The following is a 42744-nucleotide window of genomic DNA, read 5'->3' on the forward strand; positions in this document are numbered from 1 at the left end:
TTCGAAGCCGAGGTCGCGGAAGGTGTCGTCCAGCGGGACCTCGCGGCCACGCGGGTATTTCAGCACCGCGGCGACGTGGCCGCGGACCAGCCGGACCAGACGGCGGCGCCGTTCGTCCGGCGGCAGCGCGGCCAGTCCGGCGTCCGGTTCGGTGCCGGCTTCCGCCACCGCTGTGCCGTCCCCGAACTCGGGCATGACCGGTTCGAGCCAGTACCGGTCACGGTGGAACCGGTAGGGCGGAAGATCCACCCGTCGCGCCCCGCTGCCTTCGAAAACGACCTGCCAGTCGACGTCGACCCCGGCGACATGGGCTTCGGCGAGCGCGCGCAGGAAGCGATCGAGGCCGCCTTCGCCGCGGTGCAGTGTCCCGAGCACGGAGCCCGTCTCGGCGCCCGCGTCGAGGGTCTCGCGCAAGGCGCCGCCGAGCACCGGATGCGGGCTCACTTCGAGCAGCACCCGGTGACCGTCGCGCAGCAGGGTGCCGGTCACCTCGTCGAACCGGACCGTTTCCCGCAGGCTGCGGTACCAGTAGGCGGCGTCCAGCGGTTCGTCTTCGACCCACCGGCCGGTCCGGCCGGATACGAACGGCAGCACCGGACCGGTCGGCGTCAGCGGTGCCAGCTCGTGCAGGATCCTGTCCCTGATCTGTTCGACGTGGGCCGAATGCGACGCGTAGTCGACCGGGACGCGACGCGCCCGCAAGTCCCGCTCCTCGCACTCGGCGAGCAGTCCCGTCAACGCGGCGGGGGTACCGGAGACCACTGTGGACAGTGCCCCGTTGACCGCGGCGACGGTGAGCTCGCCTGGCTTGCCGTCGATGAGTTCCGCCGTCGCCTCGGCGCCGAGGGCGATCGAGACCATCCCGCCGGTGCCCGACAACGCCGTCAGCGCGCGACTGCGCAGCGCGGCCACCCGCATGGCGTCGGAAAGGCTCAAGGCACCGGCGATCCACGCCGCCGGGATCTCGCCCTGCGAATGCCCGGCGACGGCGGTCGGTTCGACGCCGTGGTGCCGCCACAGCCGGGCGAGGGAGATCATCACGGCCGCCAGCACCGGCTGGACGACGTCGACGCGCTCGATCGAAGGCGCTCCTTCGGCCTGTCGCAGCACATCGACGAGAGACCAGTCGACGAACGGGGTCAGTGCCTTCTCGCACTCGACGACCTGTTCGGCGAACACCGGCGAAGCGGCCAGCAACTCCACCGCCATTCCCTGCCACTGCGCGCCCTGCCCTGGGCAGACGAACGCCACCCCGGTGTCCGGGATCGCGGTGCCTTCGACCACGAAGGGCGACGGTTCACCGGTGGCGAGCGCGGAAAGGCCGTCGACGAGTTCCTCGCGAGTCGCACCGAGTACCACGGCACGGTGCCGGTGATGGGTCCGCGTGGTGGCGAGCGAATACGCGACGTCGGCCGGGTCGGCGTCGCCGAGTTCGTCGAGCAGTTTCTGCGCCTGCGCCGACACCCCGGCGGCCGTGGCGGCGGAAACCGCCCACAGCAGCAGCGGCGGCGGAGTGCCGTCTTCGGCGGCGGCGGGGGTCTCGCCCTGTTCGAGAATGAGATGCGCGTTCGTGCCGCTCATCCCGAACGACGAGATCGCGGCCCGGCGGGGGCGGCCGGTTTCCGGCCAGGGCACGGTTTCGGTCGTCAGCGCGATCCCGCCGCCGTCCCAGTCGACGTGCGGGGTCGGCCGATCTAGATGAGGCAGCGGTGGCACGAGACCGTGGCGCATGGCCATCAGCATCTTGAGTACCCCGGCGATCCCGGCGGCGGCCTGGGTGTGCCCGAGGTTCGCCTTGGCCGCGCCGACGAGCACCGGTTCGGCGCGGTCCCGTCCGTAGGTGGCTTGCAGCGCCTGCGCCTCGATCGGGTCGCCCAGTTTCGTGCCGGTGCCGTGCGCTTCGACCACGTCGATGTCCTGTGTGGACAGTTCGGCGTCGGCGAGCGCGTCGGTGATGACCCGCTGCTGGGCCCGCCCGCTCGGCGCGGTGAGCCCGTTGGACGCCCCGTCCTGGTTGATCGCGGACCCCTTGAGCACGGCGAGCACCCGGTGCCCGAGTCGCCGGGCGTCGGAAAGCCTTTCCAGGACGACGATCCCCGCGCCCTCGGCCCAGGCGGTGCCGTCCGCCGCGGCGGCGAAGGGTTTGCACCGGCCGTCCGGCGCGAGACCACGCTGCTGCGAGAACTCGATGAACCGGATCGGGCTCGGGATGAGGGTAGCGCCACCGGCCAGCGCGAGGTCGCATTCACCGTTCCGCAGCGACTGGGCGGCCAGATGCATCGCGACGAGTGAGGACGAGCAGGCGGTGTCGAGGGTGATCGCCGGTCCCTCGAAGCCGAAGAGGTACGACACCCGTCCGGAGGCGACGCTGGCCGCGTTGGCGATCGACACCTGCCCGACCAGCTCGACCGGTACTTCCTCCACCCGGGAGGCGTAGTCTCCGCCGACCAGCCCGGTGAACACGCCGGTCCGGCTGCCGCGGAGCCGGGCCGGATCGACCCCGGCGGACTCGAGCGCGTGCCAGGAGACCTCCAGCAGCAACCGGTGCTGCGGGTCCATCACCAGGGCTTCGCGCGGTGAGACGCCGAAGAATCCCGCGTCGAACTCGGTCGCCGATTCGATGAACCCGCCGTGGCGGACATAGGACTTCCCCGGCGCTTCGGGGTCGGGATCGTAGATCTCGGCCAGGTTCCACCCGCGATCGGCGGGGAACTCCGAGATCACGTCGCGTCCTTGGGCCAAGACCTCCCACAGCTGTTCGACCGACTCGACACCGCCGGGGAACCGGCAGCCCGCGCCCACGATCACCACCGGATCGGCGGTCTCGTTTTCGAGGCGGTTCAACCGTTTCCTGGTTTCGTACAGTTCGGCCGTCACCCGCTTGAAGTACTCGACGAGCTTCGGGTCATCGGACATGGCTTGCCCCCAACGGATTCGTCGTCGTCACTGGCACGGCTGGTTCACGCACGGCCGAACTCCCGGTCGACGAAGTCGTACAGCTCGTCGACGGAGGCGGACCGCAGGGTGTCTTCCGTGTCGCCGTGGTGCTCGTCGTCCAGCACGGTCAGCAGGGCACGCACCCTGGCGCCCAGCGTCGCGCGCAGTTCGGTGTCCTCGTCCAGCCCGGAAACCGTGCGTTCGAGCGCGGCCAGCTGAGCCAGCGCCGGCGAAGGCGCCGGAGCGGCGGGAGCACCGGAATCGGTGATCTCCGTGCCGAGGTACCCGGCCAGCGCGTTCGCCGTCGGATGGTCGAAGACCAGCGTCGGCGGCAGTCTGAGGCCCGTGGCGGCGGTGAGGCGGTTGCGGAGTTCGACCGAGGTCAGCGAGTCGAAACCCAGTTCGCGGAAGGGGGTTTCGGTGGGCACTTCATCGCCTGACGCGTAACCGAGGACGGCCGCCAGATGCCCACGCACGAGGGACAGCAACTGCCGTTCCCGCTGGGCCTCCGGCAGGGAGCCCAGCCTCCGCATGAGCGCCTCGGGTGCCTCGGCGGGGGTCTCCTGCTGACGACCGGCCGCCACCCGCCGGGTGGCGCCGCGGACGACGTCACGCAGCAACGGCGGGATACCGTCGCCCAATCCGGCGATGGTGGCGAGGTCAAGACCGAGCGGCGCGACCAGCGCCCGGTCGGAGCCTCGCGCCGCGTCCCAGAGGGCGAGCCCCTGCGCCACGGACAGCCCGCGGACACCCGTCCGCCCCATCCGCGCCCAGTCCGCCGCGCTGAGCCCGCCCGCCATCCCGCCGCCGTCGGCGTGGTCGTCCCCCGGTGCCCAGAGTCCCCAGGCGAGCGAGGTGCCGGGCAGCCCGGCGTCCCGCCGCCACCGCATCAAGGCGTCGGCGAACGAGTTCGCGGCGGCGTACGCGCCCTGCCCCGCGGCCCCGAAGATGCCCGCCGCGGAGGAGAAACAGACGAACGCGGCGAGGTCACTGTCCTTGGTGAGTTCGTGCAGGTGCCAGGTTCCGTCGAGTTTCGGCCGCAGGGTGGCGTCGAGCTGCTCTTCGGTCAGCGCGGCGACGACGCCGTCCGCGAGCGTCCCCGCCGCGTGCACGATCGCGGTGAGCGGATGTTCCGGTGGCACGGAGGCCAGCGCGGCTTCGACATCGGCGCGGTCGGCGACGTCACCCTTGACGACGGTGACCTCCGCGCCGAAACCGGACAGCTTCGCGACCAGGTCGTCGACACCGGGGGTGTCGTTCCCCCGGCGGCTGAGCAACATCAGGTGCCGTGCGCCCTGGCGCGCGAGGTGCCCGGCGATCAAGCCGCCGAGCCAGCCGGTGCCGCCGGTGACCAGGATCGTGCCGTCGGGGTCGGGTTCGCGCGGCACGGTGAGGACGACCTTGCCGATGTGCTTCGCCTGACTGACGTGCCGGAGGGCCTGTCCCGCCCGCCTGAGGTCGTAGGCGCGGCGCGGTGGCGTGGTGAGCGCGCCGCGGCCGAACAGTTCCGAAACCTCGGTCAGCATCTCCCGGACCCGGTCTTCGCCCGCGGAGGCGACCAGGTCGTACGCGTGATAGTCGACGCCGGGGTGGGCCGCGGCCACCGCTTCCGGGTCGCGGACGTCGGCCTTGCCGATCTCCAGGAACCGTCCACCCGGGCCCAGCAGGCGCAGCGAAGCTTCCAGGAACTCACCGGTCAGCGAATTCAGCACCACGTCGACCCCTCGGCCGCCGGTCGTCTCCTGGAACCGGGTTTCGAACTCGACCGTGCGCGAGGAGGCGATGTGCGCGTCGTCCAGCCCGAGCCCCCGCAACGTGTCCCACTTGCCCTCACTGGCGGTGGCGAACACCTCGGCGCCCAGGTGCTTCGCGAGCTGGATCGCGGCGATGCCGACACCGCCCGCGCCCGAATGGATCAGCACGGACTCCCCCTGCCGGAGGCGGGCGAGATCGGTGAGGCCGTAGTACGCGGTGAGAAACGTGATCGGCACGGAAGCCGCGACCTCGTACGACCAGTCCGTGGGGATCGGCGCGAGCAGCCGATGGTCGGTGACCGCCACCGGGCCCATGGCGCCGGTGAACACGCCGAACACGGGGTCGCCGACGCGGAGATCGGTCACGTCGTCGCCCGTTTCCAGGGCCACCCCGGCGGCTTCCGCGCCCGGCACGGCCTTCCCCGGGTACATGCCGAGTGCGACCAGGACGTCGCGGAAGTTGACCCCCGCGGCCCGGATCCCGACCCGGACGTCGCGCGGCGCCAACGGTCCGAGTACCTCGGGGCAGGGCACGAGCGCGAGATTGTCGAGCGTGCCGGGCCCGGTGCTGTCGAGGCGCCAAGCCGGTTCCGCCGGGACCGGGAGCAACCCGTCCGCGGCGACCGGGTGCAGCCGCGGGATCAGTGCCGTCCCGGCCCGTACGGCGATCTGCGGTTCACCGGTCGCCAGCGCGGCGGGGATCGCCTCGGCCACCGGTCCGTCGGTGTCGAGCAGCACGATCCGGCCCGGGTTCTCCGCTTGGGCCGACCGCGCCACGCCCCAGATCCCGGCGACCGTCAGGTCGATCCGGTCCTCGGCGACCGCGGCGACGGCTCCCCGGGTCGAAAGCACCAGTTTCACCGAGGCGAACCGCTCCGCCGCCAACCAGACGCGCAGCAGTCCGGCGACCTCCGTCAACGCTTCCCGCGCCGACGAGATGATCGTGCCGTCCTTTGTGGACAGAGGGACGACGACGGCTTCCGGGACCGGCTCACCGTCGTCGGCCGCGGCGATCAGCGCGGCGAGCCCGGCCGGACCGGAATCGAGCAGCACGTACCCGCTCCCGCCGGTCGCGGCCGGGACTCGGGCGGGGACCCAGTCGAGTCCGTACAAGGAATCGTCCACGTCCGGGGCACCGAGTGCCGACCGTTCGGCGACCGGCCGCCACGCGAGGTTGTCCACCGACGCCACCAACGCGCCGGTGGCGTCGGCGAGGGTCAGTGCCACATGCCCGTCGGCGCCGGTGACCCGGACCCGGAGCGCCGACGCGCCCGCGGCGTGCAGGGTCAGCCCCGACCAGGCGAAGGGCATGCTGCCGGAGCCCTGGTTGATCGAATCGAGGAACGGGCCGAGCCCGACGGCCTGGAGCGCCGCGTCCAGCAGGGCCGGATGCAGGCCGTAGCCGTCGGTCAGCGCCGGGTCCCCTGGCAGTTCGATCTCGGCGAACAGTTCGGCGCCACCGTCGGTGCCGGTGCGCAGCCACACCTTGCGAAGACCGCGGAACACCCCTTCGTAACCGAACGCCAGCACGACTTCCGGGTCGTCGTAGTAGCCGCCGTCGAACGGGAGCTGTTCCGCACCCGGTGGCGGCCATTCGGTCAGCTCGTCCCCCGGTGGCGTGGTCCGGCCACCCAGCAGCCCGGCGGCGTGGGAACGCCAGCCGCCGACGTCGGCACCGTCCGGCCGGGAGAACACCCGGACCGGACGGCTACCCGAGTCCAGCGGCGCGCCGACCAGCACCTGGATCCGCACCCCGCCTTCGTCCGGCAGGGTCAGCGGGGTCTCCATCGTGAGTTCCTCGATCACGTCGCAGCCGACCTGTTCGCCGGCGGACAGCGCGAGCTCGACGAAGGCGGTGCCCGGCAGGATCACCGTGTCGTGGGCGCGATGGCCCGCCAGCCAGGCCTGCTCCCGCAGCGAGATCCGGCCGGTGAGGGCGACGCCGCCGCCGTCGGCGAGGGTGAGGGTGGCGCCCAGCAGCGGATGCCCCGACGGGAGCAGTCCCGCCGCCCGGACGTCGGCGGTGTCCGGGTCGGGAGCGATCCAATAGCGCTCCCGCTGGAAGGCGTAGGTGGGCAGTTCGGCCGGCGAAGGCGCGAGTGGCGCGAGCACCGCCGTCCAGTCCACTGACACCCCGCGGACGTGCAGCCCGCCCAGCGCGCGCAGGACGCTTTCGGCCTCGTCCCGGTCGGTGCGCACCGCGGGGATCGCCGCCATCGTGGGTTCGCCGTCGGCGGGTGGCGGCACCATCGCGGAAAGGACGGCGGCCGGGCCGAGTTCGAGCAGGGTGGTGATCTTCGCTTCCCGCAGCGTGGCGAGGCCGTCGTGGAACCGGACGGCCGCTCTGGCGTGCTCGGTCCAGTAGCGCGGCGAGCACAGTCGTTCGGAGGTCGCCGGTTCCCCGGTCACGTCGGAAACGATCGGGATCGACGGCGGGTGGTACTCGAGTTCGCCGAGCAGGGCCTCGAACTCGGCGAGCATCGGTTCCATGAGCGGCGAATGGAAGGCGTGGCCGACGCGGAGCCGCTTGGTCCGGCGGCCGCGTTCGGCCCAAAGCCGTTCGAGGTCGGCCAGCGCGTCCTCGTCGCCGGACAGCACAACGGATTCCGCGGTGTTGATCGCGGCGATCGAAACCCGGTGTCCGAGCCCCGCCAGGTCCGCCGACACCTCGGTTTCGGTGGCCTCCACCGAGACCATCGCCCCGCCTTCGGGCAGCGCCTGCATCAGGCGCCCCCTGGCGGCGATCATCCGGCACGCGTCGGGCAGGGACCAGACACCGGCGACGTACGCGGCGGTGATCTCCCCGACCGAATGCCCAAGCAGCTGGTCCGGGCGCACTCCCCACGACTCGACGAGCCGGAACAACGCGACTTCGTAGGCGAACAACGCCGGCTGGGTGAATTCGGTGCGGTACAACAACTCGGCCTCCGCCGAGCCGGGTTCCGCGAACATGACCTCGCGCAGTGGCCGGGACAGGTGCGGATCGAGTTCGTCGCAGACGGCGTCGAGCGCGGCGGCGAACGCGGGGTACTCGGCGGCGAGACGGCGCCCCATCCCCGGTCGCTGCGCGCCCTGGCCGGTGAACAGGACGGCGAGTGAACCGTTGCCTGCCACGTCCTCGACGACGGCGCCGTTCGCGGCACCGTCCGCGTAGGTGTTCAGCGTGGCGACGAAGTCCTCGGCGGTCCTGCCGAACGCGACCGCGCGGTGCCGGAAACCGACCCGCGTGCCGGTGAGCGCGCCCGCGATGCCGTCGGGATCGGCCTGCCCGCCTTCGGCGAAGGTCGCCAGTCGCGCGGCCTGACCGCGCAGCGCCGCCGCGGTCTTGGCGGAGATCACCCACGGCAGGATCGGAAGCGACCCCGACGGTGCCGCACCGAGGTCTTCCTCCGCCGCCGGTTCCTCGATGACCAGGTGGGCGTTGGTACCGCTGATGCCGAACGACGACACGCCGCCTCGTCGCGGTTTCTCCGTGGCCTGCCATGGAACAGCTTCGGTGAGGAGTTCGACGGCGCCCGCCGACCAGTCCACTTTGGACGAGGGAGCGTCGACGTGCAGGGTCTTGGGCAGGACACCGTGCCGCATGGCCATGATCAGTTTGATCGCGCCGGCGACGCCCGCCGCCCCCTGCGTGTGCCCGATGTTCGACTTCAGCGAACCGAGCCGCAGCGGGCGGTCCGACGGCCGGTCCTTGCCGTAGGCCGCGATCAGCGCGTTGGCTTCGATCGGGTCGCCCAAGGTGGTTCCGGTGCCGTGCGCGTCCACCACGTCGACGTCGTGCGCGGACAGCCCGGCGTCGGCGAGCGCGGCCCGGATCACCCGCTGCTGCGCGGGCCCGCTCGGGGCGGAGAGGCCGTTGCTCGTCCCATCCTGGTTCACCGCGGAACCCCGCAGCAGCGCCAGCACCGGACGTCCGGCGCGGCGGGCGTCGGACAGCCGTTCGAGCAGGAGCAGCCCGGCGCCCTCCGCCCAGATCGCGCCGTCGGCCCCGTCGGCGAACGATTTGCACCGGGCGCTCATCGAGGTCACGCCCTGGCCACAGAATTCGGTGAACGTGTCCGGCGTGGCCATCACGGTGATCCCACCGGCCAGCGCCATGCCGCACTCACCCTCACGCAGCGCGCGAATGGCTTCGTGGATCGCGACCAGCGAAGAAGAACAGGCGGTGTCGACGGTCACCGCGGGCCCCTCGAAGCCGAAGCAGTACGAGAGCCGCCCCGAGATCACACTGGAACTGTTGCCGGTGATGCCGTGCGGGGAGTACTCTTTCGAACCTTTCCACACCAGTTCGTAGTCGTTCCCGGTGGAACCGACATAGACACCGGTCCGGCTCCCGCGCAGTTCGTCGGGGTCGATCCCGGCGGATTCCAGCGTCGCCCAAGCGACCTCCAGCAGCACTCGCTGCTGAGGATCCATCACGAGCGCTTCCCTCGGGGATATACCGAAGAATCCAGCGTCGAAGAGCGGCGCGTCGTGCAGGAAGCCACCCTCACGGACGTAAGAGCGGCCGGGTTTCCCCGCGTCCGGATCGTAGAGCTCGTCGAGATCCCAGTAGCGGTCGTCGGGGAACGGCGTGATCGCGTCACCGCCGTCCCGGACGAGATCCCAAAGCCCCGACGGCGAATCGATGCCACCGGGGAGACGGCAGCCCATCCCGACCACGGCGATCGGCTCGCGCCCACGGCCTTCCACCTCGCGAAGCCTGTCCTGGGTACGCCGCAGTTCGGCCGTGACCTTCTTCAGGTACTGACGGGTCTTGTCCTCTGTAGACATCGAAGCTCCAGATTCGGGGTGTTGTCGCCGAAAGCGCTCAGTGCGAGACTTGGACGGTCATCTTCCGCAGACCGCGGACCACCACGTGGCGGCGGTATTCCAGCGAATCCTCGTCGACCCGGAAATCGGTGACGCGTTCGGCGATCGCACGGAAGGCGAGTTCGGCTTCGAGCTTGGTGAGACTGGAGCCGATGCAGAAATGCGGGCCCGCACCGAAGGCCAGTTGCATGCGCTTGGTGGTGCGGGAGATCAGGAACCGGTCCGCCTCCGGGAACTCGGCCTCGTCCCGGTTGGCGGCGGCGAGCAGAAGGATCACCACGGTCCCGGCGTCGACGTCGAGGCCCGCGACCGTGGTGGGGCTCAACGCGACCCTGGCGGTCAACTGGACGGGGGCGTCGTAGCGCAGCACCTCGTCGGCCATCGGCGCGGCCAGTGCCGGGTTCGCCCGCAGCAGCGCCAGCTGATCGCGGTTGCGGTGCAGGGCGAGGATCCCGTTCGAGATGAGGTTCGTGACCGATTCGTGCGCGGCGGCGAACAACGTGACGAGTACGTTCGTCACCTCGTGCCTCGCCAAGGTCTGCCCGCGGTCTTCGGTCTGGATGAGACTGGACACGAGGTCGTCGCCGGGAGCGCGGCGGCGCTTGAAGATCAGGTCGGCGAAGTAGGCGTGCATCGACGCGCACGTGCGGTCGACCACGGCCAGCTCCTCCGGGGAAAGCAGGCCCAGCCGCCGGAACCCGGCGACCAGTGTCGGGAGTTCGGTCGCGAGCGCGAGGTCGTCCGACCACTCCTTGAGCACGTCCACATCGGACATCGGAACGTCGAGCAGTTCGCAGATGATCCGGATGGACAGCAGATTGGCGAACTCGCCGACCGCGTCGAATTCCGCCGCGTCGGCGATTTCCGAAAACAGCTCGTCGACGATGTTCTCGATCCACGGGCGGTAACGTGCGGTGATCCTCGGCGTGAAAGCCTTGGAAATCAGCCGTCGCTGCCTGCCGTGGTCACTCCCGTCCATGAAGAAAATGGAGTCGAGGACCTGTTTCGCGCCACTGTTCGGCACCAAACCGCGCAATCCGGGTGAATCAAGGGTGTCGTTTCCCATCACCGGATTCCGCATCACGTCGAGGCAGCCCGCGTAGTCACCGACGACCACCGTGCCGTCCGGCGTCACGAGCGGGCTCGCCGCCCGCAGCCTGGCCAGGGTCGGATGCGGATCGATCCGCATCGCCGGGTCGAGCAGAACGTGGAGCGGATTCTCCCGCGCCACCCCCGTTCCGCGTTCGTCGAGCGAAGTCGTTCCGACGTCGGTCATCTCAAAGCCCCCGTGGTCGAGTCGATGAACGCCACTCTGCCCGTGATCGCGCCGGGGACGCACCTCCGTCTTTGCTGCGCCGCAATGTGGTCGTGAGAAGAACGACAAGCGTGTCGTGGTTGTGGGCTGGCCTGTTCGTCGGGGTGAGGGGCAGGCCGAAGGCGTAACACGCGTGCTCAGAGACGGAACTCGCGTGCCTGAACCCCGCACTCGGGTGTTACGCCTCCAAGCACGCGAGATACGCCTCCAGGCACGCGAGATTTGGCTCTAAGCACGCGAGTACGGCGCCACGGCACCCAAGCCACCCTCAAGATCGACTTACGCTACCTGGCGCTGGATTCTATTGAGAGGCAAGTAAACGTGGCGTGCTTGAGGGTTCCGGTGAGGGGTGGGTCCAGTTGGTCGTGAGTGGCGATTCGGGTTCTCACCCGAACCGCCACTCCCGACCAGCCGGACCGACGGTTTCCCGCCGCCCTCCCGCCCCCGCAGGGGAACGCGTGGTGCCGTCTCGATATGACCAGGTAATAGCGCTGTTCTTCCGTTGTGCCCGATGCGGCCGGAGCACTGGCTCGCGATTCGGCGACCGACGTAGCTTCGAAACCATGTCCGCATATTCTGGTGGGGAAGTTTTCACGCGGTCCGGATCGGTCGCGATCATCGGCATGTCCTGCCGGGTCGCGGGAGCGGCGGACGTTCCTGGATTTTGGGGGCTCCTGCGCGCGGCGAAGGACATGGTCACCGAAGTCCCGGAAGATCGCCGGGGTGCCGGCGGTGACGCCGGTTCACGGTGGGGATCGTTCCTGCACGACGTGGAAGGCTTCGACGCGGGCTTCTTCGGTGTGTCGCCGCGCGAGGCCGCGGTGCTCGACCCGCAACAGCGGCTCGCGCTCGAACTGGCGTGGGAGGCCATGGAAGACGCCCGCGTCGTCCCGGCGACGCTGCGCGGCCAGGACTGCGGCATGTTCCTCGGCGCGATGCGGGATGACTACGCCCGGCTCGCCCAGGAGCACGACGTCACCACCCAGCACAGTTTCACCGGGCTCCACCGCGGGCTCATCGCGAACCGGGTCTCTTACTTCTGCGGCCTGCGCGGGCCGAGTTTCACTGTCGACTGTGGACAGTCGTCGTCGTTGGTCGCCGTGCACCTCGCCGCGCGGAGCCTGCTCTCCGGAGAATCGGCGATCGCGCTGGCCGGCGGGGTGAACCTGAACCTCGCCCGGTCGACCGCGCGTGAGGTGGAGGAGTTCGGCGGACTGTCCGCGAGCGGCCGTTGCCGCACCTTCGACGCGGAGGCTGACGGATTCGTCCGCGGCGAGGGCGGCGGCATCGTCGTGCTCAAACCACTGGACGCCGCGATCGCCGACGGCGACCGGGTCTACGCGGTGATCGCCGGCAGCGCCGTCAACAACGACGGCGGCGGGGCGGGCCTCACCGTGCCGGATCGCGCGGCGCAGGAACAGGTGCTGACCCAGGCCCTCGAAGACACCGGGCTCACCCCGGACGACGTCGGCTACGTCGAACTGCACGGGACCGGAACGAAGGTCGGCGACCCGATCGAGGCCGCCGCGCTGGGCGCCGTCTTCGGGCGTCGTCCGGCACCGTTGCCGGTCGGCTCGGTGAAGACGAACCTCGGGCATCTCGAAGCCGCGGCGGGTGTGCTCGGCCTGATCAAGGCGGCCCTCGCCGTCCATCACGGGGAGATCCCGGCCAGTCTGCACTTCCGCGAGCCGAATCCGAAGATTCCGCTGGACGACTTGAAGTTGCGCTTCTGCACCGAGAGAACCGCCTGGGCGGACGCGGAACGGGTCGCCGGCGTCACCTCGCTCGGCATGGGCGGCACGAACTGCCACGTCGTACTCGCCGCCGCGCCTTCCCCGGCCCCGCGCGAAGCCGTTCCGGGCCCGCCGTCCGTGGCCTGCGTGCTCTCCGGCCGGACCCCGGCCGCGCTGCACGCTCAGGTTTCCCGGCTGCGAGCACATCTTCTCGAACATCCGGAGCAGGACGTCGCGGAGGTCGCCTGGTCCCTCGCCACGACGCGCACCGCGTTCGAGTACCGGGCCGCCTTCGTCGCTCGTGACCGGGCAGAGCTGCTGTCTACTTTGGACGGTGGCAGTGTCGACGTACGCGAGGCCATCCCTAATTGGTCCGCGGAACTGCGGTTCGGGTCCGCGCTGTCGGACTCCGATGGCCTCGAACTGTTCCCCCCGTTCGCCACGGCCTTCGGCGCAGCACTCGCCCTCTTCGGCGAACGTGGCGATGCCCCCGCCGCCAGGACGTTCGCCACCCAGATCGCGACCTACCGGCTGCTCAGCGCTTCGGGAATCGAGTGGGAAACGGTGTCCGGCGAAGGGATCGGAGAGTTCACGGCGGCGTACGTGAACAGGACGATCTCACCGGCGGAATTGATCGACGCGGTTCTCGCCACCACGACGGAGCAGGCGGGCGAGCCCACCGTCCTCCTTTCCGCCGGCGGACGGGAAATCTCGCTCGCGCCGGGTGTTCGCGCCTTCCTCACCGCGGTGGCCACGGCGTACACCGAAGGTGCCGCCGTGCAGTGGACGGCTCTGTTCCCCGACGGGCCACCGGAGCCGGTGGACCTTCCCCCGTACGCCTTCCAGCGCGAACGCCACTGGCTCGACACCCTCCCCGCCGCCGACCCCGTGTCCACATCGGACACCGAGACCATCGCCGGGATCGTGCTCGGCCACGCGGCCGCGGTCCTCGGGCACGACGACGCCGACGGCACGCCGTCCGGTCGTCTGTTCACGGAGCTGGGCTTCGATTCGATCATGGGCGCGGAACTGGCCAACCGGCTGACGTCGGCGCTGGGCGTGACCGTGCCGGAGACGGTGATCTTCGACCACCCCACCCCGGCGGAACTGGCCGCGCACCTGGGTTCCCTGCTGTCCGGCGCGGAACCGGAACGCCGTGCCCCCGCCACCGTTTCCGAACCCGCCGAAGCACACGAACCGATCGCCATCATCGGCATGGCCTGCGCCTACCCCGGCGGGGTACGCGATCCGGAAGACCTCTGGCGGCTAGCGGCCGACGGCGTCGACGCGATCGGGGACCTCCCTCGCGACCGCGGCTGGGACACCGACTCGCTCTACGACCCGGATCCCGCCCGGCAGGGACATTCCGTCACCCGCAGCGGCGGATTCCTCTATGACGCGGCCGAATTCGACGCGGGGTTCTTCGGCATCTCGCCACGGGAGGCACTGACCACCGACCCGCAGCAGCGGCTGCTGCTGGCGAGCGCGTGGGAGGCGTTCGAGGACGCGGGCATCGTCCCGGCGAGCCTGCGCGGCAGCCGGACCGCGGTGTTCGCCGGGGTCATGCACCACGACTACGCGCCGAGGGTGCACACGGTGCCGGACGGGCTGGAAGGCCACCTGATCACCGGCAACACCTCCAGTGTCGTCTCCGGGCGACTGTCCTATGTGTTCGGTCTGCACGGCCCTTCGGTGACGGTGGACACCGCCTGTTCCTCCTCGCTCACCGCCCTGCATCTCGCGGCGCGGTCACTGCGTGCGGGTGACAGCGACCTGGCGCTCGCGGGTGGTGTCACCGTGATGGCGACGCCGGAGATGCTCGTCGAGTTCTCCCGGCTGCGGGGGCTCGCCCCGGACGGCCGCTGCAAATCCTTCGCCGCGTCGGCGGACGGCACCGCGTGGGCGGAGGGCGTCGGCGTGCTCGTGGTCGAGCGGCTTTCGGACGCACGGCGGAACGGCCACCGGGTGCTCGCCCTGCTGCGGGGTTCGGCGGTCAACTCCGACGGCGCTTCGAACGGCCTGTCCGCCCCGAGCGGCCCGGCGCAGGAGCGGGTGATCCTGGACGCGCTCGCCGACGCGGGCCTTCGCGCCTCGGACGTGGACGCCGTCGAGGCGCACGGCACGGGCACCACCCTCGGCGACCCGATCGAGGCGCAGGCGCTGCTCGCCACCTACGGCCAGGCACGGCAGCCGGACCGTCCGCTGCTGCTCGGTTCACTCAAGTCGAACCTCGGCCACGCACAGGCCGCGGCCGGGGTCGGCGGGGTGATCAAGATGGTGCAGGCGATGCGGTACGGCCTGCTGCCGAAGCTGCTGCACCTGGACGAGCCGTCCCGGCACGTGGACTGGTCGTCCGGCCGGGTCGAGTTGCTCGCGGAGCACACCCCGTGGCCGGAAACCGGCCGCAAGCGGCGCGCGGCGGTGTCGTCGTTCGGGATCAGCGGGACCAACGCCCACGTCGTGCTCGAAGAGGCACCGGACGAGGCCGAACCGGCTCCGGTGAAGGCTCCGGTCGTACCGCTGATGCTTTCGGCGACCGGCGAACAGGCACTGAGAGATCAGGCAGGGCGGCTTCGTGCCCGCCTCGAGTCCGATCCTGACCTCGACGTCCACGACACCTGCTTCACCCTGGCGAGCGCGCGGACCCGGTTCGCCCACCGCGCGGCCGTGCTGGGGCGTGACCGCGATGAGCTCGTCAGCGGCCTCACCGCGCTCGCCGCCGGGGAGTCCGCGGCGGAAGTGGTCACCGGCAAGGACAAAGCGGATCCACGGCCGGTGTTCGTCTTCCCGGGGCAAGGCAGCCAGTGGGTCGCGATGGCCAAGGAACTGCTGGACACCAGCCCGGTGTTCGCCGCCAGGATGGCGGACTGCGGACGGGCGCTCGAACCGCACGTGGACTGGCTCCTGCCGGAGGCACTGGCCCACAAGGACGCGCTGGAGCGGGTCGACGTCGTCCAGCCGGTGCTGTGGGCGGTGATGGTTTCGATCGCCGCGCTGTGGGAGTCGCACGGCGTGCGCCCGGCCGCGGTGGTCGGCCACTCGCAAGGGGAGATCGCGGCGGCGACCGCGGCGGGCGCGTTGTCCCTCGAAGACGGTGCGCGAGTGGTCGCCTTACGCAGCAAGGCGATCCGGGCGCTCTCCGGCCGGGGCGGCATGCTGTCGGTGGCGCTGCCGAGGGCGGAGGCGGGGCGCCGGATCGAACGCTGGAACGGCAGGCTGTCCATCGCCGCGGCGAACGGTCCGTCGGCGACGGTGCTTTCGGGTGATCCGGCGGCCTTGGACGAACTGACCGCGGAACTCGGCGAAGCGGGCATCCGGGCCAGGCGGCTTCCGGTCGACTACGCGTCCCATTCCGCCCACGTCGAGGAATTGCACGACACCCTGCTCGAACTGCTGGCGGGGCTGGCCCCGCGGACGAGCGAGGTGCCGTTCCATTCGACCCTCACCGGCGACCTGATCGACACCGCCAAACTGGACGGCGAGTACTGGTACCGGAACCTCCGCAACCCGGTCGAGTTCGACCGCGTGATCCGGCGGCTGGCAGGCGATGGCCACTCGCTCTTCGTCGAATGCAGCCCTCATCCCGTTCTCACCGTCGGATTGCAGGAGATCCTGGACGAAGCCGCGCGCGATGGCGTCGCGCTGGGGACGTTGAGGCGGGGCGAAGGGGGTCTCCCCCGGTTCTTGCGCTCACTGGCCGAAGCGGCGGTACACGGGGCCGAAGTCGAGTGGGACACGGTCTTCCCCGGAGGCAGGCTCGTCTCCCTGCCCGCCTACCCCTTCCAGACGGAGCGGTTCTGGCTCACCCCGACCACGCAGGCGGCCGGTTCGGCGTCGCTGGGCCTGCGCGCCGCGGGACACCCCTTGCTCGGCGCGATGGTCACCCTCGCGGACGGCGACGGGTCGCTGTGGACCGGCAGGCTTTCCCTCTCGACCCATCCCTGGCTGGCCGACCACGCCGTCGACGGCACGGTCCTCCTGCCGGGAGCGGCTTTCGCGGAGCTGGCCCTGCACGCCGGTGACCAGGCGGGCTGCCGCCGGGTGGACGAGCTGACGTTGGAAAGCCCGCTGGTCATCCCGGCCGACGGCGCGGTCGAACTGCAACTCACGGTCACCGCGGGAGAACCGGGACGGCGGGGTTTCACCGTCCACTCCCGGCCCGCGGATTCCGGTGACGGGACCGGCTGGACCCGGCACGCGACCGGTTCGCTCGCCACGCCGTCCTCGTCCGGCCCTGGCCTGCGGGAATGGCCGCCGCCGGGAGCCGAGCCCGTCGACCTCGACGGCGCCTATCCCCGTCTCGCCGACATCGGTTACGAGTACGGCCCCGCTTTCCAGGGACTTCGCGCGTTGTGGCGGCTCGGTGAGGAGCGGTTCGCGGAGGTTGCCCTGCCGTCCGAAGGCGGCGAACCGACGTCGGGGTTCGGCATCCATCCCGCGTTGCTCGACGCCGCACTGCACGCGATCCTCGTCGCGGGGGAAGGCGGCGACGTCGTCCGGCTCCCGTTCGCCTGGACGTCGATCGATCTCCACGCGACCGGCGCGAAATTCGTTCGCGTGCGGATCACCCCGGCCGGTGACGACGCGGTCGCGCTGACGCTGGCCGACGGAGCGGGCGATCCCGTCGCGACGGTCGGATCCCTCACCCTCCGGCAAGTCGATCTCGGCAAGCTCGCCGGGCCACGGCCGAACCGCGACTTGCTGCGCGTGGACTGGATCCCGGTCACGGAACCGAACGCGGAGCCGCCTTCCTTCGCCGTCTTCGAAGATCTGGCCGCGCTGCGCGCGTCGCTCGGCGAGGGCGGTGCCCTGCCCGAGTTCGTCGCTGTCCCTTGTGGACCGAGAGACGACCGGGACGATCCGCGTGCCGCGACGGTCGAGGCGCTGGAATTGATCCAGGACTGGATCACCGACGAGACCTTCGGTGCCGCGAAAATCGTCCTGCTCACCCGGCGGGCGGTCGCCACCACGGCGGACGGCGATCCGCCGGAAACCGCCGGTTCCCCGGTCTGGGGGCTGGTGCGGGCCGCGCAGTCGGAAGCGCCGGACCGCGTAGTGGTGGTCGACCTCGATCGCGAAGGCACCCCGGAGCAGGCGCTGGCGGCGCTCGCCGCCGGCGAACCGCAGTCGGCGGTCCGTGGCGGCGAGGTGCTCGTGCCCCGCCTCGTCCGGCTGACCGAACCCGGGGAGCGGCGGGAAAGGGCGCTCGATCCGGATGGGACGGTGCTCGTCACCGGCGGCGTCGGAAGCCTCGGTGGGCTGATCGCCCGGCATCTCGTCGCCGAGCACGGCATCCGGCATCTGCTGCTCACCGGCCGCCGCGGGCCGGGCACTGAAGGCGCCGCGGAACTGGTCGACGAGCTGACCCGCTCGGGCGCGCGGGTGACGGTGGCCGCCTGCGACGTCGCCGACCGGGAGCGGCTGGCGGAGGTGCTCGGGGCCATCCCCGCCGAGCATCCGCTGACCGCGGTCGTCCACGCCGCGGGCGTACTCGACGACGGCACGGTCGAATCGCTCACCGCGTCCACAGTGGACACCGTCTTCCGGCCGAAGGTCGACGGCGCCCGGAATCTGCACGAGCTCACCGAGGGCGCGGATCTTTCGGCGTTCGTGCTGTTCTCTTCCATCGCGGGCATCATCGGCAACGCCGGCCAGGCGAACTACGCGGCGGCGAACAGCTACCTCGACGCGCTCGCTCACCGTCGTCGTGCGCTCGGCCTGCCCGCGACCTCACTCGCGTGGGGGCTGTGGGCCCTCGACACGGGCATGACCGGGCATCTGTCCGAGACCGATGTCGCGAGGATGGCCCGCCGCGGTCTGCTGCCCCTGCCCACCGAACAGGGGCTCGCCGCGTTCGACACCGCGCTCACCGGCGGTCCCGCCCTGCTGGTACCGGCACGCCTCGACGTCACCGCGTTGCGCGACCAGCGGTCACCGCTGTTCTCCGTGCTGGCCGCGCCGTCGCGGCGCGTCGCGACGGCCGCGAGGGAAGCCGGTGCGGCCGTGACCTCGTTGCCCCCGGACCGGGACGAGCAGGCGATGACGGAACTCGTCCGGCGGACCGTCGCGGCGGTTCTCGGCCATGCCACGAAGGACTCCGTGGCGGGGGACAGGGCGTTCCACGAGATCGGTTTCGACTCCCTCACCGGCCTGGAGCTGCGCAACCGGCTCGGCGAGGCGGTCGGCCTGCGCCTGCCCGCGACCCTGGTGTTCGACCACCCGACCCCCGACGCGCTGGCCGAGTACCTCTCGGAGAGGTTCTGGGGCGATCAGGCACCGCGAGCCGTCGAAGCCGTCCCCGCACCGGTCCGTGCCACCGACGACGATCCCGTCGTGATCGTCGGCGTGGGCTGCCGCTACCCCGGTGGCGTGGAATCCGCGAAAGACCTGTGGGAGGTGTTCGCCCGCGGCCGCGACGTGATCTCGGAGTTCCCCACCGACCGGGGCTGGGATTTGGGCGGCCTCTACGACCCCGATCCCGAGACACCCGGCAAGTCCTACGTCCGCCACGGTGGCTTCCTCGACACGGCGACGGAATTCGACGCGGAGTTCTTCGGGTTGTCACCACGCGAAGCGCTCGTGATGGATCCCCAGCAGCGGCTGCTGCTGGAGGTCTCCTGGCACGCGCTGGAATCGGCGGGGATCGACCCCGCGGTGCTACGGGGCAGCCGGACCGGTGTGTTCGCCGGTGTCATGGGCGGGGATTACGCGCTTCCGCTCGCCGAACTGCCGGAGGACCTCGTCGGTCAGGTATCGGTGGCCAACGCGGGCAGTGTCGCCTCCGGCCGGGTGTCGTACGTGTTCGGCTTCGAAGGGCCGTCGATCACCCTGGACACGGCGTGTTCCTCTTCGCTGGTGGCGATGCACCTCGCCGCCCAGTCGCTGCGCACCGGCGAGAGCGAACTCGCCCTCGCCGGTGGCGTCACGGTGATGGCCACCCCCAAGCTGTTCGTGGAGTTCTCCGAGCAGCGAGGACTCGCCCCGGACGGCCGGTGCAAACCCTTTTCCGCCGACGCCGACGGCACCGCCTGGGCCGAGGGCGCCGGGATCGTCGTCCTGGAGAAGCTGTCCGACGCGCGGCGCAACGGTCATCCCGTCCTGGCGATCCTCAAGGGTTCCGCGATCAACTCCGACGGCGCGTCGAACGGGCTGACCGCGCCTAACGGACGGGCGCAGCAGCGCGTCATCACCAACGCGCTCGGCGACGCCGGACTGTCCACAGAGGACATCGACGTGGTCGAAGCGCACGGCACCGGGACCACCCTCGGCGACCCCATCGAGGCGGGCGCGCTGCAAGCGACCTACGGGCAGCGCCGCAGCCGCCCGCTGCTGGTCGGTTCCGCCAAGGCCAATCTGGGACACGCTCAGGCCGCGGCGGGGGTCGCGGGCGTGCTCAAGATGATCGAGGCGATGCGTCACGGCACCTTGCCGGGCCTGCTCCACGACCGGCCAAGCACCCACCTCGACTGGAACGACGGCGGCATCGCACTGATCACCGAACCGACGCCCTGGCCGGAGACCGACCGGCCGCGCCGCGCCGCCGTCTCCGCTTTCGGCATCAGCGGCACCAACGCGCACGTCATCCTGGAACAACCCGGCGCGGCACCCGCCGAACCGGCTCCCACCCGGCCGGGGCCGCTGGTTCCGTGGACTTTCTCGGCGGCCGCGCCCGGCGCGCTGACCGAGCAGGCGCGACGCCTCGCGAGGCACATCACCCCCGAAACCGGCGCACTCGATCTGGCCCGTTCACTGGCCACGACGCGTACCCGCCACCGCTACCGCGCGGTGGTTCTCGGCCGGGAGACCGGCGACCTGATCACGGCGCTGACCGGCGCCACACCGGCGACCGCCCTCCACACCGGCGAGGCCGTCGACGGACCGGTCGCGATGGTCTTCCCCGGCCAGGGCAGCCAGTACCCGGGGATGGCGAGCCGGCTGTACGAGGACCTGCCGGGTTTCGCGGAGGCCTTCGACGAGGTTTGCGCGGAACTGGACCCGCATCTGGACCGGCCACTGGCGGACATCGTGTTCGCCGCGGCAGGCACGCCGGAGGCCGCGCTGCTGGACCGCACCGACTTCACCCAGCCCGCGGTCTTCGCGGTCGAGGTGGCCGTCTTCCGGGCGCTGACCGGGTTCGGGGTACGGCCGCACTTGCTCGCCGGTCATTCGGTCGGCGAGATCGCCGCCGCGTACGCCGCGGGAGTGCTCTCGCTGCCGGACGCCGCCGCCCTGGTGGCCGCACGGGGACGGCTGATGCAGGCCCTGCCCGGCGGCGCGATGGTCGCTTTGCGCCTGAGCGAACCCGAGGTGGAAGCCCTGACGGCGGAGTACCGGGGCGAGGTCGGGATCGCCGCCGTGAACGGCCCCGGCTCCGTGGTGATCTCCGGCGACGAGGAAGCCGTCATGGCGGTGGCCGCCACGGTCACCGCGGCGGGCGGCCGGGCGACGCGCCTCGCGGTGAGTCACGCGTTCCACTCACCGCGGATGGATCCGATGCTGGACCGGTTCCGGCAGGTTCTGGACTCCCTGGAATTCCGGCGGGCGACGGTTCCGATCGTCTCGTGCGTGACCGGGGAACGCCTGGAGCCGGAGGAAGCCGGCTCCCCGGAGTACTGGGTACGGCACGCCAGGGACACCGTCCGGTTCGGCGACGCACTGCAGACGATGGCCGCCGAAGGTGTCGGAACGATCGTCGAAACCGGCCCCGGAAACGCCCTCACCACGCTGGGGCAACAAGCCCTTCCCGAGCACGCGGCCGGACTCGTGTCCTGCCTCCGGCGTGGCCGCGACGAGACCGAGACGCTGGGAGCCGCGCTGGCGACGCTGTACACGCGCGGGGCCGAGGTGGACTTCTCGCCGTGGTACGCGGGCGGTCGCCGGGTGGACCTGCCGGGCTACGCCTTCCAGCGCAGGCGCTACTGGCTGCACCGGCGCCGGTCCACAATGGACTCGCTGGCGAGCGAACCGGGCTGGCGGCTCCGGAACGCCGGCGTGCATTCGCTGCCGACCGGATCCTGGCTGGTGATCGCCCCACCGGGGGACGACCTCGACGAACGGGTCACCAAGGCGGAGCGGGCGCTGGCCGAACGCGGCTGCTCGGTGCGCCTCGTCCGGCACACCGGCTCCGACGGATGGGCGGCCCGGCTCGCGGAGCACGCGGAAGCCGCCCCCGACGGCATCCTCTGGCTGGCAGGCGGGCAGGACAAGGCGGGTGTCACGGCGACGGCGGACGTGCTCGCGCTCGTCCAGGCCTTGGAACGGACCTCGATCGAGGCGCCGGTCTGGGCACTGACCACCGGCGCGGTCGCGACCGCCCCCGCCGATCCGCCGCCGGATCCCTGGCAGGCGGGCGTGTGGGGGCTCGGCCGGGTCGTCGCGCTCGAAGCCCCGCACCGCTGGGGCGGACTCATCGATCTGCCGCCGGAACCGGACGACACCGGCTGGGCCCACGTCTGCGAGGCATTGACCTGCGGCGACGGTGAAGACCACTTCGCGGTGCGCGCCGACGGGCTCCACGTACGGCGGCTGACCGCGCTCGAATTCCCGGAGACCGACGCGGGCTGGCGGCCGTCGGGCACGGTACTGGTCACCGGCGGGCTCGGCGCGCTGGGCAAGCAGGTCGCCCGATGGCTGGCAGGCCGCGGCGCGCCGCGTCTGGTCCTCGTCGGCAGGCGCGGCGCGGAGACCCCGGGAGCAGAGGAGTTGCGTGCCGAACTGACGGCGCTCGGTACCGCCGTGACCATCTCGGCCTGCGATGTCACCGATCCGGAAGCACTGCGCGCGTTGCTCGCCGAACATCCGGTGACCGGTGTGGTGCACGCGGCCGGTGTCCTCGACGACGGCGTCCTGGACGCCCAGTCCGCGCGACGGCTGGAAACGGTTTTCGCGGTGAAGGCCGGAGCGGCGTGGCTGCTGCACGAACTGACCGCGGACCTTCCGCTGGAACAGTTCGTCCTGTTCTCCTCGATGGCGGGCACGTTCGGCGCTCCCGGCCAGGCCAACTACGCCGCGGCGAACGCCGCCGTCGACGCGATCGCCCAGCACCGGGCGGCTCTCGGCCTGCCGTCGACGGCGGTGGCATGGGGGCCGTGGGCGGAGGAGGGCATGGGGACCGGGGTCCCTGGCCAGGGCCACCACGACGGCGTGTCGGGGATGAGCGCGGAGACCGCGCTGGCGGCACTGGACCGCGCGCTCGCCCGCCCGGCGGCCGCGCAGGCGATCGGAGCGGTCGACTGGGCGAGGTTCGTCCCCGCTCACACCGCGACCAGGGCCAGCCGGGTGTTCGACGACCTCGTCGGCGGACGACCGTCGACCACGACGGCCGAGACGTCCCCGCGGGACCGGCTGGCCGCGCTCTCCGGCGAAGAACGCAAAGCCGCCTTGCTCGCCGCGGTGGTGCGCGCGGTCGCCGCGGTCTCCGGTCACGACGACGACGTCATCGGGGTGCACCGGCCGTTCCGCGACCTCGGCATGGACTCGCTCGCCGCGATCCAGCTCCGGAACCGGCTCAACGCGGAAACCGGACTCCGGCTCGCCACCACCGTCGTCTACGAACAGCCCACCCCCGCCGGCCTCGCCGCGTACCTCGACGAGTGCCTCGGAGACGACCGGGCGGACGCGACACGGGCCGTCCTGGCGAAGCTCGGTGAACTCGAAGCCACATTGTCCACTGTAGACATCGACGCCGAGATCGCCGAGCGGCTCGAAGCGATGGCGCTCAAGGCCCGTCCGGCCGTCCCCGGCTACGACGACCTCGAATCGGCTTCGGAAGACGAACTGTTCGACCTCATCGACGACGTCCTCGCCCACGACGACGACGCGTCAGCCGCCTGAGAGAAGGAAGCAGGAAACATGAGCACTGGTACGCGAGAACCGCTGAAGGCAGGCCGTCCGCACATGCCCGGCTACGGCACCGAACGGTGTGAAGCCGGATTGCTGCCCTGGTCATGGGCCGACGACAAACTGCGGACCACGATGAACTACTGGGTCGCGACCGTCCGGCCGGACGGCAGGCCGCACGTGATGCCGGTGTGGGCGACCTGGGACGGCGAAGCGCTGTGGTTCGGCAGCACTCACACCTCACGCAAGATGCGCAACCTGCGCGCCGACCCCCGCTGCACCGTCACCATCGACGACGCGCTCGACCCGGTCGTCCTCGACGGTGTCGCGGAGTTCGTCACGGATCCGGAAGCCGTCGCCACCTACGTCGAAACCGCCAACGCGAAGTACGCGTCGGCCTACAGCTACGACCCGGACGTCAACGCCATCGTGGCGATCCGGCCGGCCTGGGCCTTCGGGATGCGGGCAGAGGACTTCACCGGGACACCCACCCGGTGGCAGTGGTAAGTCCGAGGCGGCGCAGTACAGACGGGGTCGTGAGTGGCGATTCGGGTTAGAACCCGAATCGCCGCTCACGACCAACCCAGCCCACCCCTCACCGGAAGCCTCAAGTCACGAAAGTCCGTGAAGGCCTCCTTCCCTACCTTGAGCGTAGGGAAGGAGGCCTTCATGGCACTTCAAGCCGGTGTCAGCCCAAATTCACCAGCAGCCTGGCCGGACGCTTGAAAGCGCTGTCGGTCCATTCCACCTCGTCCGGGTCCTCGGCCAGCGAGAGCCCGGGATGCCGGTCGACGAAGGCGGCGAGCAGTTCCTGCATCTCCATCCGCGCCAGGTTCGCCCCGAGGCAGAAGTGCACGCCCCTGCCGAAGGTCAGATGCGCCTTCTCGTCCCGGTCGAGGCGCAGCTCCCGTGGGGCGTCGTAGATCGTGGGGTCGTAGTTCGGCCCGACGAAGGACGCGACGACCGCCTCGCCCTTCCGGATCGTGCCGGACGGCAGTTCGACGTCCTCCAACGCGACCCGGAGCGGAGCGCCGTCTCCCGGGACCTCGACGCGCAGCAGTTCTTCGACGGCGCTGGGCACCAGGCCGGGATCGGCGACCAGTCGCTCGTAGTGCTCGCGAGGGGCCAAGAGCCGCAGGAACGCGCGGGAGAGTACCGATCCGGTCGTCTCGTGCCCGGCGAGGAACATCCCGATGGTGTTGCGTACCAGTTCGTCGTCGCTGAGCCGGTCGCCTTCGTACCGCGCTTGGATCATCGTCTGGAGCACGCCGTCACCCGGCAGGTCCCGCACCTGTTCGATCAGTTCGACGCAGTACGCCGCGAACTCCATCAGCGCCGCGGTCTGCTCTTCGATACCGAGACCACCGGAGGGGAGCAGGAGATCCGACCAGTGCCGGATCCGTTCGGCGTCGATCCCCGGTACGCCCATCACCTCGCTGATCACCTCGACGGCGAAGGGGAACGCGACCGTGCTCACCACGTCGACGGCCGGTCCTTCGAGTCCGTCGATCATCTTGTTGGCCATGGTGCGCACCCTGGGCCGCCACTCCTCGATCTTGCGTTTGGTGAGGGTGCCTGCCAGCAGGCTGCGGAGCCTGGTGTGCCGGGGCGGGTCCATGTTCATGATGATGTCGGGGTCGACGGTGAAGTCGAGGCCGTCGGCCTGCCTCGGTGCTCCCTCGTAGGTGAGGTTGCGGCTGAATCGCTGATCGCTCAGCACTTTCACGACGTCGTCGTAGCGGACCGCCAGCCTGGCCACGTCGCCGCTCTGCAGCCGGACCTCACCGAGCGGGCATTCCCGCAGGCGGCGTTCGTAGTCTTCGACGGGACGACCTCGCGGGCCGGGAGGGAACGGGAAACTCTCGAGTTCTTCAGCCATGGTCTTCCATCCTCACCGTGGGTGCCGGTGCCGCGGCCTTCGCGGGCGCCGATTCTTGCCGATATACAACGAGTTCCGGTCTGCGCCGGGTGGAGAACCGCCGCATGACGGGTCGTTCCACGCCCGCGTAAAGCAGCCACGACAAGAGGAGCGTCACCCCGAACAGCAGGGCCGCCACCCCCAGCGCCACCGGTGTGCCCCACTGGTCCCCGATCCACTTCACCCCGAAGGTCAGCACGAGCCAATGCACCATGTAGAAGGCGAAGGAGACTTCACCGAGCCACACCATCCGGCGACCGGCCAAGAAGGTCTGTTCCCCATCCCGGTCGGCCACCGCGCCCGCCGCGATGAGCAGGCCGAGTGGCACCACCGTGACCGCCGTCAGCTTGTAGGTCATCGGGAAGAACGGCGCCGCCGCGTAGGCGACCAGGGAAAGCGCCGCGGCCCAGCCGAATCGGAGCGGCAGACGGCGTCCTTCCAGCACGATACGGGCCAGCAGGATGCCGAACACGAAGTCGAGCAGGCGGACCGGCGCGAACGCGTAGACGAACCAGAACCGCGGCACCGAGGTCTCGGCGTACCAGAGGTAAGGCTCGTTCGGCAGCGAGGTCGCGGCGAGTGGGATCAGCAGGATCACCGCGATGACCGCACCGGCCCAGAACCACAGCCGGTCGGGCCGGATCCGGCGGAGGTACCGGAACAGCAAGGGGAACGACAGGTAGAACAACACCTCGCAGGAAAGCGACCACGAGACGATGTTGAAGCCGCCGTTGACCGGCGCCCAAGCCTGCAGCAGCGACAGGTTCAGTGCCGCCGTCTCGAAATCGAAGGTCTCGTTCGCGACGAAGCCCAGCAGCAACGCCGCCGCGAGGAAGGTGACGACGTGGTTCGGATAGATCTTGAAGAACCGGCGGCGCCAGAACGTCCGCGCCGTGTCCTTCTCGCGTGCGGACCAGGCCAGCACGAAACCGCTGAGGACGAAGAAGAACCCGACACCGGTGAAGCCACCCTGGATGAACATCGCCGTCATCGACTTCTGGACACCGGGATCGGCGAACAGGTTCTCCAGGGTGAGGTGGGAGAGGAAGACCGCGAGCGCGGCGATGAAGCGCATCCCGGTCAGCGACGGCAGGCGCGTGGCCCGCGCGTCGCGGGCCACGCGGCGGCCGGAGCCGGCCGCCGGCGAGAGGGAAATGTCCATGTCCCCATCGTCAGCGACCGCTCTTCAGCAGGGCATCTCCGCCGGTGCGGACCTGATCGAGGATCTTGCCCGCCGTCCGCCGGGCCAGTGGGTCAAACGCGCTGCTGGATACGGATCAGGTTCCCGGCGGGGTCACGGACGGCGCCGTCCCGCAAGCCGTACGGCTGGTCGGTCGGCTCCTGGATGATCTCGGCGCCCGCCTCCGCGAGCTGCTTGAAGAGGCCGTCGAGGTCGTCCGAGGAGAACAGGATGCTCGCGTACGTCCCCTTGGCCATCATCTCGGTGATGACGCGGCGTTCGTCTTCGGTGATCCCCGGGTCGACGGCGGGCGGGTGCAGCACGATCGACACGGGCTGCCCGGGCGGACCGACGGTGATCCAGCGCATGCCGTCGTAGCCCACGTCGTTGCGCACCTCGAAGCCCAGGATGTCGCGATAGAACGCCAGAGCGGCCTCGGGGTCGTTCTGCGGGAGGAAGCTCCCGTGAATGCTGATGTCCATGGTGGTCACGCTAGGTGAGACCGGTGTCCGGCGCTTCTCGATTCCTGATCGGCCGGGTCACTCGATCGAGGTCATGATCGTCATGGTCAGGGACTCCAGCGTGCCCTGGACACCGTCGGACGACGTCCGCACGGCCTCCAGGAACCGTTCGAGTTGTTCGGGGCTGAACCCGGCCAGCGGGGCGAGCGACGGGTCGACCGGTCCCTCGGGAAGCGGTCGCGGAACGGGAATGCTCACAGTGCACCTCGGGATTCGACGGATTTGATCCGCGGTTTCCCGGCCGGATCGAGGAAGTCACGCATCGCCGCGAGAAGCAGCAGTGCGTCCTCGCGTTTCGTGTCGGGGGCGCCGCCGTCGAAGAAGGCGGCGATCCTGGCGTGCTCGTCCGCCGGGATTTCCCGGCGCAGCAACATGAGCACGGTCCGGGTGACGCGCTGCGGGAAGTAGAGTTCCTTGGCGATTTCGAGGAACCGCTCCCCCGTTTCCGAGGCGAACGCGCCTTCCTCGACACCGGCGGCGATGGCGAACCGCAGGTTGACCATCGGTTCGGACAGCGCCGAAAGGTTTTCTTCGTCGTAGGTGACGGCGACCTCGTCGTCGGCGTCGATCCGCCCGGAGAAGTATTCCTCGTAGATCTTGCCGACGCCGACCATGCCGAACGGCGAGCATTCCGCCGCCCGCAAGGCACCCATACTCGACGAGCCGAACATCGTCACCCCGCGGTCCATCGCCTCGAGCACCTCCTTCGGCGAGACGCACAGGCTCTGCAGGAACCGGCCGTCCACGATGCCGATGGCCTCCGGCGGCTCCGGCCGGGCCAGCAGTTCGGCGAGGTCCCCTCGTTTGACCGGGGGCAGGAACTCGACGTCGAGTTCGGCCGCCGCCGCTTCCCGGTCGATGCTCGGGCCGATGAAAACCACTGCGCGCATGGCGGATCTCCTAGGCGGGCTTGGAAAGTTCGGCGGCGCGCTTGCGTGCCGACAGTTCGAGCAGGGCGTTGTTCCAGACCGTCGCCCCGCGCGGCCCGATCTTGCAGTGGTCGACGGCCCACGATTCGAGCCGCGGCACGATCACCCGCACGACGCTGACCGGGATCCCCGGCGGTGAGAGGTCGACGGCGAGCGCGCGTTCGAGGCCGGCGGCGCGGAGCCGGTCCAGGATCAGCTCGATGTCGGTCATCACGTCGTCGGTGGTCCACGACGGGATGTCGTCGAACGCGACCTGTTTGCGCATCGGCTGCCATGCCCACGCGCCCTTGTCGATGGTCGCCGACCGCTGGACGTGGTTCTGGTACTTGGACACGTTCTCGGTCGGGAGCCGGATGTCCTCGCGCATCGCCTGGATGTCGACCGCGCGGCCCTGCGCGCATTCGGTGATGGCGCGGATCAGCGCGACGTTCGCGTCGGGATGCGTGCCGAACCCGCCGTGCCCCTGTGACGTCGTCGGGCCGAGGTCTTCGGAGGTGGCAGCGAGAAAACTCGGGATCTCCAGATCCGAGGTGATGTGCACGATCCGCATCTTCAGCCCGGCGTCGTGGAATTTGTCCACGAGGGACTTCGCCAGCGGCGGCAGGGTCTCCAGGTCCACGTGCGGATGCAGTTCGCGCAGATACGACGTGAGGTGCTCGGGCTGCGGATCGACGAAGACACCCTTCTCCAGCACCTGGGCGAGCTGGCTGCTCACGAGTTCGGCGTTGGTCATCGAATCGCGTTCGATCAGTTCGGTGAGCGCGTGGCAAATGGCCTCTTCGACGCTGTTGCCTGACGCCAGTCCGTTGGTGGAAAGCACCTTGTAGCAAGGGGGTTCGTGGAACTTCAGCCCGTAGACGGCGCACGCCTGCGGGATGAGGATCGATTCGGCGTTCATCAGGTCGTGGGCCTCGACCCACGAGATCGGCAGATCGTCGCGGTAGTGCGCGGAAAGCTCGGCGTTGTTCTCACGCGGGTCCAGCACCGTGCGGCCTTCGGCGACCAGTTCCTGGTAGGAGGCGATGACCTGCGGCCGCACCGGCAGCGCGGCGGAGAACCGCTCGATCGCCTCCATCGCCGCGGAGGTCTTGGCGTCGATGTTCCGCAGGCCCTTGCCGTTGTAGACGGAGATGATGTCGTTGGATCGGGGCGCGATGGCGTTGTAGACCGGGATGCCGACCCGGTCGAGCCAGGTGATCTCCGCGACCCGGGTGACCCCGGCGCGCCGCAGATGCGGCTCGATCCGCGCGTAGGTCTGCTCGGCGGTGAACTCCCGGTGGACCCCGCCCCCGCCGACCTTCGGAACACTTTTCCTGAGTTTCATCGCACTCCCTCGTATCCGGCCTTCGCGGGGATCGCTTCGGCGAGCAGCCGTTTCCAGGCCTCGGTTTCGCGCTCCGGGTCGACCGAAGCGCGGCGAGCGGCGCACTGCCGCCGTAACCGGGTGTGAAGACCTGCGCGGTCGTGTTCGACGGCGTCGAGGACGGCGGCGAGCGCTTCCGTGTCACCGACGGGGAAGTAGCCAGCGTAGTCCGCGCCGAGCAAGCCGATCGAACCCGGAATGCGGGTGGAGACGATCGGGACGCCCGCGGCGAGCGCTTCGGTGACCACGTTCGCTCCGCCCTCGTGCAGCGAGGTGAGCACCAGCAGGCGGCTTCGGGCGAGTACGGCGAGAGCTTCGGGCCGCGGCAACGGGCCGAGCCACGAATAGCGCGGGTTCTCCGCGGATTCGGCGCGCAGCCGGTCGCCGATGTCGTCCTCGCGGACACCGCCGACGTGGGTCACGGTGATCCGCGACGACGGCGGCAGCAGACGCACCGCCTCGCTCAGCCGCAGGGGATCCTTGACCGGCCTGGCGTGCGCGAGGAAGGCGATCTCGAACCGATCCTCGGCAGGCGCCTCCCCCGGGATCGGTGGCATCGACTGGGTGATCACCCTGGTCCGGCTCCGCAACCCGGCCGGGACCTGCCGGACTCCTTGCGACTGAAGGACGACGATACGCGCGGCGCCGTCGAGCAGGGTCAGGTCGACCCCGCCGGTGACCAGGTCCGGGTAGAGGTCGGTGCCGGTCAGCGCGATCACGATCGGGGCGCTGGGACAGCCGAGGGAGAAAGCCCGGATCGCGGCCTCGCTCTTGCGGGCGTGCAAGGCGACGAGCAGGTCGTAGGTGCCGCCGTCGTAGTCCTCGACCACCCGGACCTCGTGCCCGAGTTCCCGGAACAGCCGTGCCCAGCGGCGCGCGGTGACGCCGTTGCCGTAGTCGCTCGCTTCGGGGACCGGCCCGGCGACGAGGATCCTCATCGGTCCCATTCCCGGTCGTAGGCCAGCCATTTCCCGAAGGCGCGGACGGCATCGTCGGCCGGGACGGTGGCTGTCCAGCCGAGTTCGGCCGCGGCGAGACCCAGCTTCAGCACGGCCGTCTCCGACGGTGAAGTCGCGGTCTCGATCGGCACGGAACGAACCGCCGCGCAGACGATCTTCGCCAGTTCGCTCCCGGTGAGCGTGGCCGTCGCGATGTCGTACACCGGAGCGACCGGTGCGCCGGTCAGCACGGCGTCGATCGCGCTCGCCATGTCTCGCACGTCGGTGAACTGGTGGACGCGATCGGGATCGACCCGCAGTGCCTCACGCGTCCACGCCAGCTGGATCCAGTGCGCCACTTCGGAATCCGCCGGGGTGTGCGGACCGATCGGCGTCGCGAACCGCAGGACGTGTTCACGCGCGCCGGTGTCGACGATGGCGCAGAATACGCCCGGATCCGTCTCTTCCCCGAGATGGACGAGCCGCGTCGAAGCGGAAGCGGCTTCACCGTCGACGATCTCGTGACCGAGTTCGGCCAGCAACCGGGCCAAGTACTTCGCGAGGGGGCCGCTTCCGGTGAGCGCGACCTGCAGCCCGCTTCCCGCCCGCGGACGGCGGGGGCGGGAAGCCCTCGCCCGCCCCGCGGTGAAGGCATCGATCGCGACTTCGTCGTGGGAAGCCGTGATCGCCTCGATCTCGGGCGCGGTGAGCCGGTCACAAAGACCGCCCGGTCCGATGCTCGCGAGCGCGAGATCCAGCGGCTCGCCCGCTACGGCGTCCACAGAGGACAGTCCCATGGCGAACGCCGTCAACCAGGTCTGCCAGGCGCCTTCGGAAAGATCGCCGCCCCGCTCGAATTCGGTTCTGCACTCCTGCGGCGAAATCCCCGATCGCCGCAGGAGCCGTTCTGTTCCGAGGTATTCCCAGTACCCGTCGGCGCGCACGGCGCATTCCGACGTGACGTGCTTGTGGAAGGGAATCATCTCGTGCTCGACGATCGCGCCATCGGCATCCGAAGGCGCGACACCGGAGAAACAGGAAGAACGCCGGAGCCCGTGCGCGTCGTTACCGGCGACGCTGGGCAGACCGGAATGTTCGACGGTATTGGGCACGGCGATGCGGATCGGCACCCCGACGGCCTTCAGATACCGGAACATGAGCACGTCACACGGCCAGCCGTCCGGATGTTCGTCGGCGTAGGGGGTGTAACCGCGCGCGATCGCCGCGGGCAGCATCATGGCGACGCAAGGCGCGTATTCGTTGACCGCGGTCGCCCAGGCCGCACCGGCGGCCGCGGCCATCCGCACCGCCGCGCCGTTACGGGAGTTCCAGTTGGCGTAGAAGGCGACGGCGTCATCGGGAAATCTTCCGGCCGCTTTCCGCGCGTGCTCGAAGAAACCGTCCGCGAGCTCGACGTCGTCCTGCAGCACGAGAAAGTGTGTCGCGTCGTCGGGAACGCCGCTCCAGGCCAGCCGTACCGTCCGTGACGTCGTCGGCGGCCCGTCCGGTCGCGGGTCCAGTACCACCCGCAGCGCGCCCGCGGGGTCGAGTCGCGCGAGTTTCGCCGCCGCTTCCCCTCGACTGGGATGCGCCATCACGGCGCCACTGAGCCGTACTTCGGTCATCGATAACCCTCGCCGTCTTCTACGGGTATCGGAGAGTGTGCCGCGCCGGTGAAGCCCGCTCTTCTCCCGGTATGCGCGGGTGCCGGAAAAGGTGCGGTTCTCCTCGATTGCCACTCTCTTCCGCACCCGCGATGGATGACGTTTTCACGGGTAATCTCGGTACCAGGACACATCACCGGAAGAACGGACGGCGTGATGACGGAAATCCTGTTCGTGTGCGTGCACAACGCGAGCCGGTCGCAGATGGCGGCCGCCCTGCTCAAGCATCACGGATTCGGCAGGGTCACCGTACGGTCCGCCGGCTGCGATCCGGCGGAGAAAATCAACCCGCTGGTGGCCGGGGCGCTGGCGGAATGGGACGTCGACATTTCGGCGGAGGTGCCGAGTCGGGTCACCTACGCCGACGTCGCGGCGGCCGACATCGTGATCACCATGGGCTGCCGGACCTATCCCGTCGCCGAGGGAACGCGGTACGTCGAGTGGGTCGTCCCCGACCCGGAGATCGAAGGGATCTCCGGCATCCGGCCGTTACGGGACGACATGGACCGCCGCGTGCGGGAACTGCTGGCGTCCCTTGTGGACGCTCCGGTCCCCGGCTAGCGGCAGGGTCCGGTTCTTCTTCGCGCGCTGTTTCAGGAAATCCGCTTGGTCAGGTGCACGACGACCTTGTCGCCGATCTCCTTCTGGATGATCTCGAGTCGTCCTCGTCCTCGTTCACCCGGTCAATGCGGTTCCGTGCTCTCTCGCGACCACCGCCGGCTGCCTGCGAACGGGTGAATATCCGAACCCGCCGGACGCGAGCGATGAGTTCGCGTCGGCCCGGAGTCACACCCTGGACACCACCCGACAGGTGGGACGATCGAGGAGGACGACCGAGATGACCAGCAGGAACGAAATCGTCGTCGACGGCGGGCGGCTGTACTATGAAGTCCGCGGCGCCGGGCCACTGCTCCTCGCCATGGGCTCACCGATGGGAGCGGACGCCTTCGCGCCGCTGGCCGACGCGCTGGCGGACCGGTTCACCGTGGTGACCCATGACCCGCGGGGCATTTTCCGGAGCAAGCTGGACGACCCGGATCAGGACTCGACGCCCCTCATGCGCGCCGAAGACGTCGTCGCGATCCTGGACGACCTGGGTGCCGAAACGGCCGACGTGTTCGGCTCCAGCGGCGGCGCCATGACCACCCTCGCGCTCGCCGCCCGCCACCCCGGCCGGATCCGGACGGTCGTCGCGCACGAGCCTCCAGTGCTGAACCTGCTGCCGGACGCGCCGGAACGGCACGCCGGGGTCGACGCGATCGTGAGGGCGTTCGAAACCGACGGCCTCGAGGCGGCGTGGCGGATGTTCCTGCGCACGTCCGGCTACGAGGACGATGAAGCAGGCCCGCCGCCCGGCGACTCCCCCGAGCAGGATCTGGAGGACGGGCGCCGCTTCTTCGTCCACGAGCTGCGCGAGACCACCCGCTATACCCCCGACCTCGACGCGCTGCGCGACGGCCCGGTCCGGGTCGTGATCGGCCTCGGCGCGGATTCCGGCGGCCTGCTCACCCGGCGGACCTGCGTGGCACTCGCCGACGAACTGGGTCTACCGGTGGTCGAGTTCCCCAGCGACCACGGCGGCTTCATCTGGGATCCGGACGGCTTCGCGAACCGGCTGGGTGACCACCTCCTGTACCCGCGAAACTTTGTTCCCGGAGGTGTCGATTCGCGTCGAGCGCGTTCGTAGCCAGGGTGAGAGGCCGGCGACGGACCGGCCGCACCGCCAGGAGAGCGCCATGACCGTCCCCTACACCTTCGATATCTTCTGCAGCCTCGACGGCTTCGGTTCGCACAGCGGCGACTGGGGTGGCTACTGGGGCAAGCAAGGCCCCGACCTGCTCGAACGCCGCCTGTCGCTGTACGACGAGCCGCAGCGGATGGTGTTCGGGGCGGCTACGGCCTCCCTCAACGCGCGGATGCTGTCTTCGCTCGGCCCGGAGTCGCTCGACCCTTGGGTCACCCGGATGTGGGCCCTTCCGGCCACGGTCGTGTCGAACACGCTGCGGGAACTCGACTGGCCGGACGCGACCATCGCGAGCGGTGACGCCGTCGACGTCATCGCCCGGCTCAAGGAGGAGTCCGACGTACCCCTGCGTTCGCACGGCAGCCTGTCGTTGAACCGGACGCTGATGGCCGCCGGGCTGGTCGACCGCGTCCAGGTGACGATCTTCCCCGTCCTCACCGGTCAGACCGGCGAGCGCCCGATCTTCCAGGACGCGGCCGATTTCGACCTCGACCTGCTCGAAAGCCGGACGCTCGACGGCCGCACCCAGGAGCTGATCTACCGGCCCACACCACGAGGCCGTGAGTGATTCGGCGTTCCAGCCTTCACGCCCAGAAGAGAGTGCCTTGAGGCTTTCGGTGAGGGGTGGGTCAGGTTGGTCGTGAGTGGCGATTCGGGTTCTAACCCGAATCGCCACTCACGACCACCTGTACCGAACGGCCACCGCCGCCGCCCTCTCGTTCAGTACATGATGGCCCCCTTCCTTGCGCCTGGCGCAAGGAAGGGGGCCATCATGTACTGGGCAAGGTGTGAAGGTCGAGTTTCCTCGGCTGAGCGGCAGGAAGGGGGCCTTCACACGCCGTTGCCCGCTCCCGCCAACTCCACCACGACACGTTTGCCTCAGCCCTCTATAGCGGCCCGAATCGCTACTCACGACAGTTCTACGCGGCCCGGGGAACCACCGGCTCCGTCTCGTTCTCCGGGGTCGGCGTCGGCGCAGACCCCGTCGACCGGCCCGCCGCGGCACGCACCGCGGCGGGAGCCGTGGCCGCGGCGAAGGCGACGATCACCCCGAGCGGCACCAGCAGCAACGTCAACGCCGTACTGATCCCGAAGGTCTGCGCGAGCCAGCCGAAGATCGCCGGACCGGAGAGCACGCCGGCGTTGTGCAGCGTGCTGTACCGCGCGATCGCGAGACTGGTGTTGGACTTCGTGCCGTGCCCGACCGCGCTGGAGATGATCGGGATCGCCACGGCGAGCCCACAGCCCGCCATCGCGAGCCCGGCCAGGCCGAACCACACGCTCGGCACGGCGACGGCCACCAGCACACCCGCGCCGGTCATCGCCATGCTCCAGCGGACGAGGGCCACGGCACCGAATCGGCTGTGCAGCCGGTCACCGACGAGCCTCGTCCCCGTCTGCGCCACGATGAACGCGAAGTAGCCCAGCGAAGCGATGTTCGCCGCCGCCCCGCGTTGCTCACTCAGGAAGACGCCGCCCCAGCTGGACACCGCGCCTTCGCAGAGTGCCACCGCCGCGCCGAGACCGCCGAGGACGATCACCGCACGCGTCCAACCGGACAGGAAGCCGACCCTCGACGGCCGCCGCGAAACAGACGACGTGACCGAAGATTCCGTCAGCAGCCAACGACCGCTGAACAGCGCGATGACGACGAGAACCACCGAAACGACCCAGAAATGCGAACTCAGCGACCATTCCGCGCGGACGGCCAGCACCGTGCCGCCCGAGCCGAGCAACGCCCCGATTCCCCACACCGCGTGCAGGCTGTTGAGCACCGGCCGCCGCGCCCGCCGTTCCACTTCGACGCCTTGTGCGTTCATGGACACGTCGAGGAGACCGGCGATGACGCCCCAGGTCAGCATGCCGAGACCGGCGGTGATCGCGTCCGGCATCACCGCCATCAGCGGCAGGAACCACGGCAGGACAAGGGAAGTGACGCGGATGACCGCCCGGCTGTCGAGATGGTTCGACAGCTGTCCCGCCAGCTGCATCGCCACCAGGACGCCGACGGTCTGGGCGAGCAGCACCATGCCCAGTTCCGCGAAGTTCAGCCCTAGTTCGATCCGCAACTGCGGCACGCGCGCGAACCACGAGCCGAGCATGATCCCGACCATCAGGAAGATTCCCGAGATCGCGATCCGCTGGCGGCGCACGTCCTTCACCGGATGGATTTCCGGCCCGCTACTCATCGCCGCTCGCCACGCCGGACGCGTCGCCGAAGCCGGACTCGCCCGTCCAGCTGCCCACCTTCACGTGCGCGTTGAACGGTTTGCCCTCGGCGTCACGCATCGGTGGCCGCCGGTGCGCGAGGTGCAGGAAGACGTCGTCGTACTGCGTGACGTCGCCCGCCGCGGAGATGCGGTAAAGCATGTCTTCGTCCTCGCCGCCCCAACCCTTGTAGCGCTCGTCGAAGCCGCCGATGCGGTGGAAGATCTCCGGCCGGGTCCACAGACAGGCACCGGGGACGTCACGCAGCAGCAGCCCACGCGCCCCGGCCAGCGGCGCTTCCGGGGTGTTCTCGCCGCATCGCCGCTCGATCAGCCAGTCGCTCGACGGCGCGTCCAGCGACAGCATCTCGGTGTGCGGCAGATGCGCGTCGTGCCGCTGGTCGGTGAACCTGGCGTGGTTGCGCTCCAGGAATTCCCGGTCCACCAAGATGTCCGCGTCGAGCAGGCACAGGGTCCTTGCCGCGCCGAGGGTTTCGCGGACACCCACGTTCAGCGTCCAGGACTTGTTGAACAGTCCCTCGCCCTCGATGTGCACATAGTGGTCGGCCAAGGGCTCGACGATGTGCTTCCACCGCGGCTTCTCGTCGAATTCGACCACGGTGACCCGGTACCGGTCGGCAGGAAAGGTCTGGTCGCGCAACGCGAGCAAGCAGGCGGTCAGATTCCGGATCCGGCCCGCACCGTCCCGATCGGACAGTGGAACGACGACGAGGATCTCGTCGCCGGTACCGGACGGCCGCGAGCGTACGCCGCGAGCGAGTTCCGTCAGCCGGTCGAGACCGGCGGGCTCGGCTTCCGGGTCGTAGAGCCTGCCTCGGAAATAGTTGATGTAGACGTTGTCGTCCGCGGCGTCGGTTTCCTGCCCCAGGTTCCTTGCCAGGTCAGGGTTTTCGTCGAGCAACGCGACGACACGCTCTTCGAGCCGACGTTCGGTGAAGGTGTCGGTCGGCCGCGCGACGAGCCGCCGGTACGCCGGATCGTGGCCGATGGCGGCTTCGAGCGGGTCGACCACGGCACGGTAGAAGCGTTCGCTGTGCATCCAGTAGTCGGCGGCGACGTCCGGCACGGCGGGATCGTTGGCCAGTACGACGTAACGGACGATCCGCCCCGCGAGATCCGCGCTCCCCGGCTCGGCCTTCCAATAAGCCGATGCCGAGGCGAACGTCTTGCCACCCGTGCGGGTCGGCCGGATCTGCATCGGATTGGTCGCCCGCAACACGCACATCGGACTGCAGTCACAGGGATGCGGTTGCACTGCCCCTCCGTCCCTCGGTCTCCTTGAGATGACTCGGACACCGAGCGTGACAGTCGGCCACGAGGCGGAACGTCTTCTTGCTTGCCGACAATCTCGAAGATCCGGCCGCGCCGCGCTGTCCAAAAAGGACCAGGCGCGGCGCAATCGGGGAGAGGTCGCGCACGGTTCACTGCCGATACCGTCGTTGACCGAGTAGAGGGCCGTTCCCCGCACGCGGAGCCGTGGCACTGCCCGAACTCCCCGGAACGCTCAGCGTCCGCGCCGTGACCTCGCGGACGCTGAGCGGGACGAGGTACGCCTATCCCCTGGCGGCCACGGACGCCCAAGCGGCTCGAATCGCGGCGACACCACGATCGACGTCCTCCTCGGTCGTGCTCCAGTTGGAGACGGAAATCCGCATGAGCCGGCGGCCGTGCCAGGTGGTCGCGCCCATCCAGCACTCGCCGGAACGCTGCACGGCGTCGACCACGCTGTCCGTCTTGTCGCCGAAACTCACCAGAACCTGGTTCAGCACCACGTCGTTCACGACGCTGATGCCTTCACACGCGTCGAGCTGTTCGGCGAACCTTCGTGCCAGAGCGCAGCATCGTTCGACCATCTCGGCGATCCCCGCGCGCCCCAGCTCGCCGATCGCCGCCCACGTCGCGAATCCCCGCGCCCGGCGTGAGGACTCCGGCACGTAATCGCCCGGCGCTCGCACGCCACCGTCTCCTTGCCCGGTCAGGTAAGCGGCCGTGACCGACATCGCGGCCTTGTGCGAGTCGGGATGGGCACAGAAGGCGTACCCGCAGTCGTAGGGGACGTTGAGCCACTTGTGCCCGTCGACAGCCCACGAGTCGGCGCGCTCGATCCCTTCGGTGAGATGCCGGGTCGCCGGGCTCGCCGCCGCCCAGAGCCCGAACGCGCCGTCGATGTGCACCCACGCGCCATGCTCGTGGGCGATCCGGATCGCGGTCGCGAAATCGTCGAAAGCACCGCTGTTCACGTTCCCCGCCTGGAGGCAAACGATTGCGGGGCCGTCGAGCACCCGTTCGAGATCGGCGATGTCGATGGCGCCCTGCGCGTTCGCGCGCACCGGTTCGACGGCATCGGTACCCAAGCCGAGGAAGCGCAAGGAACAGTCGATCGTGGCGTGGCGCTCCTCGCTCGCGACGACCCGGAGCGGCGGCGCCCCGGTCAACCCGCGACGTTCGACGTCCCACCCGGCCTGGGCCAGCACGTGATGGCGAGCCGCGGCCAGGCCGACCGTGTTCGCGCCCTGACCACCGGTCACGAACCCGAAGGAGGCGCCGGACGGCAGACCGAGGAGGTCCTTGAGCCACCCGCCCGCCACGTCCTCGACGATCGCGGCCGCAGGCGAGGTGATCTGGTTGAAAGCGCCCTGATCCCACCCGGTCGTCAACATGTCGGCCGCCGTCGCCGCGTCGAGCGCGCCACCGACGACGAACCCGAAGTACCTCGGCCCGGTGGTCGCCACCAGCGCGGGCTCGACGGCGTCGGCCAGCCGCCGGATCACCTCCGCCGGCGGGGAGGGCTTCTCGGGCAGCTCGCCGAGCTCTTCCCGGACACCTTCCGTGCTGACCGGAAAAACCGGCGTATCGGATACGCGCTCGCGATAGTCGGCCACGCGGGCGACGGTGTCGGCCAAGAGATCTCGAAGATCGCTCACGGTGACTCCCTCTCGATGGTCTTCAGGCACCATCCTGCACAGCCCGGCCGCCACCGGACTCACCGATGAACGAACAGGTACGGAACAGAGGGCGTGACCAGGCCGTCATGTGACCTTGGGAAACCTTGTTTGACCTGCGCCGGAATGCCCCGGTACCGTGTTGTATTAGCACTCTTGTCGGCTGAGTGCCAATGCACGAAGGAGCAGCAGTGCCCACCTACCAGTACGCCTGCAAGGAATGCGACCACGCTTTCGAGGCCGTGCAGTCGTTCTCCGACGCGAGCTTGACCGTGTGCCCCCAGTGCTCGGGTCCGCTTCGCAAGGTCTTCAGCTCGGTCGGCGTCGTCTTCAAGGGCAGCGGTTTCTACCGCACCGATTCGCGCGACTCGAAGGCAGGCACGACCTCGGCGCCTGCCAAGAGCGAGACCAAGTCGGAGTCGAAGACCGAGTCGAAGTCGGAGACCAAGAGCGCGGCATCTTCCTCCACGGGTACGACGAAAACGGCCGCCGCGGCTTCCTGACGTCCCGAGTTGTCCACAGGCCCCCGGTTATCCACAACCGGGGGTTTTCGTTCTTTCCCCGGGTCCGGTACCGCCCCTAGCGTCGAGAGCATCACCGATCGACGAGGGGAATCCCATGTTCTACGATCTGCCCGTCCTGCGAAGACTCCACGGCAGGCCAGCGCGGCTGCTCCGCCGCTGGCTCGCCCTGTCCCTGCTGCTCGGCGGCCTGGTCGCGCTCTTCCTGCCGGCCTCGGCCCGCGGCGCACCCGGCACCCCGACCGTGGTCTCCGCCCGTGACCTGCCCGCCGGGACGTTGCTGCGCGCCGGAGACCTCAAACTCGTCGACGTCCCGGAGGACGTCCGTCCACAGGGTGCCACCGGCCAGACCGCCTCGGTCGTGGGACGGCTGCTCGTCGGAGCGGCGCGGGCGGGTGAGCCACTGACCGACGCCCGCGTGCTGGCCGCGGTCACCCCCGGAACGGGTGGTCCGGAAAGTTCGACCGTGCCGGTGAGGCTCGCCGACGCCGGGATCGCCGCACTCCTGCGGCCGGGTCAGCGGGTCGACGTCGTCGCGGCCGCCGAAGCGGGCCGTGAGGCGTCCGTGCTGGCCAGCACGGCCGTCGTAGCCGCCGTCGGCGAACAGGAGACCGCCGAGGCGAAGCATTCCAGTGCGAGGAGCAAGGGACCTTTGGTGCTGCTCTCCCTGCCCACCGCGATCGCGACACGGGTGGCGGCCACTTCGCTGGAACGGTCCTTAACGGTTACCCTCCGCTAGCTCGCGCCTGCCCCGGCGGGCGCCTGCGTCCCCCGGTACGGAGAAGGGACGGTCGGCAACCGTCCCAGGTGAAGAGGAGAGCGTCTTGTTCAAGGGTTTCAAGGACTTCCTGATGCGCGGGAACGTCGTCGATCTCGCGGTCGCGGTGGTCATCGGTGCCGCGTTCACGTCGATCGTCACCGCCTTCACGAACGGTCTGATCAAGCCGCTGATCAACACCATCGGTGGTTCGGACGCCGCCAAAGGGCTGGGTTTCAACATCCTCAGCGCGAACGACGCCACGTTCCTCGACTTCGGTGGCGTGATCAACGCGGCGATCAACTTCGTGCTCGTCGCCGCCGTCGTCTACTTCGTGATCGTGCTGCCGGTCAAGCACATCCAGGAGCGGCGCAAGCGCGGCGAAGAGGCGGGACCGACGGAACCGACCGACGTCGAACTGCTCACCGAGATCCGCGACCTCCTGCGCGCGCAGCAGAGCCGCCAGGGTTGATCCGGATCACCGGTCGTGATGAGGCGGCCGGTTCTCCAGATACCACGAGTCGGAGTCCGGGGAGCGCTGACCCGGCTCCCGCTCGTCGGAGGTCGTGTCCGGCAGGACGTCGCCGAAGATCTCGTCGACCCGGCGCCGCTTCTGCGCGGAAGAGGCCGCCGAAGGGCGCTTGTCTTCGTCTTCACCTGGCATGACGTCCATTTTCGCACCGATCGCGGGGCACGCCGGCCGGTGGGACCGTCAGCGCATGAGCATTGTCGACAAAGCGAAGGGGCTGGCCGAGAAGGCGGGCGATGCCGCGGCCAAGGGCGTCACGGCGGCGCGACCGGGGCGAACAAGGTGACCGGTGGCCGCTTCGAGGACAAGATCGGCAAGGTCACCGAAAGTGTGGAAGGGGTGCTGCACCAGGACAAAAAGGGCGAGCCCGGGACAGAGCCCGGACCCGCCGTCAAGAGCTAGGCCTCTTCGAGCCCGGAAAGCTGGTCTATCACGTACGGCACCAGCGACGAGAGCGTCGCCATGCCGTCGCGGACCGCCGCGCGCGAACCCGCGAGGTTGACCACCAGCGTGCTTCCTGAGACGCCGACGAGCCCGCGGGAGATACCCGCGTCCACCGCGCCGGCGGCGAGGCCGGACGCGCGCAATGCCTCGCCGATGCCCGGGATGGGGCGGTCGAGTACCCCGGCTGTCGCGTCGGGCGTGCGATCACGCGGGGAGACCCCGGTGCCGCCGACGGTGATCACCAGGTCGGCCCCGCCGATCACCGCGGTGTTGAGCGCGTTGCGGATCGCGGCCGTCTCGGCCTCGACCACCACGACGCCGTCGACGATGAAGCCCGCCTCTTCGAGCAGCTCCGTGACCAGCGGTCCCGTGTTGTCCTCGTGTTCGCCGTGGGCGACGCGATCGTCCACGATGACCACCAGTGCGCGGCCCAGCCGTTGTGCGCTCCGTTCCATACGCACACCGTATCCGGTTTCGGCTGATCTTCGCTCCCGCGGTGGCACGGGCCACGAGTTGTGACGATTCCCTGACGGCCCCGGTGATCGCGGGTGACGCGAGGCCCGCCGACTCGCCGGCTTCGCCACCGCTGAACTGCGGGAACCGGCCGGTCTCTGAAACCGGGAACAGACCGGGCTCCCGGGCGGTTGTCGTTCGCGGACAAGCGGACCGACCTTGGGGGTTTCGTGGGCATCACCATCGGCGACATCGAGATCGAGGCACTGGGTGACGGACTCATCAGGCTGCCGGTCGCCTTCTTCCCCGGCCTCGACCCGGATGCCCACCCGGAGGTGCTCGACGAAGACGGCACCGTCCACGTCCCCACCGGCGCGTACCTGATCCGCGGCAACGGGCGCACGATCCTCGTCGACACCGGCCTCGGCCCGCGAGAATTCGCGTTCCCCAAGGGGATGACGCCCGCCAAGGGCGACCCCACTCCGGCCATGGGCACCGGCGGCGACCTCGCGGCGGCGCTGGACAAGGCGGGTTGCCCGGTAAGCGAGATCGACACCGTCTTCCTCACCCACCTGCACAACGACCACACCGGCTGGATCGCCCCCGAAGGCGACCTGACCTTCCCCGGCGCGCGAGTCGTCTTCGGGCAACTCGACTGGGAAGCCCTGATCGAGCCCGCCGGCACGGACGAATGGGGCCGCGTCGGCATGGAGACCGCCCGCGGCGCGGGTCTGGTCGAGGCCATCAGCGGCGACGACGTCCCGATCGCCCCCGGCATCGTGGCGCGGCACGCGCCCGGCCACACCCCGGGTCACTACATCCTCGACATCACCGCGGACGACGAGCGCCTGCTGCTGCTCGGCGATGTCCTGCACACGCCCGCACAGCTGACGGACGCCGAGATCGGGTTCCTCAGCGACCTCGACCCGGACCTCGCGCTCCGCACCCGGCAGCGGCTCCTCGCCGAGGCCGAGGAGACCGGCGCGATCATCGCGCCCGCCCACTTCCCGGACATGGGATTCCTTCGCCTCTAACCCCATACCGCCTCGTGAGTGGTAATGACGGGTAACTAGTCAGGTCCCGGGTCGTGTGGTGGTCGTCGTTCTGCGATGATCACTACGTGTCCGAGGGTGAGCGTCCGTCGTATGACGAGCTTGCTGCGCTTGTGGTGGCGCAGGCGGAGACGATCCGGGTGTTGCGGGCCGAGAATGAGCGGTTGGCCG

Annotated in this window: 24 protein-coding genes and 1 pseudogene (1 of these 25 running past the window's edge); 9 read left to right on the forward strand and 16 right to left on the reverse strand. The window is 69.9% G+C overall.

Going from position 1 to position 42744, the window contains the following annotated elements; translation table 11 throughout:
* The 3 genes and pseudogenes from ACZ54P_RS17680 to ACZ54P_RS17690 all read right to left on the reverse strand — a co-directional run.
* Positions 1-2916 carry the 5' portion of a type I polyketide synthase gene (locus ACZ54P_RS17680; protein WP_465462590.1) on the reverse strand. 1002 nt of this gene lie to the left of the window's left edge, so only the first 2916 of its 3918 coding nucleotides appear in the window; it begins with the start codon at positions 2914-2916; the stop codon falls past the left edge of the window.
* Positions 2917-2960: 44 nt separating this feature from the next.
* Positions 2961-9458: pseudogene (locus ACZ54P_RS17685) on the reverse strand (SDR family NAD(P)-dependent oxidoreductase); the annotation flags it as partial.
* A 43-nt stretch (positions 9459-9501) separates the two neighbouring features.
* Positions 9502-10779, reverse strand: coding sequence for a cytochrome P450 (locus tag ACZ54P_RS17690; RefSeq protein ID WP_465462591.1), 1278 nt, complete (start codon positions 10777-10779; stop codon positions 9502-9504).
* A gap of 602 nt (positions 10780-11381) precedes the next feature.
* Here ACZ54P_RS17690 and ACZ54P_RS17695 point away from each other — a divergent pair.
* Together ACZ54P_RS17695 and ACZ54P_RS17700 are read left to right on the forward strand one after the other, a co-directional pair.
* Positions 11382-23384, forward strand: a complete 12003-nt coding sequence (locus tag ACZ54P_RS17695; RefSeq protein ID WP_465462592.1) for an SDR family NAD(P)-dependent oxidoreductase — start codon at positions 11382-11384, stop codon at positions 23382-23384.
* Between the two features lie 18 nt (positions 23385-23402).
* The gene (locus ACZ54P_RS17700; protein WP_465462593.1) at positions 23403-23897 is read left to right on the forward strand and encodes a TIGR03618 family F420-dependent PPOX class oxidoreductase; all 495 of its coding nucleotides are present in this window, start codon (positions 23403-23405) and stop codon (positions 23895-23897) included.
* 181 nt (positions 23898-24078) lie between these two features.
* Here the strand turns inward: ACZ54P_RS17700 and ACZ54P_RS17705 are convergent, their stop codons facing one another.
* The 8 genes from ACZ54P_RS17705 to ACZ54P_RS17740 all read right to left on the reverse strand — a co-directional run bounded on the left by ACZ54P_RS17705 (position 24079) and on the right by ACZ54P_RS17740 (position 31864).
* Positions 24079-25269, reverse strand: coding sequence for a cytochrome P450 (locus ACZ54P_RS17705; RefSeq protein WP_465462594.1), 1191 nt, complete (start codon positions 25267-25269; stop codon positions 24079-24081).
* Positions 25262-26470, reverse strand: a complete 1209-nt coding sequence (locus tag ACZ54P_RS17710) for an acyltransferase family protein (RefSeq protein WP_465462595.1) — start codon at positions 26468-26470, stop codon at positions 25262-25264. The genes ACZ54P_RS17705 and ACZ54P_RS17710 overlap by 8 nt, the downstream gene beginning before the upstream one ends.
* Before the next feature lie 92 nt (positions 26471-26562).
* Positions 26563-26970, reverse strand: coding sequence for a VOC family protein (locus ACZ54P_RS17715; RefSeq protein ID WP_465462596.1), 408 nt, complete (start codon positions 26968-26970; stop codon positions 26563-26565).
* A gap of 57 nt (positions 26971-27027) precedes the next feature.
* Complete coding sequence (locus ACZ54P_RS17720) at positions 27028-27207, reverse strand: hypothetical protein (protein WP_465462597.1); 180 nt, start codon at positions 27205-27207, stop codon at positions 27028-27030.
* Positions 27204-27899, reverse strand: coding sequence for a TfuA-like protein (locus ACZ54P_RS17725; RefSeq protein ID WP_465462598.1), 696 nt, complete (start codon positions 27897-27899; stop codon positions 27204-27206). Before ACZ54P_RS17725 ends, ACZ54P_RS17720 begins: the two co-directional genes overlap by 4 nt.
* A 10-nt stretch (positions 27900-27909) precedes the next feature.
* The gene (locus ACZ54P_RS17730) at positions 27910-29262 is read right to left on the reverse strand and encodes a YcaO-like family protein (RefSeq protein ID WP_465462599.1); all 1353 of its coding nucleotides are present in this window, start codon (positions 29260-29262) and stop codon (positions 27910-27912) included.
* Positions 29259-30239, reverse strand: coding sequence for a selenoneine biosynthesis selenosugar synthase SenB (senB, locus tag ACZ54P_RS17735; protein WP_465462600.1), 981 nt, complete (start codon positions 30237-30239; stop codon positions 29259-29261). The genes ACZ54P_RS17730 and senB overlap by 4 nt, the downstream gene beginning before the upstream one ends.
* A complete protein-coding gene (locus tag ACZ54P_RS17740; protein ID WP_465462601.1) occupies positions 30236-31864 on the reverse strand; it encodes an NAD-dependent epimerase/dehydratase family protein in 1629 nt (542 codons plus the stop codon). The genes senB and ACZ54P_RS17740 overlap by 4 nt, the downstream gene beginning before the upstream one ends.
* Positions 31865-32059: 195 nt before the next feature.
* Here ACZ54P_RS17740 and ACZ54P_RS17745 point away from each other — a divergent pair, with 195 nt between their 5' ends.
* From ACZ54P_RS17745 to ACZ54P_RS17755, 3 genes are all read left to right on the forward strand, one after another.
* Positions 32060-32464, forward strand: a complete 405-nt coding sequence (locus ACZ54P_RS17745) for an arsenate-mycothiol transferase ArsC (RefSeq protein WP_465462602.1) — start codon at positions 32060-32062, stop codon at positions 32462-32464.
* Between the two features lie 277 nt (positions 32465-32741).
* The gene (locus ACZ54P_RS17750) at positions 32742-33590 is read left to right on the forward strand and encodes an alpha/beta fold hydrolase (protein WP_465462603.1); all 849 of its coding nucleotides are present in this window, start codon (positions 32742-32744) and stop codon (positions 33588-33590) included.
* Between the two features lie 49 nt (positions 33591-33639).
* A complete protein-coding gene (locus tag ACZ54P_RS17755; RefSeq protein ID WP_465462604.1) occupies positions 33640-34215 on the forward strand; it encodes a dihydrofolate reductase family protein in 576 nt (191 codons plus the stop codon).
* A 352-nt stretch (positions 34216-34567) separates the two neighbouring features.
* Here the strand turns inward: ACZ54P_RS17755 and ACZ54P_RS17760 are convergent, their stop codons facing one another.
* From ACZ54P_RS17760 to ACZ54P_RS17770, 3 genes are all read right to left on the reverse strand, one after another.
* The gene (locus ACZ54P_RS17760) at positions 34568-35836 is read right to left on the reverse strand and encodes an MFS transporter (protein WP_465462605.1); all 1269 of its coding nucleotides are present in this window, start codon (positions 35834-35836) and stop codon (positions 34568-34570) included.
* The gene (locus ACZ54P_RS17765; RefSeq protein WP_465462606.1) at positions 35829-37100 is read right to left on the reverse strand and encodes a glycosyltransferase family 2 protein; all 1272 of its coding nucleotides are present in this window, start codon (positions 37098-37100) and stop codon (positions 35829-35831) included. The genes ACZ54P_RS17760 and ACZ54P_RS17765 overlap by 8 nt, the downstream gene beginning before the upstream one ends.
* A gap of 328 nt (positions 37101-37428) precedes the next feature.
* Positions 37429-38799 carry a pyridoxal phosphate-dependent decarboxylase family protein gene (locus ACZ54P_RS17770; protein ID WP_465462607.1) on the reverse strand — a complete coding sequence of 457 codons (1371 nt, stop codon included), beginning with the start codon at positions 38797-38799 and terminating at the stop codon, positions 37429-37431.
* Between the two features lie 209 nt (positions 38800-39008).
* Here ACZ54P_RS17770 and ACZ54P_RS17775 point away from each other — a divergent pair, with 209 nt between their 5' ends.
* The 3 genes from ACZ54P_RS17775 (at position 39009) to mscL (ending at position 40567) form a co-directional block, all read left to right on the forward strand.
* Entirely contained in the window at positions 39009-39320 is a 312-nt protein-coding gene (locus ACZ54P_RS17775) for an FmdB family zinc ribbon protein (protein WP_465462608.1), read from the forward strand.
* Positions 39321-39435: 115 nt separating this feature from the next.
* Positions 39436-40077, forward strand: coding sequence for an SAF domain-containing protein (locus ACZ54P_RS17780; protein WP_465462609.1), 642 nt, complete (start codon positions 39436-39438; stop codon positions 40075-40077).
* A gap of 85 nt (positions 40078-40162) precedes the next feature.
* Positions 40163-40567, forward strand: coding sequence for a large-conductance mechanosensitive channel protein MscL (mscL, locus tag ACZ54P_RS17785; protein ID WP_465462610.1), 405 nt, complete (start codon positions 40163-40165; stop codon positions 40565-40567).
* A gap of 6 nt (positions 40568-40573) precedes the next feature.
* On the opposite strand, the gene ACZ54P_RS17790 is transcribed toward mscL, so the two are convergent.
* Entirely contained in the window at positions 40574-40759 is a 186-nt protein-coding gene (locus ACZ54P_RS17790; protein ID WP_465462611.1) for a hypothetical protein, read from the reverse strand.
* Between the two features lie 263 nt (positions 40760-41022).
* Positions 41023-41523, reverse strand: coding sequence for a MogA/MoaB family molybdenum cofactor biosynthesis protein (locus ACZ54P_RS17795; RefSeq protein ID WP_465462612.1), 501 nt, complete (start codon positions 41521-41523; stop codon positions 41023-41025).
* 228 nt (positions 41524-41751) lie between these two features.
* On the opposite strand from ACZ54P_RS17795, the gene ACZ54P_RS17800 reads away from it, so the two are divergent.
* Positions 41752-42555 carry an MBL fold metallo-hydrolase gene (locus ACZ54P_RS17800; RefSeq protein ID WP_465462613.1) on the forward strand — a complete coding sequence of 268 codons (804 nt, stop codon included), beginning with the start codon at positions 41752-41754 and terminating at the stop codon, positions 42553-42555.
* The last annotated feature ends 189 nt before the right edge of the window (positions 42556-42744 follow it).

The organism is Amycolatopsis sp. NPDC034160 (assembly GCF_055575355.1).

Excerpts from the sequence above, each read along its gene's own strand:
- ACZ54P_RS17690 (WP_465462591.1), bottom strand. The coding sequence starts at position 10,779 with ATGACCGACGTCGGAACGACTTCGCTCGACGAACGCGGAACGGGGGTG.
- ACZ54P_RS17790 (WP_465462611.1), bottom strand. The coding sequence starts at position 40,759 with ATGCCAGGTGAAGACGAAGACAAGCGCCCTTCGGCGGCCTCTTCCGCG.
- ACZ54P_RS17795 (WP_465462612.1), bottom strand. The coding sequence starts at position 41,523 with ATGGAACGGAGCGCACAACGGCTGGGCCGCGCACTGGTGGTCATCGTG.
- ACZ54P_RS17695 (WP_465462592.1), top strand. The coding sequence starts at position 11,382 with ATGTCCGCATATTCTGGTGGGGAAGTTTTCACGCGGTCCGGATCGGTC.
- ACZ54P_RS17780 (WP_465462609.1), top strand. The coding sequence starts at position 39,436 with ATGTTCTACGATCTGCCCGTCCTGCGAAGACTCCACGGCAGGCCAGCG.
- ACZ54P_RS17700 (WP_465462593.1), top strand. The coding sequence starts at position 23,403 with ATGAGCACTGGTACGCGAGAACCGCTGAAGGCAGGCCGTCCGCACATG.
- ACZ54P_RS17750 (WP_465462603.1), top strand. The coding sequence starts at position 32,742 with ATGACCAGCAGGAACGAAATCGTCGTCGACGGCGGGCGGCTGTACTAT.
- ACZ54P_RS17715 (WP_465462596.1), bottom strand. The coding sequence starts at position 26,970 with ATGGACATCAGCATTCACGGGAGCTTCCTCCCGCAGAACGACCCCGAG.
- ACZ54P_RS17765 (WP_465462606.1), bottom strand. The coding sequence starts at position 37,100 with ATGTGCGTGTTGCGGGCGACCAATCCGATGCAGATCCGGCCGACCCGC.
- ACZ54P_RS17740 (WP_465462601.1), bottom strand. The coding sequence starts at position 31,864 with ATGACCGAAGTACGGCTCAGTGGCGCCGTGATGGCGCATCCCAGTCGA.
- senB (WP_465462600.1), bottom strand. The coding sequence starts at position 30,239 with ATGAGGATCCTCGTCGCCGGGCCGGTCCCCGAAGCGAGCGACTACGGC.
- ACZ54P_RS17710 (WP_465462595.1), bottom strand. The coding sequence starts at position 26,470 with ATGGACATTTCCCTCTCGCCGGCGGCCGGCTCCGGCCGCCGCGTGGCC.
- ACZ54P_RS17725 (WP_465462598.1), bottom strand. The coding sequence starts at position 27,899 with ATGCGCGCAGTGGTTTTCATCGGCCCGAGCATCGACCGGGAAGCGGCG.
- ACZ54P_RS17705 (WP_465462594.1), bottom strand. The coding sequence starts at position 25,269 with ATGGCTGAAGAACTCGAGAGTTTCCCGTTCCCTCCCGGCCCGCGAGGT.
- ACZ54P_RS17760 (WP_465462605.1), bottom strand. The coding sequence starts at position 35,836 with ATGAGTAGCGGGCCGGAAATCCATCCGGTGAAGGACGTGCGCCGCCAG.
- ACZ54P_RS17745 (WP_465462602.1), top strand. The coding sequence starts at position 32,060 with ATGACGGAAATCCTGTTCGTGTGCGTGCACAACGCGAGCCGGTCGCAG.
- ACZ54P_RS17730 (WP_465462599.1), bottom strand. The coding sequence starts at position 29,262 with ATGAAACTCAGGAAAAGTGTTCCGAAGGTCGGCGGGGGCGGGGTCCAC.
- ACZ54P_RS17755 (WP_465462604.1), top strand. The coding sequence starts at position 33,640 with ATGACCGTCCCCTACACCTTCGATATCTTCTGCAGCCTCGACGGCTTC.